Raw genomic sequence first — 56,824 nt, forward strand, 5'->3', positions numbered from 1 at the left:
CCATAACGAGAACACCCGCCATCGCCCTTTTATTCCATGATTTCATTCAATACATCCCCTTGAAATACATAGAAAAAATTGACGTTCATCGCACCCCGTGAATCGGTAGCCTGCGCTCATCCCGGGGTTACCCCTTCCGTACACACGATGACCGAACCGTGAACAGAACCGCGCTCCTCCCCCTCCTGGCTGGCCTGCTCCACCTCTCGCCACTGCTCGCCGCCCCAGCAGATATCGGGGTGATCAGCGCGGCGGAAAAGCCCGTGCAACTGCTGCGTGGCACGAGCGTCTACCAAGCCAGCGCCGGCACCCGCCTGCAGAGTGCCGACTACCTCGAAGCCGGCAGCACAGGCGTGCTCATCGACCAACTGGCCGGCACACGCATTGCCCTTGGCCCGCACACCCGCCTGTATCTGGAACACACTGGCAACACCACCCATCTCAACCTGCTGCAGGGCTGGCTCAAGCTGCAACCGTTGAGTGGCGTACCCCAAGGCAATCTACGGGTCAGCACCGCCAACCTGGCGCTCGATGCGAGCAAGGCCGCCAGCGTCATCCATGCCGACGCCAGTGGCACCGAAGTGTTCGTCGAAGACGGCATGGTCAGCGTCCGTGATCCGGGGCAGAAGCCGCGCGACACTGCCAGGCAGGTGCTGCGCCGCGAAGAATTTGCCCAGGCCAAGGGCCAAGGCCCCGTGAGCGCGCCGGGTCGCCCCAGTGGCGACTTCATCGGCGCGATGCCGCCCGCTTTCTTCGACCCGCTGCCCAGCGTCGCCGCCCGCAAGCTCACAGCCGACCCGCTGAACAAGCTGCGTGAGGCCAGCTTCGCCGACGCCAGCCCGCTGCTGCTCGGCCCCCTCAAGCTCAACGGCGCATCCTTGGCCACACGATTCACACCGCGCCTGGCCGATCCGGCCTTCCGCCAGGCCATCGTGCAGCGCTTCGGCGGCACGCTGGACTGGGAAACCGCGCTGTACCGATTCGAACGCAAGAACGCCACGCGCTGACACCCCGGAGCCCCCATGAAACTGACCCTGGCCGTACGCTTCAACCTGGTGTTCCTGGCCGTCTTCATCGTTGGCTTCATCGCCAGCAGCCTGTTCGCCCACTACCTGCTGCAAAAGAGCGCACGTGAAGAATCACTGGACAAGGCACGCATGCTCATGAGCGCCGCCAGCGCCAGCAGCACCTACACCGCCGAACAGATCGTGCCGCTGCTGGAGAACCGCCTGAAGTTCGAATTCCTGCCACAGTCGATCCCCTCCTTCGCCGCCACCGAACAGCTCCAGCAACTGCTCAAGACCTACCCCGACTTCCTCTACAAGGAAGCCACCCTCAACCCGACCAACCCGCGCAACAAGGCCACCGGCTGGGAAACCGAGGTGGTCGAACAGTTGCGCGGCAAACCCGACACCCAAGAACTGATCGGCGAGCGCAGCGATGGCAAAGGCCCGGCGCTGTTCGTCGCCCAGCCGATCCAGATCACCGACCCCGCCTGCCTGGCCTGCCACACCTCCCCGGAAACCGCACCGAAGACCGTGGTCGACCGCTACGGCACGCACAACGGCTTTGGCTGGAAGCTCAACGAGATCATCGGCGCACGCCTGGTCTCGGTGCCACTGGCCGTGCCGCTGCAACGCGCCAACGAGCTGTTGCACACCTTCATGCTGTCGCTGCTGGGGGTGTTCGTGTTTCTGTTCTGCGCGCTGAACGTGATGGTCCACCTGTTCGTCATCCGCCGCCTGCGGGCGATGTCGGCACTGGCCGACCGGGTCAGCCTCGGCGAAGACGACGTGCCCGAGATGGACGTCAGCGGCCACGATGAACTGGCACGCATGGGCCAATCGTTCGTGCGCATGCGCACCAGCCTGGTCAGCGCCATGAAGATGCTCGAAGAATAACCGGGAGCCCACCATGCTCGAACAACTGGGCAAGTACCGCATCGACAGCGTGCTCGGCAAAGGTGCCATGGGGACCGTGTACAAAGCCTTCGACCCGCACATCGCCCGAGTGGTGGCGCTCAAGACCATCCGCCGCGAGCTGCTCGGCGACGCCCAGCAGCACCAGTTGCTCAGCCGCTTCCAGAACGAGGCCCAGGCCGCCGGGCGCCTGAGCCACCCGAACATCGTCGCGGTGTACGACTACGGCGAAGACGACGGCGCAGCCTACATCGCCATGGAGTTCGTCGACGGCATCGCCCTCAACACCCGCCTGCAGAACCAGGAGCCGCGCCAGTTGGCCCAGGTGCTGGGCTGGATGCGCCAACTGCTCGGCGCCCTGCACTACGCCCACGCCAAGGGCGTGGTACACCGCGACGTGAAACCCGCCAACCTGCTGATCACCGCCGACGACCAGGTCAAGGTCACCGACTTCGGCATCGCCCGCATCGACACCTCGGTGCTGACCCAGACCGGCTCGATGATCGGCACGCCCAGCTACATGTCGCCCGAGCAGTTCTGCGGCGAGCTGGTGGATGGCCGCTCCGACGTGTTCTCGGCGGGCATCGTGCTGTACCAGTTGCTCACCGGCGAGCGCCCGTTCTCGGGTTCCGCGACCATGGTGATGCAGCAGATCCTCAACCAGACCCCGGTGCCGCCGTCGAGCCTGAACCCGACCCTCGACCCGCAGTTCGACCAACTGATCCGCCAGGCCCTGGCCAAGCGCCCGGACGAGCGCTTCGCCTCGGCGCAGGACTTCCTCGACGCCCTGGAAGCCCTGTCCGGCCCACAGACTCTGGGCAGCGTGGAACTGGACGACGACCGCACCCGGCTGCTGATGCCCGCCTCGTTCAGCCACGCCAGCCTGGGCAGCGCGCCGACCAGCAGCAGTGAAGCGGCGGACACACTGACCCCGTGGAAACGCCAGGTCCGCCCGCAGCTCGAATCGCTGCTGTCGCAACAGATCGGCCCACTGGCGCGCCTGCTGGTCAAGCGCAGCCTGGCCAGCGCCGACGACTTCGCCAGCCTGCGCAGCGCCCTGCTGCCGCACATTCCCTCCGAGCGTGGCCGCGAGCAGTTCGTCGCCGCCACCGAAGCGCTGCTGCCCTCGACCGAAACCCTGCCAGCCCAAGTCACCCTGGTCAGCCAACCCGGCACGCCAGAAGCGTTGGACCCCGCATTCCTGGAGGCCAGCGAAGCGCGCCTGACCTACCTGATCGGCCCCATCGCCCGCATCGTCATGCGCCGTGCCCTGCCCCGCGCCAGCACCCGCCAGGCGCTGTTGCAGACCCTGGCCGAACACATCCCCGACCCCGCCCAACGCAGCGCCTTTCTCGAGGAGCAGCCATGAGCGCGCCACAAAACCACATGGCCACCGCGCCCTGCCTGCTGCGCGGCGGCATCGCCTTCGGTCACAGCGACACCGGCCCGGTGCGCCAGCACAACGAAGACCACTTCCTGATCGACCCACGCCTGGAACTGCTGGCCGTCGCCGACGGCATGGGCGGCCACCAGGCCGGCGCCCTGGCCAGCGCCCTGGCCCTGGAGTCGCTGCGCGATTGCCTGGCGCACCAACTGGCGCACGTCACCCACACCTCCAGCGACCCCGACGCCACCTGCCAAGTGCCCTCGATGCAGGCCCTGAGCGCGCTGCACGAGGCGCTCGAAGCGGTCAACACCCGCTTGTACGCGCACAACCACACCCGCCAGCTCAGCGAAGGGCGTGGCATGGGCACCACCCTCACCGGCGTCTGGCGCCCGCAGGCCGGTGGGCCGTTGTTGGCGTTTCATGTTGGAGATAGCCGCCTGTATCGCTATCGACACGGTGAGCTGGAGCAGTTGAGCCGCGACCAGACCTGGTACCAGCAAGCGCTGGACGCCGGGCATTTCGATCGGCTGCCGGCGCGCAACGTGCTATTGCAGGCGATCGGGCCAGCGCCGCGGGTGGAGCCGCAGGTGTGGGTGCAGGCGGTGCAGGCGGAAGATTTGCTGATGTTGTGCAGTGATGGGGTTCATGGGTGTGTGCCGCATCATGAGATGGCGCGGGTGCTGGAAGGTGCCGGGCGGGAGAGTCTGGAGGGGAGTAGTCAGCGGTTGATTCAGTTGGCGGCGGAGTATGGGGGGCGAGATAACGCTACGGTGGTGTTGGTGAAGTTTGAGTGAGAGATGGTAGGGGCTGGCCTCACAGGATTGCTGGCATTTTCGAAAATGGTGCGTTACCTGGGGCCGAGTTGGGCCCCCAAGGCTGTTCATTAGCGAATCGTTCGGCAAGGGCAGCAATTGGCCTGAAGCAGACGGTACGCGATACAAGCGATGTGCCGTCTCCGAAGTACTACCTCTCCAGGCCGAGTCACTAGGTCATCAAGCCCTAGCCGCAGGTTTGAGTCGGAAGCTGACGCCCATACGGTTGAACGCATTCATCGCGGCAATGGCCGCTGTCAGGTCAACAAGATCCTTTTCTGCAAACATCGCCGATGCGGCTGCATAAGCTTCGTCGGATACCTGTGTCTCGCTTACCCTGGTGACTTCTTCCGCCCAAGCCAGTGCTGACCGCTCCTGATCCGAGAACAAATATTGCGCTTCATGCCATACCGGCACTAACAGCACCTTGTCCACTGACATACCTGCTTTGATCAGATCGCGTGAGTGAAGATCAATGCAATGAGCGCAGCCGTTGATTTGAGACACCCTGAGAAACACGAGGTGGATCAACGAGGCTGGCAAATTTGTCGCGGTGGTCACGAAATGATGCAGGCCGCCGAGGGCCTTAGCTGCACCAGGCGAAGCTTCAAACCAATTGAGACGATTCATGATTTTTCCTTTGTATGAGCGATGAAGCGCGTGGCCGCTTGTTCGCATACGGCCCAGTTGAGATACAAACCCAAGCGCTTGGTGTAGATGTCGGCCTTGAAGCGGACTTTAGACTTGACCTACTCGACAGCTATGCCTGCCAAAGAACGCCTGTACATCACCGTACCCTGTTGCCCTTCCAGTACTCAGTGACTCCCCCCCCTTGGCGGTACCCTCAACGGAGAAATAATGCACCTGAGTGAGACCAATGGTGGCGAGGACGGCCGACAGGTAGGGGCGCAGAAAGTCCGGTTGACGTGCCTGTGGACCGCTGATGTGGCCCCCGCTAGCGATTGCGACGTAGACCGGTCGATCCGTCAGCTTTCCGACTTTACCTTTGGCGGTGCCAACAAAGGTTTTACCTACGCGTACCACCTGGTCGATCCACATCTTGAGTGGGGCGGGCACGCTGTAGTTGTGCATCGGCGTGGCAATCAGCAGTACGTCGCATGCTTGCAGTTGGTCGATCAATTCGTTGGAACGGCTCAACGTACTGTCCCGCCCGCTTACCGTGACTATGCGCTGATTGGCTAATGCCTGGGCGTAAGACGCATCGACGGGTGCCAAGGCGTTGAGATCTAGATCGGTCAACTGGATACCCCTTCTGCCGGCCTCGGTGGCCAAGCCAAACAGGATCTGCTGCGACAGCTTCAGACTTTCCGAATGGTTTGCGTTGGGGCTGGCGACCAGGCGAAGAACGCGCAAAGGAGCAAGTAGCGGTCGGGACGATGTCATGATGTTTGCCTCCTTGGATGTGTGCGGGTTATGGCGTATCGAACTGTTTTTGAAAGCGCATTGCCCCAGTCAACAGGCCTTCACGGAAGTAGAAACGTTGCGCTCGAGCGTTGGCCAAACCTGTGTCGAGCACCAGGCGCGCGCAGCCGCTGGCGCGGGCCAGTCGTTCCAAGGCTTGCAACAAGCGCGCCCCCCACTGGCCACCCCGATGAGCCTCGGCGGTGACAAGGTCATCGACATACAGGAATGCGCCGTAGACCAGGTTTTCCTGTAGGCGGTAACCAGCCAATGCCACAAGGACGCCTGAGTCATACGCGCCAATGAGGTGATAGCCTTCAACACGCATAGGCTCGATGCGGCTGGTGAAGTCGGCTTCGCTGGTCAGATGAGAGCGCAATTGCTGCATTAACGGGAATGCGCCGCACAGGTCATGGATGTTGTCCAAGGGACGCAGGGCCGTGTCGGCCAAGTCGAGCACGCTGGGTATGAAGTTGGTCAACGTAGATGTCATGGGATTGGCCTCATGCGTAAGTGATGGCGCTATATTGGACTACCATTGACCCACTTGATTGAGCCAAGAAATGGGATACGAACTAGTCCATGATGACTTCGCCAAAACCGCCTTTCGCCCCCTTGGAAGAGCAGTCCGCTCTGCCTCTGTATCGCCAACTCTACGACCGCGTGCTGGCCGCCATTGCCGCCGGCACGTTGTCCGCCGGTGACCGCTTGCCGTCGGCGCGCGCCATGGCCAAGGAGCTGGGTGTGGCCCGTGGTACCGTCGAACTGGCCTATTCACTGCTAGCCAGCGAGGGCTACCTCCTTGCGCTCGGGCAGAAAGGCACCGTGATCAATCCTGAACTGCAGAAGCCCGGGTTGGCGGCCAGCACAGCACCCGTCAGCAGCCGGGTGATCGAAGATTCCCCTGATTCGCTCTGGCGTCCACCGCAGCTGTTGCCATTCCAGATGGGGGTGCCGGCGCTGGATGCTTTTCCGCGCAAGATATGGGCGCGTCTGGGTGCCCGGTATCTACGCGGGATGCGTCCGGGAGACCTGGACTATCCGGCACCCCACGGCCTGCCAGCGTTGCGCAGCGCCATCGCATCGTATCTTCAGGTATCCCGAGGCATCGATTGCGGTGCCCACCAAGTCTTTATCACCAGTGGTTGGCGCAATAGCCTGACGTTGATCGCGCATACCTTGTTGCAGCCAGGGGCGCGAGCCTGGGTGGAAGACCCGGGCTATCCCCCCACGCGCCAAGTGCTTCGCCAATTCGGACTGGAGCTGGAAGCGGTGCCGGTTGATGCCGATGGCATGAATGTAGAGCATGCCATCGCGGGTGGCCGGGCTACGCAGGTCGCCATGGTGACACCGGGCCATCAGAGCCCGCTGTCGATGGCACTGTCGTTGCCACGCCGACAACTGCTATTGGATTGGGCTGCCCGCACCGGGGGGTGGATTGTCGAGGACGACTACGACGGCGAGTATCGCTACGTCAGCCGTCCACTCCCAGCGCTGGCCAGCTTGGATCGCCATGGGCGCGTGCTGTATGCCGGCACCTTCAGCAAGGTGCTGTTTCCCAGCCTTCGCCTGGCTTATCTGGTGGTGCCGCAGGCGCAGGTGGCAGCGTTCGAGCGCGTCGGCCGGGCCTTGTTCGCTGCCGGGTCACCGTCAATTACCCAGGCCATGGTGGCGGAGTTCATTGCCGAAGGACACTTTGCCCGGCATATCCAACGCATGCGCCGCATCTACAACGAGCGACGGGCATTGACCATCGAAGCACTGGAGCGAAGTTTGCCGCAGGGTATGCAGGTGGAGCGCTCGCCGGGCGGTATGCACCTGGTACTACGTTTGCCGAAGGACGTAAACGACACCGCCCTGGCCGAGCAGTTGCTGGGCAGGGGCATGTCGGTACAGGCGCTGTCGCGCTGGGCTGCCTCGTCGCAGCGTCAGTCGGGTCTGCTCCTGAGCTTTACCAACTGCGCCACGGCTGCTCCTGGCGAGCAGCTTGGCGCAGTGATCAGCACGTTACTCAGTTGAGGTTGGCCTTGCTCAGGCCGAACAGTTCATCGGATGAGCCCGGGATGGCCTGGAAAGCTACGTTGAGGCGGTTCCAGCCGTTGATGGCGACGATCAGGAAGGACAGATCCGACAGATCGTGCTCGGAAAACTGCTCGCGCACACGCGCATAGAGGCTGTCGGAGATACCATGAGGCGATAACTGGGTCAGGGCTTCAGTCCACTCCAGCGCCGCTCGCTCTACGGGCGTAAACAGCTGCGACTCACGCCAGACGGCGACGTGGTGAAGACGCAGCTCGCGCTCGCCATGGATCTTCGCCTCTTTCACATGCATATCCACGCAGAACGCACAGCCGTTGAGCTGCGAAGCCCGCAACATGATCAGGTGGGCAAGATCGACCATCAACGGCTTCTTGCTCAGTTGCAGGGTCAACTCCACCAGTTTGTTGGACGCTTGGGGAGACAGCTTGAAGTAATCAAGGCGGTTGTTCATGGGCAGGTACTCGCAGTGGGTTAGTGTCCGTTGGAGCCCACTCTAGCCACGCTTGGACTAGCCACACAGAGCCAAGATGGTGATTTCGAACTAGACCATCCCTGTAGCGAAGTGCGCCATGATGATCCCGTCGAGCAGTAGAGTCGCAGAGGCGCTACAGGCCTCTTGCTGCTCTTTCGCGGACGGCAGCTTTGGGTCGGAAGCTGTCATCCGAAGACGTAGCCGTAGATCCTAACGGACAACTCTGAACCGTCCAACCTCTACCTCAATCGCTTTCATGCATCCCCCTATGCGCATCATCCATCAACGCCTTGGCCATCTCGCTGAGGTAATGCGCCGCCCAAACCAGCACCGGTTCGTCGTCCATCACCCCGATGAACGATGCCCGCCGCGCGCTAGCCAGTAGTTCAGAAGCCTGTTGCAGCGCGTGGTCGGCGCAGTTGCCGGGTTCTACGCGGAACAGGTGTTTGCCTTTGACTTCGCTTTCCAGGCAGGTGGTGGTGCCGACGGTCCAGCCGAGCTTGCCGAGGTGGTCTGGTGAGTCCTTGTCCATGGGGAAGTCCTTCGAGGTGCTGTGAATGGGGTGGGTGTGCGAGGGCAACGGTGATGGTGTAGGGCAATTGGCTGTGCTGAACCAATGCTGGCCTCTTCGCGGGTAAACCCGCTCCCACAGGTACTCCGCTGATTTTGAGTACAGCGGGGTACCTGTGGGAGCGGGTTTACCCGCGAAGCAAGCGATGCGGTGTATGGCACGGGCGTTGCCCGTGATCGCGGGGCAAGCCCGCTCCCACAGAGGCCCTGCAAGCCTTTTGGAAATGAGTACGGACTAATGCAGGGATAGCGGCCGAGCTCGACTCTTGAGCTGCACCTGCGCCAACGCGCACTCCAACAGCGAGCGCACGGCGTCGAGCTCGTGCATCACGCTGAGCAGCATGATCGTGGCGTGGGATTTGGGGAGGGAGGTGATCGACTGGTTGGCTACCGCCAGGCCACACAGGGTGTATTCCATGGCTTCGACCAGGGTGTCTTCGAGGTAGTCGGGGGCTTCTGTAGTGTGCGGTGGGTCGGGGACTATCTTGAGCATGGCGTGATCTCGTCTATTAGATTGAACCACCACGACACCACTTGCATTTGATGGGTGGCGGCTACGTACAGGTCTGCAAGACCGGAAGACGAGAAAACCGGCAGATCCGAAGATCTCCCGCACGTAGCCACCATAGACGGCGTGACCGAGTAGGCTCGGCCAGCGAAGGTAGTCTCATCTTCGGGCTTGCAGGCCCGGTCGTTGATTTGGCAACGACCCGGCGAGACTAGTCGTCATCTGGATGATGCAAAAGCGGACGGAGGATGCTTGGGAAAGGACCTACATGAAATAGCGAAAATCTGATTCGTTCGCGTAGGAAGTCACCTGATTTCGGGGTGAGTTGCTTGCTGGAGGGTAGTAGTACACATCAGTGCGCCGTCAGCGGCTAGAAAGCAGTAGGGGCTTCCCTCTCCTGCCAGTCTCCGCTTCGTAGGTCGGCTAGGCCATCTTCGTGCACTTGCCATTGGGCCCTGTTGCGCACGCACATCCTGCGGTCGCGCAAACCCTCACTGATCAAGATCGCTGGATATTTCTTTAGCCAGCTCGATGAAGACACGCACCGCTGCACTCAGAAAGGCGTCTTTGCGCCGCATCAGAACGGCCCGTCGCTGCAAGCGCTCCGGCTCCAGTGTGATGGCCACCAGGTCGTCATGGGCCAACGCAATTCTGGCAGGCAATAAGGTCGAGAGATTCGTCCGGCGAACGATCTCGATCACTGCGCTGAGGGCATTGGCCTCCATCTGCACCTTGGGACGAATCTCATATTTGCGGCAGTAGCGGTCGATTTGCTCACGAGTGGCAAACTCTGTGCTGAGCAAGACCAAAGACTCAGCACTCAGGCCGTGCGAGGTAATGGAGCTTGCCTCGGCCAGGCGGTGTCTGCGGTTCATGACCAAAGCAAGCGTTTCGTTCAGCAAGGGGATGGCTTCGATATCCGGCGCATGTATTTCATCAAATGCGATCCCTACGTCCAGCTCTCCCGCCAACAGCAACTCCTCGATACGCTCCTGGGAAATCTCTCTCAGGTTGACGGTGATCTTGGGGTATCTGGAGTGAAATGCCTCGATCAGCGGCCCCACCAGATAGGTCGTGAACGTCGGCGTTAGCGCAACACGCAATGAGCCACGGCTGAGGTCGCTGACATCATGTATAGCCCTTTTGGCTTCCTGCAATTCCTGATACGCACGGCGCACATAGAGAAGATAGACATCCCCCGCGTCAGTCAAACGCGTCGTGCGGCCTGATCGGTCGAACAACTGGGCTCCCAGGCTCTCTTCCAACTGCCTTACTTGCTGAGAAAGCGCCGGCTGAGAGACATGCAGCGCTGCTGCGGCCTTCGTGAAACTGAGATGTTCTGCAACGGCAAGGAAGTACTGTATGTGGCGAGCGAGCATGCCTATACCCATAAGATAATCTGATCCAACTCATAATAAATGAGACTTTTACCTTATGCCATGCACTGCTTAATCTCCGTCTCACACCCAGCGACATCGAGACAGCAACCATGAAAGCGATCATCGACGGATTTCTGAAGTTTCAAAAAAACGCCTTTCCTGAGCGGGTCAAACTGTTCAAGGACCTTGCCAATCAGCAGGCGCCAAAGGCTCTCTTCATCTCCTGCTCTGATAGCCGACTGGTGCCTGAACTGGTCACCCAACGCGAGCCAGGCGATCTGTTTGTAATCCGCAACGCCGGCAATATCGTGCCCTCGTATGGGCCAGAGCCGGGTGGGGTTTCGGCGTCGGTCGAATACGCGGTCGCCGGACTCAAGGTTGCAGACATCGTGATCTGCGGCCACTCCGACTGCGGCGCGATGACCGCCATCGCCACCTGCAAATGCCTGGATCACATGCCCGCCGTAGCCAGCTGGTTGCGGTATGCCGACTCAGCCAAGGTAGTCAATGAGGCCCGTCAGCACGCGGATGGCCCAAGCAAGGTTGCTTCCATGGTGCGCGAAAACGTGGTCGCGCAGTTGGCCAACATCCAGACCCACCCCTCCGTGCGCCTGGCGCTCGAAGAAGGCCGCGTGACCCTGCATGGTTGGATCTATGACATCGAGACCGGACGTATCGACGCTTTTGATGGCAGCACCGGCACCTTCGTGTCTCTCGCGGAAAACCCAGAAGTCCACGCCGTTTCCCAGCCGGCCAGGCACGTCGCCTGAAGCCTGTACCTGCACCTTTTCTTACCCAGGAGATTCACCATGATCCAGACTCAAGCCACCCGCACCGCTCGCCAGGAACTGACCGAAGTCATCATTCAGGCCAAGGCTCGCAAGGACCTGTCCTTTGCGCAAATCGTTGACGGTACGGGCCTGTCCGAGGCCTTTGTCACCGCAGCCTTGCTTGGCCAGCATCCGTTGCCTGAAAGCGCCGCGAAGGTCGTAGGCGAAAAGCTCGATCTCGATGCTGATCAAGTCGCACTGCTGCAATCGATGCCGATCCGCGGCAGCTTCTTCGACGGCGTGCCGAGCGACCCTACCATCTACCGCTTCTACGAAATGATGTCGGTGTATGGAACCACCCTCAAAGCGCTGGTCCACGAGAAGTTCGGCGACGGCATCATCAGTGCCATCAACTTCAAGCTGGACATCAAGAAAGTCGAAGATCCGGACGGTGGCCACCGCGCTGTGATTACCCTGGACGGCAAGTACCTGCCTACCAAGCCTTTCTGATGTAGCTCAGCCCGGCGCCATAACGCGCCGGGCCATCCCCCACATTCATGACGACTGAGCGCCGATCGGATGCTCAGGCCTTCTTACGCCCTCAGTACAGGTGATCACCATGAAACTCTTACTCGTTTTGTTCCTAGGCTGCCTTGGTTCTGTTGCCGTGGCCAATGACCAAGGTACTCGAACTGCACCAATGACGGTTGAACCCTATCGCTACTCTCAGAACCTGGATATCGCGCACGTTGTGGCTGTTACGCCGGTGCCCAATGTCTGCGAAGTTGTGCCGATGCAGCTGACTTACGACGACTCCAATGGCGAGCGGCATATCATGGAGTACAGAATCGTGGGGAATGGCTGTGCCAACAACTGATGCGCCGACCATACTGCAGCTCGACAGGCAGTTCCTGGACATCAGGGCAGATGGGATCGAGGCTTGGCATCCTGTATGGACGCAAGCCCACTGCGAAAATCGCTGTGGGCTTTTTGCTTCCGACAGAGGGTGATCTGCCGACTCGTCTGCGGGACGGGAATCTGGACGGCAGACGACCCTCCTGAAACTTCAGAGCCTGTACTCAATGGTGTAGGACTCATCCTCTCTCGGTTCTATCGTAATAGGAATGCCGAAGAGCTTTCCTCGACAATCACTGACGCTACACCGATACACATTTCCCTGCTGGAGCTGATTCCAGAGCCCTTCGTCATGTATCGCAATCTGCAACACACGGTTGTTCGGATCCTCTCTGACCTGAGCAACGTGATGGTCCAGGTCGCACCCGAATTCAGCAGTAGTAAACTCGGGATCGTAGCCGATCAGCACACCGTGCCTTTTCAGGTCCTCCCGAATACGCTCAATCACGTCGTCTGCTTCTTGTTTTAGCATGATCGTTATCTCGCGGTGTTGTACTCATCAAAACTCTAGCTGACCCTGATGGTTTTCGTTGTTTATCGTGCAATCAACGACTCACCCTCATTCCTGAAATTCCCCACCGCCTTAGCGGGAGCTGGCGGTAGCGGGTGACTGCTTTCGCCCCATTACGGACACTGAAAAATCGCGTTTCGTAAGTGCGACGCCCACTCTGTAGGAGCGGGTTTACCCGCGAAGGAGGCGATGCGGTGCATGGCACGGGCGTTGCCCGTGATCGCGGGCAAGCCCGCTCCCACAGAGGCCCTGCAAGCCCTTTGAAACACACTTGACCTCAAGTTGACTCGAGGTTGCAGACTGCCCGCTCTTTCTTCTGGAGCAATCCCATGTCCGCAGATTCCCGCCCCGCATTCGCGCTGTCCAATCCACCCGGGCTGTACGACCCGAGCAGCAACGGTTACTCCCACGTCGCCGCAGTAGCACCTGGAGCCAGGCTGTTGTTCATTGCCGGGCAAGGTGGCGAGGATGGCGACGGGCGACTGCCCGCCGAGTTTGCCGCGCAGGCCAGGCAGGCACTGGCCAACCTGGACACGGCGCTGCGGTCGCAGGGCGCGAGCTTGCAACAGGTGTTCAAGCTGACCTTGTTGATCGTCGATCATGATGAGCATCGCTTGCGTGAATGGGTCAGCGAAGCGAATCGGGTCTGGGAAAGCGGGCATCCGGTCTGCACCCTGATCCCCGTTCCACGGCTGGCGCTGGATGGCATGCTGGTGGAGATCGATGCGGTGGCCGCTTGCTGTGAAGCGGTTTGAGATGGATCTGACGTGACCCGCCGTGCCTGACACGGCGGTGTCTTTTTCGCGGGCAAGCCCGCTCCCACAGGTACCTCGCTGTACTCAAGATCAGCGGTGAGGGCGGTGCAGGTATGAAGCTCAAGCCGCGCCGCCACCCTCCCCGCCCAACATGCCAACGAACCACCCCGCCCCCGGCAAGCCCCGGCTCACCAGCAGCGTCGGCGCCACCTGCGGCCCGCCCTCGGTCCAGAACAAGGCATGCCCGGCCAACGACCGCTGCCCCGCCAGCCCGTCCAGTTGCATCAACCACTGTTCGACCGCCTGCGCCATTCCGTCCTGCTCCGGCAACGCCGACCACATCGCGCCCATCGCCGGCTGCCCCCACGCGGGCGCGATGCTTGCGGGCTCTGGCCGTGACGGCGCGGGCAACTGGCTGAGGTCGCGGTCGAAGCGCTCCAGCACGAACCCCGCCTCCAGGGTCGACAATGCCAGGCGCTCCACTTCGGCGTACCACGCGCCGTCGCGCCGCAGGCGCTCCAGCACTGGAATGTCCGGCCCGCCATAGGCCAGGGTCAGGGGAAAATAACGCCCCACCCGGTCGACACTGGGCATCATCACGCCAGCCCAGGCGGGCTCGCCGCACACCCCGGCGGCCAGGGCGAAATGCCAGATCGGGCTGCAGCGGTAGGCCTGCTCCCACCCAGCTCCCAGGCGCTCGCGGCTGGCGCGCAGGCCGGCCTGCAACCAGTCATCCCAACCTCGCACGAAGGCGGGCGACAGGCGTCGGCTGAGAAAATCGCCATGGGTCACCAGCTTGCCGTAGAAGCCGGTGCGCGAAACGCGCTGTTCCAAGGGCCTCACCTCACAACCGCGCCGGGCAACGGAACTGCTCCAGCGCGTCGCGGCGGAACGGGTTGATCACGCTGCTGGCGCGTAGCGTGTAGCTCACCTTGTGCCCGCCCAGGTTGAACGTGAGCAGGAAGCGCTCACCCGATTCACCGCTGACCTGCCCCTGGTCAAGCAAACGCAACCAGGCCCAAGGGCCGTCGCTGCGCAGGTCGCTACCAGCGGGAGACTGCAATTGCACGCGGTCGCTGCCTTTGCCGCTGGGCAACACGATCGGCGTGAATCCCGTATCGCCGCCAGGCACGAACGTCACCGGCTGGCCAGCGATATCCAGCGTCACCTGGCCCAATGCGGGGTCGACGGTCAGGGGTTGCACGTCGAAGCGCAGCGAGGGCTGACGGGCACCGGCGACGAAGAACATGTCGCGCAGGCGGGCGCCGCGCTGGAACTGGTCGAGCACCTCCTGAGGGATGCTCAGCGGCGCGCTGCCGTTGGCGCGCCAGCGCCATTGGCTACTGCTCATGTCGACGTAAGGCGCGAGGTTGCGGCTGAAGAAGTCGTCCATGATGCCGCCGGGGCCGAAGAAGCGGCCAAAATCGTCGGCGGTGACGTCGCGGCTGGCACCGCGCACCAGCGGGTAGCGCCCGGCGATGGCATCGCGGCAGAACGGCGCGCCATTGGCCACCCACAGGGCATTGAGGCGTTCGCGCTCGTTGCCGAGGGTCAGCGCGCTGCCGCCACTGTCGACTGCGCGCAGCACCTCGGACAAGGGGGCTGGCTGCTCGGTTGCGGCGCGCTTGATGCGCCCAAGCACCTCCCCGCTGGGCGCTGGCGTGCCACTGCGGCGGGCATTTTCGGCGCTGTCGAAGAACTGCGCGGCGTCCTTGAGCAGGGCCAGGCTTTCGTCCAGCGACGCCGGGGTGGCGCTGCCCGCCAGGGCATGCAGGGCGGCGAAGTGCTGGTCCACTGGGTTGCCGGTGGCAGCCGGCGCGGGGGCCGGGGCGCTGTCGGACAACGCATTTTCCAGGCGCTTGCGGGCACTGTCGAGGCGTTCGCGCAGGGCGCGGTCGACCGGGTTGCCGGCGCTGTCGCCGGGAGTGTCGGCCAGCACGCCTTCGAGGGTGGTCTCGCGTGCGGCGGCCTGGAGGAAGGCGCGCAGCGGCGAGTCGGCGGCGGCCAGAGCATTACTCACCTGCGCCGCCTGGCCGAGGCTGGCCAGGGGCACCAGTTGCACGTCGGCCAGGTAGGCATCCCACTGGCGGATGTAGTCTGCGTAGTACAGCTCAAGCACCGCAGCGCCCAGGCGCGCACCATCGCCCGCGCCGAGGGCCGCTTCCTGGCGGTCGAGCACCCAGCTGTCGCGGGCCATGTCGGCCACGGCGCGCTCGCGCCTGGCCAGCAAGGCGCGGTAGCCAGCCACGCTGTACACCCCGCTGACACCGCGCGACAGCGGCAAGCCGCTGCGCCGCACCAGCAACGAGGAGGCATCGCGCCCGCCGGCAGCGTTGACGCTTTGCTCGGCCAGCCCGGCCTGGGCCACCTGGCGCTTGAGGCGATTGTAGATGCGCTGCGACAGCGGCATGCCCGCCAGGGTCAAGCGGGTCTTGGCGATCAGGTCGGCATCGAGCTGTACCGGCTCGGCGTCGGCGTCTTCGAGCAGCGCGGCGACATGCGCCCATAGTTGCTGGCGCTGCGCCTCGCTGGCCTGGGGCAGCTCGCGGCGCCAGTCGACATCGACCCAGGCCTGCACCGAGGCGGCATCGAAGAACTGGCGCTGGCCGAGCATCAGGTACACGCGCAGGGTTTCGTAGAGGAAGTCCTGGTTGCTGGCATCGCCCCGGCGCAAGGCGCTCTCCAGGTTGCCGACGATCGACGGCAGCAGGGTGCTGCGCAGCAGGCGGTGGTACAGCGCCACGGCCCCGGCACCGAGCTTGTCACCCTGGTACAAACCAAAACGCTCAAGCAGCGGCACACCCTCCCCGCGCTGGTCGTAACCTGCGGGCAAGGCGCGGGCAGCGTCGAGCAGCGGCAACGCCTGCAGCACGTTGCCCTCAGCCGGCAGCGCCTTGGCCAGTTGCGCCACCTCGGCGGTACGTTGCGCGGCGGTATCGACCAGCACGCGGTTGCGCTGGTAACTGAGCGCCATGCCCAGCGCCAGCAGCAGCGTCAGCACCGCGACCAGCACCATCCCCGCGCGCAACCATTGGCGGCGGCGCTGCTCCTGGCGCGGGTCGAGCCCGGCAAGGCCCACTTCCTTGAAGATCACCTCGCGCAGCAGCCGGGTGATGAAGTAGCTGCGCCCACTGGCGTACCCGGCAGGCAGCACTTTGCGCCCCAGGCCGAAGGCGGCGGCCAGCGAGGCCAGCACCCGGTCGATCGGGCTGCCTTCCTGGGTGCCGCTGGTGAAGTACACCCCGCGCAGGCGGGTCGGAGCCTGGAAGCGGTTGGGTTCGAACACCGTGCGCAGGAAGCCCGCCAGCACGTCGCCCATGCCGGCGAACTGCTGCGGGAAGCTGTACAGCAAGGCACGTCGCGACAGGTCGCGCTCCTGCTGCATGCGCTCGAGCACGCGCACCTGCAACTGCCGCTCCAGCGCCTCGAACTCGGCCGGGAAGCCCGCCAGCGCCGCTCCCGGCTGCTCACTCTGGGCCAGCGGGAAGGTCACGCCCCACACCTGGCTGCGCTCATCGCGCCCGAAGTGCTCGAAGTACTCGGCAAAACCGGCCAGCAGGTCGCACTTGGTCACCACCACGTACACCGGGAAGCGCACGCCCAGGCGTTCGTGCAGCTCGTCGAGGCGCGCGCGGATCGCCGTAGCCTGGCGCTGGCGCTCGGCCTCGCCTTGTTGCAGCAGGTCGCTGACGCTCAGGGTGACGATCACGCCGTTGACCGGGCTGCGTCGGCGGTGCCTTTTTCAGCAGGTCGAGAAAACCGCGCCAGGCTGCCTTGTCGACCTCGGCGTCGCTGTCTTGGGTGGTGTATCGCCCGGCGGTGTCCAGCAGCACGGCTTCGTCGGTAAACCACCAGTCGCAGTGGCGCGTGCCGCCGATGCCGCCGATGGCCGTGGCGCCGTGGGTTTCGCTGAGCGGGAATTGCAGGCCGGAGTGGGTCAACGCAGTGGTCTTGCCGCTGCCTGGGGCGCCGACGAACAGGTACCACGGCAACTGGTACAGGTACTGCCCGCCCGGTTTCCAGCCGGGGCTGGCCTTGCGCAGCACGGCCATCGCCTCGCGCATGCGCTCGGCCAGGTGCGCCACCTCGGCCTGCGAGGCGCGCGCCGAGGCGGGTTCCCCGGCCTGCTCCTCGGTGACCCCGGCCATCAGCAGGCGGTTGGCGCGCCAGGCGGCAAAAGCGCGCCAGCCGAAGTAGGCCAACCAAGCGGCCAGCAACGCCGCCACCAGCCAACCGCGCGCCCAGGCCGAGGTCAGTGGCTCGCGCCCGTCGAATGACAGCAGCGGACCTTCGTACCAGATCAGCAGCGCCACCAACGCCACGCCCAGCAGCGACAGCAGCCAGGAACTGGCCAGCCAGCGCAGGCCGCGCATGAGGGTATCGAACAGATAGATCAGATAAGACATCGCCTGGTCCTCACTGCGGCTGCGCAGGAACAAATACGGTGATCTCTACGCGGCGATTGCGCGCGCGGTTGGCTGCCGAGTCGTTGGCCACCAGCGGCTCGGTCTCGCCGCGACCTTCGCTGCGGTAGCGCGTGGCCGGGCCTGCGCGTTCGGCCAGCAGGCGCGCGACGTTGCGCGCGCGGGTGTTGGACAGGTCGAAGTTCGACGACAACCGCGAACCCAGCGCAGGCCGCACGTTATCGGTGTGACCGACCACCAGCACGTCGCCAGGCACGCCCTTGAGCGCCTCGCCTATGCGCGTCAACAGACCGTCGAAGGCGCTCGACACCTCGGCGCTGCCGGAGGCGAACACACCGTCGCCGCGCAGGGTGATCACCGAGCGGTCACTGGTTTCGCGCACGCTCACCAGGCCTTGGGCGATCTCCTCGGCGAGGAACCCGGACACCCGCACCGGCGCCGGCCCCGTGGGCTGGGCGACCTTCAACGGCGAGGCCAGGCGCAGCTCGCCCATCTGCGCGAACACCGGGTCCGAGGCGCGGTTGAGCAGCCAGTTGCCGGTCACCTGCAACAGCACCAGCAGCAGCGCCGCCAAGGCCGCCAGCACCCACAGCGGCACCAGGCGCAGCATCGACACCGGCGCAGTGGGCGCACCGCGCCAGCGTGGCGAAAGGTCCTGCTCGACCGCGCCGCGCTGCTGGCGAATCAACTGCAACAGGCGCTCGCGCAGGGCCGCCAGTTGGTCGAAGCCACGGTCCAGTACGCGGTAGCGCCCTTCCAGGCCCAAGGCCAGGCACAGGTACATCAGCTCCAGCACGTCGAGGTTGGCGCGCGCATCCAGGCTCAGGCGCTGCAGGATCAGGAAGAACTTCTCGCCGCCCCAGGCCTCGTTGTGGAAGGTCACCAGCAGGCTGCTGCCACTCCACACCCCGGCGCCCCAAGGCGTGCTGGAGATGGTTTCGTCGACCAGCGTGCACAGGGCATAGCGCGCCGCGGCGAGGGTCTGGGCTTCCACCCGGGCGTTGCGCGCCTGCGCCTCGAACTGCTGCACGGCCTGCACCAGCCGCTCGCGCAGGGTTTCCATGTCCGGTGCGCGGGTCAGCCCACGCAGCGGCACCACCAGGTCGAGCAAGGGGTTGGCGGCGCGCACCAGCGGGTTGAGGCCGGCGCCGCGCAGGGTCAGGTCGGCTTCGACCGGCGCAGGCGCGGCGCTGGAGGCCGGGCGGCGGCCGCCGGGGGTCGGCAGCAGCAGGGTGTGGTCCGGGTCTTGCCCGGGCTCAAGGGAGTCATTCATGTTCACGGTGATGTACCTGCGCTGTCGATCAGGCGTTGCGGATGGCCCAGAACTGCATGTCCAGCCCGGGGAAGCTGCCGGCCACGTGCAGGGCGAAGCCTGCCGACTGGGTCAGCTGTTGCCAGTACTCGCTGTTGCGGTCGAGTTCGAAGTAGGTGAAGCCTGCGTGGAACGGCAACTGCCGCGGCGCCACCGGCAATGGCCGCAGGCCGATGCCGGGCAGTTGCAGGTTGACCATGTCGCGGATCTTCTCCACCGAGCCCAGCTTGACCTGCGGCGGGAACCCGCTGCGCACCGCTTCGGCCGGCATCTGCGCATGCACGGCGAGGACGAAGGTGGCGCTGCCGAGCAGCGCGCGGTCGGGCAGCACCGCCACGCGGATACCGAACTGACGCTCCTCCAGCGGGATCTGCAGGGCGCGCGCGTCGATCACCGTGGCCAGGGCGCGGCGCAGGTCGAGCATCAGCGGAGCGAAGGTCTCGGCCAGGGCGTCGTGGCGGTACACCGGGTAGCGGCTGGCGCGCTTGTCGGCATGGGTAAAGGTCGCCAGCTCGCCGGCCAACTCAGTCAGTTGGCGGTACAACGCCTCGGGATGCAGCCCGGCCATGCTGGCCAGGTGGCGCACCAGCGGCTCGCTGCGGTTGAGCAGTTGCAGCAGCAAAAAGTCGGCGATCTCTGCCGCGCCGCTGGCACCCGGCTGGGCCAGGCGCGTGGCCATGGCCTCGGCGCGCTGGTGCAGCAGGCCCAGCAGTTCGTCGACGAACGCCGCCAGGCGCGGTGCGGCCTGCAAAGTGAGGCTCGGCGGGCAGTAGGCGGGGTCGAGCAACACCTGCTGGTCGGCGCGGCGCTCCAGCACCCGCGCCACGCCCAACACCGCGTGGGCGTCAGCGACGTCGCTGGCCAGGGCCAGGCGCAGGCGCAGCTTGCCGACGTTCATCAGCGCGCTGTTGTCCAGGCCGTTGCTGTCCCAGGCCTCGTACTCGACGCTGCGATGGCGGGCGAAGTTCTCCGCGCTCACGCGGTCGTCCACTTCCGCCACGCCATGGCGTGCGGTGGGCAGCGCCAGCACCACGTCGAGGTCACGGGCGTCGGCGGGGATCTCCAGCGGCAACGGCATCTCGTCGAATGGCAGGCCGATCGGCGTGCCATCGGGCAGCACGCCGCTGTAAGCCTTGAGCGCCAGCTTGCCGAAGGCCAGGTGCTGCTCGTCGAGCTCCAGGCGCGAGAAGCCCCAGGCGTAGGGGCGCAGCGCCGCGACCCGGGCCTCCAGGTGGGCATTGAGGAAACGGTCGTGCTGCTGCAGGTGCTGGGGCTGCAGGAGCATGCCTTCCGACCAGACGACTTTGCTGTTCCAGGACATGAATGCGATCTCGGGTAAAGGGGTTCAGGGCATGTCGCGCAGGCGGCTGACCTGCTGCTGGTAGGCCACGGAGAATTTCTCGCCGTACAGGCGTTGCAGGTCTTCGTCGCCATCGCGTGCAAGCTCGGCGTGCAGCTCTGCGAAACGCGCCCACAGGCGGGCCTTGCGCGTCGAGGGCAGCACGCGTTCCAGGGCGCCGGGAGCGGCCAGTCGACGTTCGATGCGCACCGGGTCGAAGCGCTGCATCACCTCGCCCAGGGCCTCGCGCATGCCGGCGATCACCGCCATCTCGTGGGCGCGCAGGTCGTCGAAGGCGGCGTGCAGCGCCTGCACGCCGGGCAGATAGGCCGGGGCGTCGGTGCTGAGCATCTGGCTGAGGGCGCTGGTGGGGTCGGGGAAGAACTTCAACGGGTTGTTCGAATGCGCGCCGATCATGGTCATCTCGATATGGCTTTCGCGCTTGGTCAGCGCCCGCGCCATCAGCACGCCCATGGTGCCGCCGGTGGCGGCGCGGAGCATTTCCCCCACCAGCCGGGCCAGCTCTTCGGGGCTGCGCGAGGCGCGCAGGTGCGGCAGGCCGAGGCCTTCGAGCAGGGCCTGGAGCACAGGGTCTTCGCCGGCCGCCGTGGGTTCTGCGGCAACGGGGGCCGGTGTTGCGATTGGGGTGGGTGCAGGCGCCAGGCTGGCTGGGGCGGCAGGCGTCGCCAGCAGGTCGGCCAGGGCGTCGTAGCCATCGGGGATCAACGCCGCTTCCGGCGCCTGGGGGGCTGGGCTGACAGGCAAGGCCGGCAGGGCCTGCAACTCCGGCGACAGGTGATCGGCCGGGGTGCCAAGGAAGGCCGCCGTGGGGCGCTGGCCGCCGAACAGGTTCAGGCCCAGCGGGTCGTCCAGCATCGGGGCCGGCTCGAACACTGGCTCGCCTTGCAGGATGCTCGCCGCCGCCAGGGCGTCGGTGTCCACCCGTGGCTGGCTGAAGCCCGGCTCGCTGCGCGGTGCCACGGGGGCTTCCAGCGGCGGTGGTGGCGGCGGCTGGACCGGCGCCGGTGGCACGAACACCGCCAGGGTCTGGGTGGCGCCAACCCCCGTCTGGTCGGGGTCGGCCTGCTCCACCGCGAGCAGCGCCACACCGATCTGGTAGTCGCCGATCACCAACTGGTCGCCGGCCTGCAGCAGCGTCTCGCGGCCATGGCCGAGCAGGCGCTCGTTGATCACGCTGGGGTTGCTGCCGGTGTCGGTGAGGTAGTAGCCGCCCTCACGCCGCTCGACGCGGGCGTGGCTGCGGGAGATGTACTTGCCCGGATCGTCCAGCACCAGGTCGTTGCCGGGCGCGCGGCCCAAGGTGCCGGCGACGTCGATCAGGCACGCCAGCTCAGCTGCGGGCGGCTGCCCGCGATAACGTTCGACCCACAGTTTCACAGGCATGTCAGGTTCCTTTCGGCAGGAAGGTGGCGGGGTTCACTGGCGGCCATCGTCGGCCTCCTTGGGCTCCAGCGGCTGGCCCACCGGGCCGGGCCGCGAGGCCAGCACCAGGGCGTTGGCGGCGGCCGAGGCCTGGGGCAACGGCAGCGGCAGCATCGAGGCGATGATGGTCGGGCCGAGGGTCAGGAACGAGCCGCCGGCCTTGAGGGTGATGCTCGCCCCCGCCTCGATCACCACGTTCATGCCGCCCTTGATGTGCACATCGGTGCCGCCGCTGAGGCTGGCCTTGAGCGCGCCGTCCAGTTGCAGGTCACGGCCGGCGGCCTGGGACACGCTGCCCACGGCCTTTTCGGTGCGATCGCCCAGCACATGCTGGTGGCGGTCGCCGCCGATGCGTTCGCGCAGGTCCTTGGCCACTCGCGAATGGCGCTCGCCGCCCACCCAATCGAGGGCATCGCGCTCGATGCGCTGGTCGAAGTTGCGCTCGGCGTGGATGAACACCTGCTCGGCACCCTTGCGGTCTTCGAAGCGCAGTTCGTTGTAGCCGTTGCCGCCTTTGCTGGAGTGGCTCTTTAGGGTCGAGCGGGTGGCTTGTTCGGGCAGGTTGTAGGGCGGCATCACCTCGGCGTTGTAGACGCTGCCGGTGACCAGCGGGCGGTCGGGGTCGCCTTCGAGAAAACTCACCACCACTTCCTGGCCGATGCGCGGCAGGAACAGGCTGCCCCAGCGCTTGCCGGCCCAGCCCTGGGCGACGCGGATCCAGCACGAGCTGTTCTCGTTTTCCTGGCCTTCGCGGTCCCAGTGGAACTGCACCTTGATCCGGCCATAGGGGTCGGTCCAGATCTCCTCCCCGGCCTTGCCCACTACCTTGGCGGTCTGCGGGCCGTGCACCAGCGGACGCGGGGTGAGGCATGGCGGGCGGTAGTCCTGCTGGCGCGGCAGTGCGGTGAAGCGGCAGGTGAGCACGGGCGCCGGGTCTTCGGGGCGGGTCGGTTCGTAGGTGTCGGACGACAGCTCGTATTCGGCGGCGAGCACCAGCACCTGTTGGTTCTGATCGCCGCGCGGGTGTTCGCTGAGGGTGAACAGCGCGCCGGGGAACAGCCCGCGCGCGCGGGTAGCGCCCTCGATACGCCGGTAGCTGGTGTGCCGGGCCTCGAGCTGATGGCGGGCCAGGGTCTCGCCCTGCGGGCGCTCGCGGTACTTGCCGGGGTAGTCGTAGCGCTCGAAGCGTGACTGGGCGTAGGGGCGCGCCTGGGTCGACTTGACCAGCAGGTTGGCCGAGGGTTTTTCGAAGTCGTAGGCCTGCAGGGCCCAGGCGCCGGGCTCGACTTCGCCGCTCATGCGCCAGTCGTAGATCACCTCGCTGTCGCGCATGGCCTGGTCCTCGGCTGGCAGGTAGCGCACCTGTGCGTAGCCTGGGGCGGGCGCGTGGGCGCCGTAGCCGTCGGCCAGCACCAGGGTGTGGCGGCCGGCGTCGCTGCGGAAGAAGTAGTAGATGCCGGCCTGCTCCAGCAGGCGGCTGACGAAGTCGAAGTCGCTTTCGCGGTACTGCACGCAGTACTCAAGGGCCGGGTAGCTGGCGCTCAGGCCCGAGGTATCGACGTCGGCCAGGGTGTAAGGGGCGAACACCGCCTGGACGATGTCCGGCACGTTGCGCTGCTGGAAAATCCGGCAGTCGCTGCTGCGGGTCAGCAGCCACAGCCACGGGCGCACCACCGCGTGGTAGGTGGCGAAGCGGCCCTGGCGGCCGGTGTAGGCGAAGCGCGTGACCAGGCCGCTGAAGTGGCGCTGGCCGCCCTTGGGCAGTTCCACGGCAACAGTCAGGGGGGTGGCGAGCAGGTCGTCGAGGTCCAGGTCGGTGCGTTCGCTGTAGAGGTCGATGTGGTATTCGCTCAGGGTCGACAGGCCTTCGCGGGCGGTCATGCGCCGAAACAGCAGGGTGTCGGGGGCCAGCACGCAGGTGACGGCAATTTCGCGGTTGGCTTGGGTAACGGGCATCCAGGGCTCCTTCACGCGGGGTGGCCGCAAGGGTCGGCCTTGGGGACACAACAGGTGGGGAGCGGGGTTTATTCCGTGGGGGGGATGAAAAAAGGCGCAGTGGCTGTCAGTCACCACGTTTTCTGGCATCGGCGATACCGGTGTTCGCGGGCAAGCCCGCTCCTACAGGTACAGCGCCGTTCTCAGGGACGGCGGCGAACCTGCAGGAGCAGCAGTGCGGCATCACGGGCGTAGCCCGTGCCAGGCGACGCGATCAGGCCGCTGCGGTGGACACCAGCCGCTCCAGCACCAGGGTGATGCCAGTGCTGTTGTAGCACTTGCTCCACAGGTTCATCTGCTTGAAGTCGGCGAAGTCCTTGCCGTCACCCGGGTCCATGTAGGTGCCGTCCGGGCGCTGCATCACGTAGTGCAGGCCGATGCCGAAGGTCATCACGATTTTCAGCGCCCGCCGGTTGGCCGCCAGGGCCGGTGGCTCGGAATGGATGATCGGGAAGCCCGCCCGCACGCACTTGGTCTCGGCATCGGGGTAGAAGGTCGACAACGCGCTGGCGATCATCCCGCTCATGTAGATCTTCACATCCAATCCCAACTCGCGGGCAGCGATGGCCACGTTGTGCGGGAAGGAATAGCCCAGCTTGCTCAGGTCGGCCTCCTCCTTGTCCAGCCGCCCGCCCGTCACGGACCCCGAGGTGATCTGGTACAGCGCCGCCTCGCAGAAATAGTTGACCTGCAAGGCCTGGCCGGTGCTGCGCGCGCCGGTGTTCGGCAGGGTGGTCACGCCCAGCTCCGCCGCCGCGCACAACAGCGATGCCGCGCCACAGGAAAATGCGAAATCTTGTTTCTTGTTCATGGAAGGCTCTCGAAGGCCGGCAGGCCTGGGTTCACTTGATGTCGGTAATCCAGAAGAACGGGTTCGGATGGCCAGAGAACGCCGCCGGCTTGTCGACGGTCTCCAGCTGACTGCCGCTGAAACGCCACGAGGCGTAGTGCAGCGGCGCGAAGTACAGCCGCGCGTTGAGGTAGTCGAAGACAATGCGAAAGCGGTTGCCGCCCCAGCCGTAAGCGTCCAGGTCGCCCGCGGTGTACTCGACGTAGCCTGTGGCACAGTTGCCGCCGCCGCGGTCGGCCGAGTGGTGTTTGTTGGCCTGCGCGTAGGTGTGGTACAGCTGCCCGCGTGCCGAGGCCGGCTGCTGCGCCGTCAATTGCGGCAGGTAGCAAGGGGTGTTGGAATGGATCTGGCGCATCGCCCCCAGGGTGTCGTCGCCGATCGAGGTGGCGATGGCGCTGCAATCGTAGGGCGCCGCCGATTGCATCAAGGTGCGCATCAACTGCTTGATGCGCGCGTCCACCGGCAGGTAGCGAAAATCGATGCGGTACAGGTCGAGGATCGGCCCTTGCTTGCAGGCCTTGACGCAATCAGGGTCGGCCGCCTCTTCCAAGGCCTTGATGAACTCGTAGCTGCTTTTCTTGCCGTCGCGCTCGGACATGCTCGTTGTCTCCCCTGTCAGCCTGCGTGGCGCACCCACACCTTGGCGCTTTGCACCTCGGTGAGCTTTTCCCAGTCCTTGAACAATGTCTGCCAGTCGCTCAGCGGCTTGTAGGCGTCGTGCTCGCTGGCCAGCAGGCGTTCGATACGCAGCTCGGTTTCCTTGAAGCGCACCGCTTCGGCGCAGGCCACCACGGCGAACGACAGCGGCAGCCTGAGGTGGTCGTAGCCGCCGCCGCTGTATTGGCGCAGCGCTACCAGGTCCATGCGGGTGAAGGCCGAGTAGGTGGTGGCCGTGGTGTTGGTGCGCAAGGCCGAATGAGTGCCCTTCAGGTCAATCTTGCGCAGACGATTGTTGTTGCCGCCCACGCCCAGCTTCGGGGCAAACGGCGGCTCGGAATCGGCGAAGTGGTACCAGGTGCCATCGGCGCCGAGGAAGGCATCGATGTACAGGGACTTGCGCGACATCAGCAGGCTCGCCGCCACGCCCTCGCCTGGCTTCAGGATCAGGTCGATGCGAAAGAACCCTTCGCGCCCCTTGGGCATGGCCAGCAAGGTGCGCATCTGGGCGATGGCGTCGCCGTAGACGAACAGGCCGGTGTACAGGTGCATGGTGATGATCATGCCGCTTCCTCGTCGTAGGTGTAGTCGAAGGCGCCGTCGCGCACGCCCAGGTGCACGCGGGTGACTGCTTCGCCGCGCAGCATCCGTTCGAGGAATTCGCGGCTGATGGCGGGCAGTACCGAGTGGGTGAGGATCGCGTCGATCATCCGCCCGCCGCTCTCGAGCTCCGTGCAGCGGCTGGCGATCAGCGCTACCACTGCCTCGTCGCAGCTGAACGGCACGCCGTGGCGCTCGGCCAGGCGCCGCTCGATGCGGACCAGTTGCAGGCGGATGATGCTGGCGAGCATGGCGTCGCTCAGCGGGTAATACGGGATGGTCACCACCCGCCCGAGCAGCGCGGGCGGGAAGACTTGCAGCAGCGGCTCGCGCAGGGCGCGGGCGATGGTTTCCGGGTCCGGCACCCGCTCCGGTCGCTGGCACAGGTGGCTGATGGTCTCGGTGCCGACGTTGGTGGTGAGCAGGATCAGGGTGTTCCTGAAGTCGATCACCCTGCCCTCGCCGTCCTCCATCCAGCCTTTGTCGAACACCTGGAAGAACAGCTCGTGCACATCGGGGTGGGCCTTCTCGATCTCGTCCAACAGCACCACGCTGTAGGGCTTGCGCCGCACCGCCTCGGTCAGCACGCCGCCCTCGCCGTAGCCGACGTAGCCGGGTGGCGCGCCCTTGAGGCTGGAGACCGTGTGCGCTTCCTGGTACTCGCTCATGTTGATGGTCACCAGGTTGTGCTCACCGCCATACAGCGCCTCGGCCAGGGCCAGGGCGGTCTCGGTCTTGCCCACCCCCGAGGTGCCGACGAGCAGGAACACGCCCACCGGCTTGCCTGGGTTGTCGAGCCCGGCGCGCGCGGTCTGAATACGCCGGGCGATGGCTTCCAGGGCATGCGGCTGGCCGATGATGCGGCGCGACAGGCTGCTGGCCAGGTTGAGCACGTTGTCGATCTCGTTGCGCACCATGCGTCCGACCGGAATGCCGGTCCAGTCCTGCACCACGGCGGCCACCGCTTGCTCGTCGACGGTGAGCAGGATCAACGGCGTCTCGCCCTGGGCCTCGGCCAGCGCTTGCTGGCGGCTGCGCAGCTCAACCAAGGCGTCGTCGCTCGCGCCCTCGCCGCCCAGTTGCCCGCGCAGTTCGACGATCGCCGCCACCTGTTCCTGCTCGCTGGCCCAGGACGCCTCCAGGCCATCGAGCCGCTCGCGCTCGCGGGTGCGCTGCGCGTCGAGGGCCGCCTGGCGCGCTTCGGTGTCCACCCCCAGCGCGCGCTCGCGGGCGATGATCGCCTGCTCGGTGCCCAGCGCTTCGAGTCGGCGACGGCTGTCGTCCACCGCCGCCGGGGTGGCGTGCAGGCTGATGGCAACCCGCGCGCAGGCGGTGTCGAGCAGGCTGATGGCCTTGTCCGGCAGCTGGCGCGCGGGGATGTAGCGGTGCGAGAGGCGCACCGCCGCAGCCAGCGCAGTGTCGAGAATCTGAACCTGGTGGTAGCGTGCCATGCTCTCGGCGATGCCGCGCAGCATCAGCAGCGCCCGGGCCTCGTCGGGTTCGTCGACCTGCACGGTCTGGAAGCGCCGGGTCAACGCGGGGTCTTTCTCGATGTACTTCTTGTACTCGGCGAAGGTGGTCGCGCCGATCGTGCGCAGCGTGCCACGGGCAAGCGCGGGCTTGAGCAGGTTGGCCGCATCGCCGGTGCCCACCGCACCGCCAGCGCCGACCAGGGTGTGGGTTTCGTCGATGAACAGGATCACCGGCGTGACGCTGGCCTGCACTTCGTCGATCACCGCGCGCAGGCGCTGCTCGAACTCGCCCTTCATGCTCGCCCCGGCCTGCAGCAGGCCGACGTCGAGCACCAGCAGGCGCACCGTGCGCAGCGCTGGCGGCACGTCACCGCGCACGATGCGCTGGGCCAGGCCTTCGACCACGGCGGTCTTGCCGACCCCGGCCTCGCCGACCAGCAACGGGTTGTTCTGCCGGCGGCGCATGAGGATGTCGATGACCTGGCGGATCTCGTCGTCACGCCCGACGATCGGGTCCAGCGTGCCGCTGCGCGCCTGCCCGGTGAGGTCGACGGTGAAGCGCGCCAGCGCCTCCTGGCCATTCGGGCCGGCGCTGGGCAGCGCGCCGGAGCTTTCCCCCGGTGCCAGTTGGAAACCGTCGCTGGCCGTCTGGTTGGCCTCGGGTGAGTCGGCCAGCAAGGTGGCGAAGCACTCGGTCAGGTCGTCGACGCGCACTTTGGCGAACTCGGCGGACAACGCCAGCACCGCATTGCGCAGGGCGCGGTCCTTGAGCAGGCCGACCAGCAGGTGCCCGGAGCGCACCTGGGCCTCGCCGAACATCAGCGTGGCATGCACCCAGGCGCGCTCGACCGTGTCTTCGAGTTGCGACGACAGGTCGGTGATCGAGGTGGAGCCACGCGGCAGGCCGTCCAGCGCCGTGGTCAGGTCGGCGGCCAGGCGCGCCAGGTCGAGGCTGTAGTGGCGCACGATGCGCACCAGGTCGCTGTCCTGCGCCTGCAGCAACTGGTGCAGCCAGTGCGCCAGCTCCACGTAGGGGTTGCCACGCAGCTTGCAGAACACCGTGCTGCTTTCGATGGCCCGGTAGCACAGGCCGTTGAGTTTGCCGAACAGGGCCACTCGACTGATCTCAGCCATGATCTGATCCTTGCGATGAGGGGGAAACGGAAGGGGTAAGGCGCGGGTTGATGAGCAACTGGCGGTCGTCTTCGCTCGGTGGTGCGCTGCTCAGCCAACTGCTCCAGCCAAGCCGGGCATCCCGGCCCAGGCGGGTGCCGGGCAGGTGCTGGCGGGCGACGATCAGGTTGACGTCCCAGTCCAGCGCCAGGCCCGCGTACTGGCGCACCCAGTCGGTCAGCCGACGCAGGCCGGGCTGGCCCGGCAGCAGGCGGCGCACTTGGGCCATGCTCAGCGGGCCGACCCGCAGGCGGAACTTGCCCTGGGCGTTCCACACCTTGCGCCCGAGCACCGTGCCCACGCCCAGGCGCTCGGCGCTCGGCCCGCTGCGCAAGGCGCACAGGTCATCGGCCGGCAGGGTCATCCAGTGGCCGACGAACTGCTCCACCTGCACCGGCACGCCGAGGTCGTCGCTGAGCAGCGCGGCCAGGCCACCGGCATTGCGCATGTGCGGCGCCAGGCGCCCGGCATGGTGCTGCTTGGCCAGTTGCGGCACGGCATCGCGGCCTTGCAGCGAGGGCATGCCCAGGCCGATCAGCGAGGCCACGTAGTCGGAGAAGCGGTCGGCGCCGGGGCGATCAAGGCTGACCGCTGGCTGGGCACTGGCCCAGGCGCGGTAGAACAGGCTGATCAGGCGGTGATGGAAGATATCGAGGAAGCGCGCCAGGGTCGGGTCGTCGACATTGCGCTGGCGATCGCGTACGTATTCGGTCAGGTGCAGCGGCAGTGGGCCGTTGGCGCCCAGTGCGCCGAAGCCATTGAGCAGAAGGCGCGGCGCCTGGTGCCCGTCGCCCGCCTGCAGGCCCGCCAGCATCGACGGTTCGAAGGCCAGCGACGGCTGCTGGCCGAAGCGCAGCGGCTCGTCGGCCGGGCGGCTGGCCTGGCCGATCCGTGGGCGGTCGGCGAAGGCGCATTCGAGCTGGCGCAGGGCGGCGTAGAAGTCGAACGACGCCGGTTTCTGCGCGAGCCGCTGCAACAGCGCTAGAGGATCTCGCATCGCCCTACCCTCGCCGGCCACTGCATGATCAAGCCGCGCGTAGTGCTGTGCAGCTGGGTTTCGGTAAAGCTGTTGAGCGCAACGTACTTGGCGAAGAACTGCTCCAGCACCGCGCCGAAGACGAACAGGCTGGCGCCTTCGAAGGCGCTCTCGTCGACTGTGACGCACACCTGCAAACCACGGCCATGGGTGATCGGGCCTGGGATCGGCAAGCGTCGCACGATCGACCGCGCGCTCACCGAGCGCAGCCCGTCGACCTGCTTGTGCACCGGCGTATCGCTGACGCCGCAGTACAGCCGCAGCAGGTCGCGCAAGGCGCTGGCGCCCTGCTCCGGGTCCTGGTCGAGCAGCGACAGGTAGTTCAGCGACAGGTGGCTGACCAGCCGCCAGGCGGTTTCGCCCTCGGCGAACGAGGCTCGCGGCGCGGTCGGCCCGGCCACGCAACGCACCGCCTGCACCGGCGCGCCGGACTCGACGGTGAAGTCGGTCTTGCCCACGCCCACCGGCATGCTCAGCACCAGGTCGCGGTTGCTGCACAGGGTGTCGACGCCCAGCTGGCGCAGGTCGCTGCGGTACGGCGCCTCGTGGGCGTCGACCAGGGTCAGGAAGATCTCGCTGCCGATGTAGCTGGAGCGCGGCCCCTGGCGACGCTGCTGGGCGCTGAGCACGCGGGTGTCGCGGCGCACCTGGTACCAGGCGCCCTGGCGAGGGTCGTGCAGGTCGTTGGCGCGGTAGAACGACTCGAAGCGCTGCTCGGCCTCGGCACCGCTGCCGTGGCCGGTGACGCCGGTGACCTGATGGATCTCGAAATCCATCGGCCTGGTGCGGTCGGGCACCACGTGGTAATCGACCTGCTGGTCAGACAGGTGCACGCGGTCGGCGCGTTTGGGGAACAGGTTGATCGCCGGGGTGCAGTGCAGCGCGAACTGCGTGGCGGACACGCTGCTTTCGAGCGCTGGCACGAAGGTCTTGAACAGCACCGTCACATCCAGTTCACTGACGTCGCAACGCTGCACCGCCGGGCCCAGTCCGCCCAGTTCGACGAACTGGAAGCGCTGCGGCAAGGCGAAGTATTCCTGCAGCAGCCGGTAGCCCTGGAAGGTGCGCGGCGCCACCGGCAGCAGGGCCTGGTCGTCGTCAAAGCCCTGGGCGCGCAGCGCCGAGGCGTCGATGAAGGCGTGCCAGCGGTTGTCGGCCTGCACCGGCTGCACCAGCACCCCGGCGGCCTGGGCCAGCAGTTGCTCCTGGATGCGCCCGGCCAGCCCTTCGGTGCCGCGCAGGTGCAGCATCAAACGCTCGAGGGCGAGCTTGTCGAAGGTCAGCCCGGCGCCGACTTTCAGGCGCAGGCGCAGCGCTGCCTTGACCGGGCCCAGGCGCGCCAACTCGACACCGCCGACCTGCCCGGAGCAGGCGAAGTAACGGGCCTCGGTGAGCTCGATCGGCCACAGGGTGACGTCATGCGCGGTGCGGAATTCGCAGGCGGTCTGGTCGCCCTTGCCCAGCAGGCTGTGCAGCGCCGTGCCGCGCGGTACGGTGAAGCCTGCGGCCAGGCTGCCTTCGGCGAGGTCCGGTTGCAGTTGCACCAAGGCCGTGGCTGGCGTGGGTGCCAGGTAGTGGGGGTAGACCAGCTCCAGCAGGTGATTGGTGAAGCGTGGAAATTCGGCGTCGATCTTCAGTTGCACCCGCGCCGCGAGGAAGCTGAAGCCCTCCAGCAGGCGCTCGACGTAAGGGTCGGCGCAGGCGTGGCTTTCCAGCCCCAGACGCCCGGCGACCTTGGGGAAATCGCGGGCGAACTCACCGCCCATCTCGCGCAGGTGCTGGAGTTCGCGCTCGTAGTAACGCAGCAGCTTGGGGTTCATCGCACACCTCCGGCGTCGATGTCGTAGAGCTTCACATCGCCCGCCTCCAGGTCCAGTTCGGTCTTCAGGTACAGGCGCTCGGGCAGCGGCTGGCCCCACAGCTCACCGTGGATCTCGAACGCCACCTGGTTGGGGCTGGCCTGTTCGCGGTCCCGGGCCAGTGGCGTGACGCGCACGCTGGCGGGCAGGATGCGCGGCTCGAAATCGACGATCACCTGCTCGATGCGCCGCGCCAGGGCCTGCGGGTCGAGGCCGGTGGCGGTCTTGCCGGACAGGTCGGGCAGGCCGAAGTTCAGCACCGAGCGCGCCGCCAGCGGGTAGGCGGTGAGGTCCTGCACACTGCCCAGGCTGGTGCCGTTGAGCAGCCAGCCGAGGTCGCGCAGCACCGCCTTGCGCAGCGCGCGCATCGACAGCACGCGCTGCTCGCGGGGCTCGTGCGACTGGTCGCGGGCGTCGTCGCTCAGGCGGTCGAGCAGCGAGGGTTGCAGACGCTTACTGCTGGTCAGCTCAGCCATGGTCGACAGCGCCAGGCAAGATGAAGGGGGTCATGGGCGACACTCCAGGTCGAAGGACCGGGCCGGCGCCTGGGCACCGGCCGGCCACGGGGCCAGGTCAGATCTTGGCGTTGGCTTCCAGGTCCCACTTCTTCGGCGTGCCGGTGGTGATCTTCTCGCCGCTGAAGGAGTCGTACTGGTAGCTGATCTTGGTGAAGTTGATCGAGAAGGTTTCGCTCGGGCGCTCGCCGTTGCTGCTGGCCGAGTAGGAGCTGATGATCGCCTCCTCGAGTTCGAGCTTGAGGAACACCTGCTCTTTCTTCTCGGCGCCGCCGGTCTGGATGAAGTGGATCTCGGCCTTGCCCAGGCTCTTGCCGCACACCGCTTCCATGAACAGGTCGGCGGACGCCAGGTCGGTGGCCTTGGTCAGGGAAATCTCCGAGAACGACGGGTTGCTGGTGTCGCGGTCGGCGCCACCGCCGCTGGTGGAGATGGCGCGGCCGACGCCCATCTGCAGGGCGTCGATGGTGATCCAGTCGGCGTGGCCGGAGACGGTCGAGGTGCCTTTGATTTTCTTGCCGTTGAAGTTGAGCAGGATCATGGTCTGTACCTTTTCGGTGGGTCAGTGAGGGTGCTGGGGAACGCGCGCCGTCAGGTCTTGGCCGACGGCAGCTTGGAAACCAGGCGCAGCGACACGGTCAGCCCTTCGAGCTGGTAGTGCGGGCGCAGGTAGAACTTGGAGTGGTAGTAGCCGGGGTTGCCCTCGACCTCCTCGACCACCACCTCGGCGCCGGCCAGCGGTTTGCGCGCCTTGTCCGATTCGGTGGCGGTGGCCGGGTTGTGCTCGACGTAGCGGCCGATCCAGTTGTTCAGCCACACCTGCATGTCGGCGCGTTCCTTGAACGAGCCGATCTTGTCGCGCACGATGCACTTCAAGTAGTGGGCGAAGCGGCAGGTGGCGAACAGGTACGGCAGGCGCGCGGCCAGGTTGGCGTTGGCGGTGGCGTCGGGGTCGTCGTACTCGGCGGGCTTGTGCATCGACTGCGCGCCGATGAAGGCCGCCAGGTTGCTGTTCTTCTTGTGCACCAGGGGCATGAAGCCGTTCTTGGCCAGTTCTGCTTCACGACGGTCGCTGATGGCGATTTCGGTCGGGCAGGTCATGTCCACGCCGCCATCGTCGGTCGGGAAGGTGTGCACCGGCAGCCCTTCGACCGCGCCACCGGACTCGATGCCGCGGATCTGCGAACACCAGCCGTAGTGCTTGAACGAGCGGTTGATGTTCACCGCCATGGCGTAGGCGGCGTTGGCCCAGGTGAAGTCCTTGCTGCCGACGCCGTCGGTGGTTTCCTCGAAGTCGAAGTCTTCCACCGGGTTGGTCTTGGCGCCGTAGGGCGCGCGGGCGAGGAAGCGCGGCATGGCCAGGCCCACGTAGCGCGAGTCTTCCGAGGCGCGGAAGCTGCGCCAGGCGGCGTGCTCGGGGGTCTGGAAGATCTTGGTCAGGTCGCGCGGGTTGGCCAGCTCCTGCCAGGATTCCATCAGCATCACGCTGGGGTCGGCGGCGGTGATCAGCGGGCAGTGGGCGGCGGCGCTGACCTTGGCCATCTGGCTCAGCAGCTCGACGTCCGGGGCGCTGTTGTTGAAGTAGTAGTCGGCGACGAACGCGCCGTATGGCTCGCCGCCGAACTGGCCGTATTCCTCTTCGTAGAGCTTCTTGAAGATCGGGCTCTGGTCCCAGGCCACGCCCTTGAACTTGCGCAGGGTGCGATGCACTTCGGCCTTGGAGATGTTCATCACGCGGATCTTCAGCGACTCGTCCGACTCGGTGTTGTTCACCAGGTAGTGCAGGCCGCGCCAGGCGCTTTCCACGCCCTGGAATTCCTCGTGATGGAGGATGTGGTTGATCTGCTCGGAGAGCTTGCGGTCGAGCTCGGCGATCATGCCTTCGACGGTGCCAAGCACGTCGCCGGTGATCAGCCGGGTGCCTTGCAGGGCCTGCTCGGCCAGGGTGCGCACGGCGTTCTCGACGGCGTCGCGGGCCTTGTCGGTCTTGGGCTTGAACTCTTTTTGCAAGAGGCTGGCGAAGTCATCGAGGTCGACTTCGCGGGCCGCTGCGGGGGCCGTTGCCTCATGGGCTTGTGGGGTGGACATTGCAGCATCCCTCGTTTTTTGGGCAAAAGGGTCTACCTGCCGGTGCCGCGAAGGCCCAGCCGGGTGTCAGGGTTCGATCAGGGGGTTGGGGTCAGTCGCTGCTGTCGGCAGTCGGCTTCGGGGCACTGCCCAGGGCCTGCAACAGCGCAGGGTCGGCGAGCACGCGGGCGAGCAGTTCCTCGGCGCCGACCTTGCCGTCCATGTAGGTCAGCAGGTTGGACAGCTGGTTGCGTGCGGTGAGCAGTGCATCCAGGGACGGCACCTTGCGCGCCACGGCGCCGGGGCTGAAGTCGTCCATGTTCTCGAAGGTGATCTCCACCGGCAGGTTGCCCTCGCCGGTAAGAGTGTTGGGCACCTGGAAGGCCACGCGCGGTTTCATCGACTTGAGGCGCTCGTCGAAGTTGTCGACGTCGACCTCCAGGAACTTGCGCTCGGCCACCGGCGGCAGCGGCTCGGCAGGCTTGCCGGAAAGGTCGGAGAACACGCCCATGACGAAGGGCAATTGCACGGTCTTCTCGGCGCCGTAGATCTCCACGTCGTATTCGATCTGCACCCGTGGGGCGCGGTTGCGGGCGATGAACTTCTGGCTGTTTTCTGCCACGGGACTGCTCCTGTGCTGGGTTAACGGGGTGTGTCGATCAGTCGTCGCTGCGCGGGTCGCCGCGCACGCCACTGACCATGGCCATCTGCGCCAGGCCATCGGGGGCCAGGTCTTGCAGCAATTCGATGAAGTTCAGATCCAGCAGTTTGCGGGCACGCTGCAACAGCAGCGGCACCGGGCTGCCGGGTTCGTGTACGGCGAAGTAGGCGCACAGTCGATCCAGGGTCTGGCGCACGTCCTCGCGGCTGGCGATCTCGCCACGCGGGCTGGCACCGGTGGTGCGGGCCTGTGGTGTGACGGCCTGCGGTGTGTCGACGGGCGTGGCGGGCAGTCGCTGGCGCAGTACCTCGGCAGCGCGGCGCAGCGCCGTGGACAACGCGCTGAGGTCGATGGCGCTGGTGAAACCGACGTGCTCGGTCAGCAGCGACTCGATGCGTTGGCTGCTGTGGCAGGCATGCTCCAGGGTGGCCAGGGTGTCGGCAAGGTGCTCGGGGGCGGCTTGCTGGAAGACCGCCTCGATCATGGCCAGGGACGGGCTTTGCGAATCGGACGTGGCACTGGCTTCACCGTTGGCCAGGTCGATGTCGCGCAGGCTGACGCTACCCAGCGGCGCGGCATCGACCAGCGGCGTGGTGCGCAGGTCGTGCAACAGGCCGGCGGTTTCACAGAGGCTGGCCAAGGTGTTCACGCGCAGTTGCGGGTCGTGGTCGTCTTCCGGGTCCAGTTGCGGGTGCAGGTGGGCCCACTGGTCGGCAAGCAGGGTTTCGATCAGTGCCAGGCCTGCGGCCAGACCAGGGAAGCCGTTGAGGTTGAGCTCGGCGCGGGTCAGGTGCGCGGCCAGGCGCAGGTCTCGGCTGCGCTGGGCCAGGGCCAGGGCCAGGTGGTGCACGCGTTTCCAGTCGGCGGCGGTGGCTTGGGTCAGGGTGCTGCCATATTCGACTTCCGGCTTGCCCTGGACCTCTTCCTCGAGGGCCAGGTAGTCGGCATCGTATTCCAGGCTTTCGCCACAGGGGGCGTCGGCGGTCAGCGGTTCGGCCAAATGGTTAAGGTACATCGAAGGACCCCATCGGAATGCGTGTTCTGAGGGGATAACAGGTGGGGGGTGGGGATTATTCCGGGGGGTGGGAAATTATTTTTTTGGGGCTGTGATGGCCCTATCGCGGGACAAGTCGGGGCGCCGAACCGCCGCTCCTACAGATACCCCACCGCTCCCAGATCAAGCGGTGAACCTGTGGGAGCGGCGGTTCGGCGCCCCGACTTGTCCCGCAATAGGGCCACCACAGGCACCGCAACTGGCGAGCTACTGCCCTGCGATCTCCCGCATCCGGCGCCGATGCGATTCGGCATAGGCCGCCCCGCGTGCCTGCAACAGCGGGTCGTCCGAGGGGGTGATGCCAGGTGGCAATATCAATGGGTTGAAATCGATGTCGCGGCACGGGCCGTCCATCTGCGGCTGCTGGGCGTCGATCACCAGCACCCCGGCATCGATCTCCTGGTGACCTGGTTGAGTCCACAACTGCGTGGCATCGTTGACCGGGTCGCCCGGCAACGCCGGGGTGAGGATCAGGTGCCAGCGCAGCGGCCTCTCGGCCAGGCGCGAGGCCAGGCCATAGGACAACATGTCGGGGTCGTTCTGCGCGATCTGCTCATCGCTGAGCGGCGCATAGGGCGTTTCTGGCTGCAGACGCCAGCGCACCAGGTGCTCTTGCCCGTCTGCGGCATTGAAGCGAAAGGCGTTGACGCTGAAGTACGCCGCGTTGTCGAACCCCGTCGATGGCCGGTGCGCAGCCATCCAGTCCTCGAAGGCCTGGCTCTCGGGATGGTCGCGACGAAAATGCCGAATGCGCGCCTCACGACCGTCGGTCGGCACCGAGGCCTGCAATTGCTCCAGCAACGCCTCGGGGGTGCGCACGAAGAACACTGGGCTTGAATTGAGTGCCATGCGCCAGGTTTCCCCACCGTTGCTGATGTCCAGCGCCAGGCTGCGCATGCCCCCTTGGGTATCGTTGACCGACGGGTTGCCACCGACCACCGAGAAGCGCCCTGTCACGGGGTAACTGCCAGTGCGCAACAACCCGGTGTTTGCCAGTGCGACACCCTGGCCGTTGCTGTCGAAGCGACCGCTGACGCACAGGCCCTTGGCGTGATTGCGGCGAAAGCCCGGCTGCGGGCCGGATACGGCTTCGAACGCATCGACCATGTGGGCAGCGCCGGCAGGAGAGGATAACGATGAGGGGGCTGCCCAGCCATTGCGCTCGACGAGCAGTGCACAGCCAAGGCCGGCGGACAGTGTCAGGAACAGGGCAAGGAGGACGTGGCGGGGGTGCTGAGCAGGCATTCAGGCGATCCAAGAATCCGGTCGCCCGTCACCAGGGTCCTTATTGGCGGATATCGGCGAACCACAACGGCGATGGCAGGCTGGCATTGGCCGTATACAACTGGCCCGAACTGCGGTCCGCGACCACGCGCGCCACGGCATCGAGGTCGACGCCGTCCGGGGCGCCGATCAGCGCGTAGCCTAGCTGAGACTGACGCCAGACCACAACATCCATGCCAGCGACGTTCAACTGTGCGATGGACTGGTCGGGCTTGGGCTCCTTCATCACGCACAGGGCTACCGGATCGCCCTGCTGCGGCAGGTACACCAGCTGGATCAGCGCCTTGTTGTTGAAGCGCAGGCGCTGCACGCGCTTGAAGGTCAGGCCAGCGGCACTGAGGTCTGGCACACGTAACTCGAGGCCGTCGATCTGGCGGATGTCGGCAAGGGTCTTGCGCACATCGTCGGTGTCAGGTGTGACGTAGTTCACCGTGTCGCGGGTGTACAGTTGCTGGTAGCTGGCAGCCTGCATCACCCAGGGCGAGGCCTGGACCTGGGCGACGCTGGGCGCCTGCAGCGCGCGGTCGGTGTTCAGCGCACCACCGATGAAACCCGCCTGCAGCACCAGGCCGTAGCACACCGCACCGGTGGCGAAGGCCACGGCCAGCCAACCGAACCTGGGGCGACCGAACAGACGGGTGAGCAGGCTTTCAGGCTCGGCTGCCGGACGCGAGGGCGCCGCGCTGGCCGGGGCGGCGTGCCGGGCGATCAACGCATCGACGTTGTGCACCAGGCTGTCAGGGACCGGGGGCAGTGCCTGGCGGGCGAAGGCCTCGGCGTATGGCAGGGCAGACGACATCAACAGCGCGACACGCTCGGCCACTTCGGGCGAAGCGTTCATGAGCTGCTCGATTTCCTCGCACTGTTGCGGCGACAATTCGCCGTCAACATAGGCCATCAGCAGGGCATCATCCGCGACGGTGGTGGTCAATTCCCGGTCTCCGTTATTCATGGTACTTCGCACTTCTGTTACGGCATCGTTGCGGCCTTGTGGGCCGACCTGCGAGCGAAGGGGTAGTCAGCTCGCCATCATATTAATATCACTGAAACAGCCGCAAGCAGCTTTACCTAGCGCTGACAAGTCGGCAAATGCGACACAGCCAGCATTATAAATCGATTTTGAAACGCACTCGGATAGGTTTTTAGCGTAGGTGGTGGCACAATCCGCGCAGTGTATCGGCTCAGCGACAATGAAGTCCAAGACATGCGAGGGAATCCGCCGGCCGGAGCGTACGGCGGCCGCATGAGAAGCAACTGACTTCCAGTCCACCCAGTACAAGAACGAGGAACTATGTCGATCACCGGTGCCGACCTCCCTGCACTGCTTCCTGGCATGTTGCCGCGCCTGTGGGCCTTTGCCCTGCGCCTCTCGGGCGACCGGCACGACGCTGAAGACCTGGTCCAGCTCGCCTGCGTGCGCGCCCTCGAACGTACCCACCAACTGCGGCCGGACACTGCCCCGCTGAGCTGGATGTTCGCCATCGTGCATACCACCTGGATCAACGAGGTGCGCTCGCGCAACGTGCGCAGCCGCTCGCGCTCGGAGTGGAACGACAGCGTCATCGAGTCGGTGACCGACCCTGCCGCGCCCACCCCGGAAACCGATCTGATGCACCAGCAGATCCTCACGGCAGTGAACAGCCTGCCCGAGGGCCAGCGCGAAGTGATGCTGCTGGTGGCGGTGGAGCGCTTCAGCTACAAGGAAGCCGCCGACATCCTGGAGGTGCCTATCGGCACGGTCATGAGTCGGCTGTCCCGCGCCAGGCAAACGATTGGCACGCTGCTCAATGCCCCCCCCAAGCCCTCGGCGCCTGGCCGCGACCTGCTGCGCACCTGAACCTTCGTACGCATTGCCAGGCACTTGCATACGCCCTCCTGGGAAACTGCTCGGCAACTTTCGGCCTGTTGATTTTTCATACAGTGCGCCGAAGCCATTATTTTTACAAGTGAAGGGAACTCATCTTGTTATTTATCGTCCTTGTTTCATGAGCTCATACTTTCAGGCAATAAAAACGCCCATAACACTTATCTCACGCCGTTTATTCCATAGCTTTTTCTGTTTTTTTTAATTACCAATTTTAGTTGGACTCTCGCGCTCAGCCCTTTCTATTCTTGCCCCGCCGGAACAACTTTCAGGTTCCCGCCACCCCGCTTTCCTGTCATTGAATTGAAGAGGCAAACATGAAACGACACCTCTGGCTCGCCCTGCTGGGCACCCTGTCCCTCGGCGCCCACGCCGCTACCCTTGATGTACCGGTCAACCTGGTCAGCGCCGATGGCAAAGCACAGCCCATCGGTCAGGTCAGCATCAGCGAGTCGGCCTACGGGCTGATCTTCACCCCCAAGCTGAACAGCCTGCCCGCAGGCGTGCATGGTTTCCACGTGCATGAGAACGGCAGCTGTGCGCCAGGCATGAAAGATGGCAAGGCAGTGGCGGCGCTGGCCGCGGGCGGGCACTTCGACCCGGCCAAGACCGGCAAGCACCTGGGCCCCTATGGCAATGGCCATCTGGGTGACCTGCCGGCGCTCTATGTGAACGCCGACGGCACCTCCACCTATCCGGTCCTGGCGCCGCGCCTGAAGACGATTTCCGAAATCAAGGGCCACGCCTTGATGATCCATGCCGGTGGCGACAACCACGCCGACATGCCCATGCCACTGGGCGGTGGCGGCGACCGCGTGGCCTGCGGCGTGATCTGAACCAGGCAGGCCGGGCGTCAGTAATCGCCGCGCTTGTGCAACGCCCAGCGCCCGGCCAGCACGGTCACGTCGGCAAGGGGGCATGTCCAGTGCCTGACACCGGCTGAGCCGATGCCAGGCACCGCTCGCAGTCAGGCCGCCAATCGCCCTTGGGCAATCGCCTCCGACGCTGCCAGCATCGCTCGCAGCAACACTGCACAACCCGCCGCCAGATCCTCGGGCGTGGCGTTCTCGATCTCGTTGTGGCTGATGCCGTTCTCGCACGGCACGAAAATCATGCCTGCCGGGCCCAGCTCGGCCAGGAAGATCGCATCGTGCCCTGCCCCGCTGACGATATCCATGTGCGCCAAGCCAAGGCTCTTGGCCGACTCACGCACGGCATCGACACAGTTGCGGTCGAAATACAGCGCCGGGAAATCCGCCGTTGGCGTCAGCTCGAAACTCAGCCCGTGTTTGGCACACGTGCTGTCGATCACTTCACGCACCTCGGCGATCATCGAATCGAGCCGATCTCCCTCAAGGTGACGGAAGTCCAGGGTCATGCGTACCTCACCCGGAATCACGTTGCGCGACCCCGGATACGCCTGCAGGCAACCGACCGTGCCACAGGCATGTGGCTGATGCCCCAGTGCGGTGCGGTTGACGGCCTCGACCACGGCCGCGGCGCCGACCAGGGCATCCTTGCGCAGGTGCATCGGCGTCGGTCCGGCGTGCGCCTCGACGCCGCGCAGGCTCAGGTCGAACCACTTCTGGCCGAGGGCGCCGAGCACCACGCCGATGGTCTTGCCTTGATCCTCCAGAATCGGCCCCTGCTCGATATGCGCCTCGAAATACGCCCCGACCGGATGCCCCAGCACGACCCTCGGGCCGGCATAACCGATGGCCTGCAGCGCCTCACCGACGCTGGTCCCCTGGGCGTCGCGCTTGGCCAGCGTCTCTTCGAGGGTGAACTTGCCGGCGAACACCCCCGATCCCATCATGCACGGCGGGAAACGCGAGCCTTCCTCATTGGTCCACACCACCACCTCAAGCGGCGCTTCGGTTTCCACGCCGAGGTCATTCAGGGTACGGATCACCTCCAGGCCGGCCATCACCCCGAAGCAGCCATCGAACTTGCCGCCAGTGGGCTGCGTGTCGATGTGGCTGCCGGTCATCACCGGTGGCAGCTTGGGGTTGCGTCCGGGACGCCGGGCGAACATGTTGCCGATCGCATCGACGCTGACACTGCAACCTGCGGCCTCGCACCACTGCCGGAACAGGTCGCGGGCCTGGCGGTCCAGGTCAGTCAGCGCCAATCGGCAGACCCCGCCCTTGGGCGTGGCGCCCAGGCGCGCGAGGTCCATCAGCGATTGCCACAGGCGCGCGCTGTCGACATGGCGGTCGGTGGAGTGCAGCACTTCCTTGATCGGTTTCATCGGGACTCTCCTCAGGCGATTTCTTGTTCTGGTGATTCGGCTGTAGCGGCCAGCCAGATTCAGGGTGATGGTTTGACCAGGCGCGCCGTTCCACGCACCGCGACTCGGCCCAGGACGTAGTACAGCCCCGCCCCCAGCAGCGAACCGGTAAACCAGCCATAGTCGTAGAACCAACTGAAGCTGCTGTTGCCGATCGACATCACGGTCAGCGCCACCGGCACCGCGAACGCCAGGAACCCGACCCAGTTCCAGGCCGGGTACACGTCATCGCGGTACAACCCGGCAAGGTCCAGTTGCTGGCGGCGGATCAGGAAGTAGTCCACCACCATGATCCCGGCAATCGGCCCGAGCAGGCTCGAATAACCCAGTAGCCAGTTGGAATACACGCTCTCAAGGCTCAGGTCGGAAACGATCCAGCCAAGCTTTTTCAGCAATTCGTGCCCCATCAGCGCCAGGCCGATGAACCCGGTCAACCACACCGCGCGGCTGCGCCCGATCAGGCGTGGGGCGATGTTCTGGAAGTCATTGGTCGGTGAGACGATGTTCGCCGCCGTGTTGGTCGACAGCGTGGCGATGATGATCAGCGCCATGGCCAGCGCCACCCAGCCGGGGCTCTGGATACGTCCGATCAGGCTCACCGGGTCCGAGACCGTTTCGCCCACCAGCGATGCCGAGGCGGCGGTCATGATCACGCCCAGGGCAGCGAACAGGAACATGGTCAGCGGCAGGCCAAAGATCTGGCCGAGGATCTGGTCCTTCTGGCTTTTGGCGTAGCGGCTGAAGTCGGGAATATTCAACGACAGCGTGGCCCAGAACCCGACCATTGCCGTCAGCCCCGCGCAGAAATAGCCGACCACGCTGGCCCCCTCCGGGCGCTTGGGCGGCTGGGCCAGCAGTTCGCTCATCGACATGTGCGGCAGCGCCCAGAAGAGCAGGCCTACGCCCACCGCCACCAGCAGCGGTGCCGACAGGGTCTCCAGCCATTTGATCGACTCCGAGCCGCGCAGCACCACCCACAGGTTGAGCAGCCAGAACAGCATGAAGCCGATCACCTCGCCGGTTCCGCCCAGGCTCTTCCAGCCGTCGAACAGCGACCCCAGGAACAGGTGGATGGCAAGGCCGCCGAACATCGTCTGGATACCGAACCAGCCGCAAGCCACCACCGCGCGGATCAGGCACGGCACGTTGGAGCCGAGAATGCCGAACGAGGCGCGCAGCAGCACCGGAAAGGGAATGCCGTACTTGGTGCCGGGGAAGGCGTTGAGGGTCAGCGGTATCAGCACGATGAGGTTGGCCAGCAAGATCGCCAGCAGCGCCTCGCCGACGCTCAGCCCAAAGTAGGCGGTCAGGACCCCGCCGAGGGTGTAGGTAGGGACGCAGATGGACATGCCGACCCACAAGGCGGTGATGTGCCATTTGTTCCAGGTACGCTGGTGCACCCTGGTCGGTGCGATGTCGTGGTTGTAGCGAGGGCTGTCGAGGACATCAGTGCCTTCGGACAGCTCGTACAGCCCGTGCTGCTCGATCACTTGCGATCTGCTCTGTTGCATGGGGCCTTCTCCAGATTGTTCTAGTTATTCGCTCATCGGCTGAATCGATGGCCGGAGTTACACACCTCACCAGTACTGCACCTCCGGTCCGGCCTGGCGGTTGTGGCCGCACTCAAATTGCGTGCCGGATTGGCCCGGGCCAACCCTGCCGGCCACCGCCGACTGGAGGTAATTCACTGATTTGCAAGGCATTGATTAGCGCCAGGGAAAAGTACGGTCATGCCCTGCCCTGCCGTCTTGCTGGTGGCGGCCCGCCCTGGCCTGCGCACTCGGTTTCAATCTGGTGCAGCCTGGTTTTTGCGTGGCGTGGTTCGCGCCGGCACGCCAGGTTTCAAACGGCTGATTTCGCATGGAAAATCTTGACCAAATCTGCTTCTTGTCAAGTGCGTCAAAATGGTGAGCAGCCTGTCCATTTTGGTGATTTATAAAGAAAACACTTATATTTCAGTAAGTTATAAAAGTAATAAGCTCATAAAATTTTTTCTTGATCAATCCTTGATCAGCATCTAGATTCCAATCTTGTCAGCGCTGACAGGATTGCAACGCAGCCTCCAGCCGCTGGCTCAAAACAATTTCAAGAACCGGCAAAACGACCGGTCAGCCTGCGAGGAAGACGGTATGCCCCTGTTGATCCGTGGCGCCACCGTGGTCACCCACGAAGAAAGCTATCCCGCCGATGTCCTGTGTGCCGATGGCCTGATCCGCGCCATTGGCAAAGACCTCGAAGTGCCCAGCGGTTGCCAGGTCCTGGACGGCAGCGGCCAGTACCTGATGCCAGGGGGCATCGACCCGCACACCCACATGCAGTTGCCATTCATGGGCACTGTGGCCAGCGAGGACTTCTTCAGCGGCACCGCCGCAGGCCTGGCCGGCGGCACCACCTCCATCATCGACTTCGTCATCCCCAATCCGCAGCAGTCCCTGCTGGAGGCCTTCCACACCTGGCGCGGCTGGGCGCAGAAGTCGGCCAGTGACTATGGTTTTCACGTCGCAATCACCTGGTGGAGCGAGCAGGTCGCCCAGGAGATGGGCGAGCTCGTCGCCCATCACGGTGTGAACAGCTTCAAGCACTTCATGGCCTACAAGAACGCGATCATGGCCGCCGACGACACCCTGGTCGCCAGCTTCGAGCGCTGTCTGCAGCTGGGCGCGGTGCCCACCGTGCATGCGGAGAACGGCGAGCTGGTGTACCACCTGCAGAAGAAACTGCTGGCCCAGGGCATCACCGGCCCCGAGGCCCATCCGCTGTCGCGTCCGGCGCAGGTCGAGGGCGAGGCGGCCAGCCGCGCCATCCGTATAGCCGAAACGCTGGGCACCCCGCTGTACCTGGTGCACATCTCCAGCAAGGAAGCACTGGATGAGATCACCTACGCCCGGGCCAAGGGCCAGCCGGTGTATGGCGAGGTACTGCCGGGGCACCTGCTGATCGACGACAGCGTCTATTGCAACCCCGACTGGTCCACCGCCGCCGGCTATGTGATGAGCCCGCCATTCCGTCCCCGCGAACACCAGGAAGCCCTGTGGCGCGGCTTGCAATCGGGCAGCCTGCACACCACCGCCACCGACCATTGCTGCTTCTGCGCCGAGCAGAAAGCCATGGGCCGTGATGATTTCAGCCGCATCCCCAACGGCACCGCCGGCATCGAGGACCGCATGGCGGTGCTGTGGGACGCCGGCGTGAACAGCGGGCGCTTGTCGATGTATGAGTTCGTGGCGCTGACCTCGACCAACACGGCCAAGATCTTCAACCTGTTCCCGCGCAAGGGGGCGATCCGTGTGGGAGCCGACGCCGACCTGGTGCTCTGGGATCCGCAGGGCACACGCACGATTTCTGCCAGCACCCATCACCAGAAGGTCGACTTCAACATCTTCGAAGGTCGCACGGTGCGCGGCATTCCCAGCCACACCATCAGCCAGGGGCGAGTGCTCTGGGCCGATGGCGACCTGCGCGCCGAGCCGGGCGCGGGACGCTATGTGGAAAGGCCCGCCTACCCCTCGGTGTACGAGGTCCTCGGGCGACGGGCCGAGCAGCAGCGGCCGATACCGGTCAGCCGCTGAGCAGCCCATAACAGCCGGGGGCCGCAGCGCCTCCGGCGATAACAATCCAGAGACACCTGTTGACTGCCATCCCGAAACGGACGGGCGAGGAACCGCCGCCTGCCCCCATAAAAAAGAGAGAGGCTACAACCGTGATCGACACCCTGAACCACTTGCCGCGCCCGAGGGCCAGCGCCGAGCAGCTCGCCGACGCCTTCACCGACCTCGCCCCTCCCCTGACCGCACGCCAGGCCGCCGTGGAAAGCGCGCGCTGCCTGTACTGCTACGACGCCCCCTGTGTGAATGCATGCCCGAGCGAAATCGACATCCCTTCGTTCATCCACCGCATCAGTGATGAAAACCTGCAGGGCGCCGCCGAGCGGATCCTGTCGGCGAACATCCTCGGTGGTAGCTGTGCCCGCGTATGCCCGACCGAAATCCTCTGCCAGCAAGCCTGCGTACGCAACAACGCCCAGGAGTGCGCGCCGGTGCTGATCGGCCAGTTGCAACGCTATGCCCTGGACAACGCCGGTTTCAGCGAACACCCCTTCAAGCGCTCGCCCAGCACCGGCAAGCGCATCGCAGTGGTCGGTGCCGGCCCCGCCGGGCTGTCCTGTGCACATCGCCTGGCCTTGCATGGTCATGACGTGGTGGTCTTCGAGGCGCAGGAAAAGGCTGGCGGCCTCAACGAATACGGCATCGCCCGCTACAAGCTGGTCGACGACTACGCCCAGCGTGAAGTGGAGTTCCTGCTCGGCATCGGCGGCATCGAGCTCCGCCATGGCCAACGCCTGGGTGACAACCTCACCCTCGGCGAGCTGCGTGACCAGTACGACGCGGTATTCCTGGGCCTTGGCCTGAATGCCGTGCGCCAGCTCGGCCTGCCGGGCGAAGAGGCCCCTGGCGTGCTGGCCGCCACCGACTACATCCGTGAACTGCGCCAGGCCGACGACCTCAGCCAACTGCCGCTGGCCGACCGCTGCCTGGTGATCGGCGCGGGCAATACCGCCATCGACATGGCGGTGCAGATGAGCCGCCTGGGTGCGCGCGAGGTCAACCTCGTCTACCGCCGCGGCGCCGCCGACATGGGCGCCACCGGCCACGAGCAGGACATCGCCAAGGCCAACCAGGTGCGCCTGCATACCTGGGCGCGGCCCGATGCGGTGCTGCTGGATGAGCAGGGCCGGGTGAAGGGGATGCGCTTCGTCCGCACCGAACAGGTCGAAGGAAAACTGGCCGATACCGGCGAAACCTTCGAGCTGCCCGCCGACGCGATCTTCAAGGCCATCGGTCAGTGCTTCGACGAAGCAGGGCTCAAGGACCCGGTGGCGGCGCAACTGGCGCGCGATGGCGAACGCATCCGCGTCGACGAGCAGATGCGCACCAGCTTGCCTGGCGTCTACGCCGGTGGCGACTGCACCGCCCTGGGCCAGGACCTCACCGTCCAGGCCGTGCAACATGGCAAGCTGGCCGCCGAAGCCATCCATGCCCAACTCATGCTCAATGTGGAGGCAGCGTAAATGGCCGATCTGTCCATCGAATTCGCCGGTATCAAGGCACCCAACCCTTTCTGGCTGGCGTCCGCGCCACCGACCGACAAAGCCTACAACGTGGTTCGCGCCTTCGAGGCGGGCTGGGGTGGCGTGGTCTGGAAAACCCTCGGCGAGGACCCGGCGGCGGTCAACGTGTCGTCGCGCTATTCGGCGCACTTCGGCGCCAACCGCCAGGTGCAGGGCATCAACAACATCGAGCTGATCACCGACCGCTCGCTGGAGATCAACCTGCGTGAAATCACCCAGGTGAAGAAGGATTGGCCCGACCGGGCGCTGGTGGTGTCGTTGATGGTGCCGTGCGTCGAGGAGTCGTGGAAGTTCATCCTGCCGCTGGTCGAAGCCACCGGCGCCGATGGCATCGAGCTGAACTTCGGCTGCCCCCACGGCATGCCCGAGCGCGGCATGGGCGCGGCGGTCGGCCAGGTGCCGGAATACGTGGAAATGGTCACCCGCTGGTGCAAGACGTATTGCTCACTGCCGGTGATCGTCAAGCTCACGCCCAACATCACCGACATCCGCCAATCGGCCCGCGCCGCACATCGAGGCGGCGCCGATGCCGTGTCGCTGATCAACACCATCAACTCGATCACCAGTGTCGACCTGGACCGCATGGTCGCCCACCCCATCGTCGGTGACCAGAGCACCCACGGCGGTTACTGCGGCTCGGCGGTCAAACCGATCGCGCTGAACATGGTCGCCGAGATTGCGCGCGATCCTGAAACCCGTGGCCTGCCGATCTGTGGTATCGGTGGTATCGGCAACTGGCGCGATGCCGCGGAATTCATCGCACTGGGCAGCGGTGCGGTGCAGGTGTGCACGGCGGCGATGTTGCACGGTTTTCGCATCGTCGAAGACATGAAAGATGGCCTGGCGCGCTGGATGGACCAGCACGGACACCGCACCCTGGAAGCCTTCCGCGGCCAGGCCGTACCGCACACCACCGACTGGAAGTACCTGGACATCAACTACAAGTCGGTGGCGCATATCGACCAGGATGCCTGCATCGGCTGCGGACGCTGCCACATCGCCTGCGAAGACACCTCGCACCAGGCCATCGCCAACACCCTGCAGGCCGATGGGACGCACGTCTACAGCGTGATCGAGGCCGAATGCGTGGGTTGCAACCTGTGCCAGATCACCTGCCCGGTTGAAAACTGCATCGACATGGTGGCGCAAGAGACCGGCAAGCCGTACCTGAACTGGACCCAGGATCCGCGCAACCCCTATCGTGAAGCGAGCTGACCCGTAGGAGCGGGCTTGCCCGCGAACGGGGCGCCGAACCGCCGCTTACACGATCGCCCGCCGGGGTTGTCATGCACCCCGGCAGGCTCAAGGCTCCAGCCCGATGCCCCGCAGAATCACGCTGGTCACCGTCTGCACCGCCCGCTCGAACGCCATGTCCGACAGCGGCTGCCCATCATTGAGCAAAGCCACCTGATAACCGAAATCGGCGTAATGCTGGGTCGAAGCCCAGATCATGTAGAGCAGCGCCGACGGCTCGACCGGGAGGATACGCCCCTCCTCCACCCACCGCCGGATCTTGGCTTCCTTCAACTGCGCCCAAGGCACCAGCGAATCGTCCAGGCTGCCTCCCAGCAGCGGCGCGCCATGGAGGATTTCCTCGGCCCAGACCTTCGAGCCCAGCGGCCGCGAGCGCGAGTGCCCCATCTTGGCGCGGATATAGCTGGTCAGCACGACGCGCGGGTCGTCGAAGCGTTCGAAACAGAGGGCATCCTGCTTCCAGACGTCCAGCAGATCCTGCAGTACCGCTCGATAGAGTTCGTCCTTGGTACTGAAGTAGTAATGCAGGTTGGAACGCGGCAACTGCGCACGCTCGGCGATGTCGCCCATGGAGGTGACGCCGTAGCCCTGTTCGGCGAACACCTGCTCGGCTGCCTGGAGGATCTTCTCGATATTGCGACGGCGGATCTCGATCTTGTGGTTGGCCATAGGGCGTCCGAAGCGGCTGGAACCTGTCAAGGCTAACACGCAGGCGCCAGCACTGCGCTCTACTGTGCTTCCTCTGACAGTTGTAGCGTCACAACTGCGCACCCGATCTGGAACCCCTGCCCATGCGTCCAACCCTTCCACTTTCGTTACTGGCCCTGTTGGTCAGCACCGCCACCCATGCCGCCGAGCGCATCGAGCTCGAACAGGTGCTGATCCAGGACCGCCAGCAATCCGAGCAGGAGGCCGCCGCCGAACGATTGCGCGAGATCCCCGGCGCCAGCAACCTGGTGGATATGGAAACCGTCGGCCAGGGACGCGTGGCCAGCAACCAGGATGTCCTGGCCTACCAGCCAGGCGTGTTCGCCCAGTCGGCGGGCAACGACGGGATCAAGCTGTCGATCCGGGGCTCGGGTATCAACCGCGCGCCTGGCGCCCATGGCTCGGGGGTCTACACGATGTTCGACGGCTTGCCGCTGACCGGCCCCGGCGGAACGCCCTACGAGCTGTTCGAACCCTTGTGGCTGAGCCGCGCCGAGGTGCTGCGCGGTGCCAACGGCTTCGACCAGGGCGCCCTGGCTCTGGGCGGTGCGATCAACTACGTGACCCACACCGGCCATGACGCCGCCCCCCTGCAACTGCGCTATGAGGTCGGCAGCCACGGCTACCAGCGCCGGCACATCAGCTCTGGCCAGGTGCTGGGCAACCTCGACTACTACGTGGCGCTGACCGACGCCGAGTACGACGGCTACCAGCGACACAGCAGCGGCAGTGCCAAGGGCATCGCCGCCAATGTCGGCTATCGCTTCAACCCGAATCTGGAAACACGCTTCTACCTGCGCTACCGGGAAACCGAGAACGATCTGGCCGGGCGCCTGACCAAGGAGCAGATCAAGCACCACCCGCGCGCCGCCAACCCAGCCTACCTCGCCCGCGATGACAGCCGTCCCCAGCCCGGCAGCACCTGGGTGGGCAACAAGACCACCTTCTTCCTCGACGACGACTCACGCCTGGAGGCCGGGCTGGTCTACCACGACTACCCGATGGACCTGCGCGAAGGCCCGATGCGCCTGAAGGTGGCCTACACCGATGTCAGCGGCACGCTCAACTACCTGCGTCGCGACACCTTGTTCGGCCACGAGAGCAAGACCACCGTTGGCTGGCGCACCACCAAGCACCTGCCCAACAGCGGCGCCTCGCAGTTCGCCCGCAATGGCGATGTGTTCGGCCCGCGCAGCCGCGACTTCAGCTACCAGGGCTCGGACACCGTGCTGCACCTGGGCAACGATCTGGAGCTGGTCCCCAACCTGTGGCTGACCACGGGCCTTGCCATGATCTACACCCGCCGCGAAAGTGCTGTCACCTTCCCCGCCAACGGCGGCAAGGTCAGCCAGCACGACTGGGACTACGCACCACGCCTGGGCCTGCGCTACGACATCGATCCGCAGACCCAGGTCTACGGCAACCTCAGTCGCTCCGTCGAACCACCGCACCCCTGGTCGTTGATCTGGAGTTCGACCGTTGCAACGCAACCGATCGAGATGCAGAACCAGACGGCCACCATCCTGGAGCTGGGGGCCCGCGGCGACTCGGTGCTGGGGCGCTGGGACCTGGCCTGGTACTACTCGCAGGTGCGTCACGAGCTGCTGGCAGTGGAAATCGTGCCGGGCCAGCCGTTCAAGGAGTTCAACGCCAGCGCCACCGTGCATCAGGGCATCGAAGCCGGCCTGGACAGCACGCTGTGGGAGCAGCCGGGCAGTGGCAAGCTGTCGCTGCGCCAGGCCTATACCTTCAGCGACTTCCATTACCGCGACGATGACCGCTTCGGCGACAACCGCTTGCCGGGCATCCCCATGCATTACTACCAGGCCGAGCTACGTTACGACTGGCCGAGCGGTTTTTACGCCGGGGTGAACACGCAACTGGCCTCCAAGGTGCAGGTGGACTACGCCAACAGCTATCACGCCGATGCCTACGCCCTGCTGGGCGCGCGTCTGGGCTGGGATTCGCCCAAGCGCGACTGGCAGACCTGGCTCGACCTGCGCAACCTGACCAACAAGCGCTACGCCGCGACGGTGACACCAGGGTACGACGACGCCGGGCTGGATGCTGCGCGCTCGACGCCGGGAGAAGGGTTCGGAATGTATGCGGGGGTTTCGTACAGCTTCCGCTAGCGATTAGCCGGGGCAATTGAACATGCACCCCGCAGGAGCAGCATTACGCTGCTCCTGCCCTTGGGTAGATCGAGTCAGGACGGCAACTGCACCTGTGGCGTGGTCTCGGTGAAGATCGTCCAGCTGGAAATGAACAACGCGGCGATCAGCGGCCCGATCACGAAGCCGTTGAGGCCGAACACCGCCAGCCCGCCCAGGGTCGACACCAGGATCAGGTAGTCGGGCATGCGCGTATCCTTGCCCACCAGGATCGGGCGCAGCAGGTTGTCCACCAGCCCGATCACCAGCACGCCGAACGCCGTCAGCACGATGCCCTGCCACATCGCGCCGGTCAGCAGGAAATACACCGCAACCGGCCCCCAGACGATCCCGGCCCCCACCGCAGGCAACAGCGACAAGAACGCCATCAGCACCGCCCACACCAGCGCACTGGGAATATCCAGCACCCAGAAGATCAAGCCGCCCAGCGCCCCCTGGGTGATCGCCACCAACAGGTTGCCCTTCACCGTGGCCCGCACCACACGGTTGAACTTCAGCTGCAAGCGGCGCTTCTGCTGCTCGGGCAGCGGCACGGCCTGACGGACCTTGCGCGCCAGCTCCGGCCCTTCACGCAGGAAGAAGTACAGCAGGTAGAGCATGATGCCGAAGCTCACCAGGAAGTCGAAGGTGCCCTGGCCAAAACTGAAGGCCTGGCTGGCAAGGAACTGGCTACCCTGGGTCGCCCACTTGGTGATCTTGTCGCGCAAGCCGTCGAGGTTGCCCATGCCCATGCGGTCCAGGCCGTTCTGGGCAAAGTGCGGCAGCATGTCCTTGCCGCGCTCGATGTAGCCGGCGATATCCAGTTGGCCGCTCTCGATACGCTGGTACAGCGTGGCGCCCTCCTGAACCAGCAGGGCGCTGATGACGATCACCGGCAGGACCGCAATCAACAGGCAGACCGCCAGGGTCGCCCCGGCCGCCAGGTTGCGCCGACGGTTGAAGCGCAGCAGCAGGTTGCGCTGCAGCGGTGCGAACAGGATGCCCAGGATCACGGCCCAGAAGATCGCGCCGTAGTACGGCAGCAGTATCCAGAAGAATGCGATGGTGACCAGCGCCAGCAATACGGCCAGGGCTCTGTTCTGTAGAGCAGTTTGATTCATGGGCTTTCCTCGATTGTCCTGGACCTTAGTGCACAGCGTAGAGGCAAAAGTGCCATCAGCAGCGCTTGATCCAGGTCAATACCGCGTTCCGGGCCCGGTCGTAGCATCCGCACCTTTTGCCCCGGTGCCCCCATGAACCCTCTTGCCAAGCCCGAACTGCTGGCCCCCGCCGGCTCGTTGAAGACCCTGCGCTACGCCTTCGCCTATGGCGCCGATGCGGTCTACGCCGGCCAGCCGCGCTACAGCTTGCGGGTGCGCAACAACGAATTCGACCACGCCAACCTGGCCGTGGGCATCCAGGAAGCGCACGCCCTGGGCAAGCGCTTCTACGTGGTGGTCAACATCGCGCCGCACAACGCCAAGCTCAAGACCTTCCTCAAGGACCTGGCGCCCGTGATCGAGATGGCACCCGATGCGTTGATCATGTCCGACCCCGGGCTGATCATGCTGGTGCGCCAGCATTTCCCACAGATGCCCGTGCACCTGTCGGTGCAGGCCAACACAGTGAACTGGGCCAGCGTGCAGTTCTGGCAACAGCTGGGCCTGAGCCGGGTGATTCTGTCGCGCGAGCTGTCGCTGGAAGAGATTGGGGAAATCCGCCAGCAAGTACCTGACATGGAACTGGAGGTCTTCGTCCATGGCGCACTGTGCATGGCCTATTCCGGGCGCTGCCTGTTGTCGGGCTACCTGAACAAGCGCGACGCCAACCAGGGCAGCTGCACCAATGCCTGTCGCTGGAAGTACCAAGCGACCCCGGCAGGGGAAAACGCCACCGGCGACATCGTGCGTGAGTGCGAACCGACCTTGGGCATTGGCGCGCCCACCGAACAGGTGTTCCTGTTGCAGGAGGGCAACCGCCCTGGCGAAGAGATGCCGGCGTTCGAAGACGAACACGGCACCTACATCATGAACGCCAAGGATCTGCGCGCGGTACAGCACGTCGAGCGCCTGACCCGGATGGGCGTGCACTCGCTGAAGATCGAAGGACGGACCAAGTCGCACTTCTACTGCGCCCGTGCCGTGCAGTCCTACCGCCAGGCGATCGACGACGCCGTCGCCGGTCGGCCCTTCGATCGCAGCCTGATGGACAACCTCGAGTCCCTGGCCCAGCGCGGCTACACCGAAGGCTTCCTGCGCCGCCATGTGCACGACGAGTACCAGAACTACCAGCGCGGCAACTCGATCTCGGAGCGCCAACAGTTCGTTGGCGAACTGACGGGGCTGCGTATCGACGGGCTGGCCGAGGTGAAGGTGAAGAACCGCTTCGCACTGGGCGACACCCTCGAACTGATGACCCCTCGCGGCAACTACCACTTCGAGCTCGACCGGTTGGGTGATCGCCAAGGCCAGGCCATCGAGGTGGCTCCAGGCGACGGGCACCTGGTGTACCTGCCGATTCCGGAGCAGGTATCGCTCGAATTCGGGCTACTGATGCGCGACCTGCCTGTGCAGGAGGCCCTGGGCTGACAACGCTGTAATGACAGCCTCAGCTGACTGACAGGAACGGTGGTGGATCATCGGGCTATTCCAAGGCCGTTCGCAGGCAAGCCCAGGGCTACGAAAGGCGCGCCCGATCGCGACAAGGCCTCTACCCAAGCCCTGCCTGAGGCCCTTTATGCCCCACAGCCCCTCCCGTCGCACCTTCGTCAAAGGCCTCGGCGCCGCCACCGCAGTGGCCGGCCTGGGCCTCTGGCGCCCACTGGCCAGCGCCGTCGAAGGCCATCGCCCAGGCCAACCGCTGCAGGGTCAGGACTTCGAACTGGACGTTGGCCAGACTGCCGTCAACATCACCGGCCGCCCCCGCACTGCCCTCACCGTCAACGGCAGTTTGCCCGGCCCGCTGCTGCGCTGGCGCGAAGGTGACAGCGTGACCCTGCGCGTGCGCAACCGCCTGGCCGAACCCACCTCGATCCACTGGCACGGCATCATCCTGCCCGCCAACATGGACGGTGTTCCGGGCCTGAGCTTCGCCGGCATCGAACCTGGCGGCGACTACCTCTACCGCTTCACTCTGCGCCAGAGTGGCACCTACTGGTACCACAGCCATTCCGGGCTGCAAGAGCAGGCGGGGGTCTATGGGGCAATCGTCATCGAACCGCGCGAGGCCGAGCCACACGCCTACCAGCGCGACCATGTGCTGCTGTTCAGCGACTGGAGCGATCAGGCCCCCGAAGCACTGTTGGCAACGCTCAAGAAGCAGTCCGACGCCTTCAACTACCACAAGCTCACCGTGGGTGACTTCATCGAGGATGTCGCTCGCGACGGCTGGCGCAAGACCGTCGACGAGCGCCTGATGTGGGCCAGCATGCGCATGAGCCCCACCGACCTTGCCGACATCAGCGCGGCCACCTACAGCTACCTGCTCAACGGCCAGCCGCCGGACGGCAACTTCACCTGCCTGTTCCGCCGCGGCGAGACGGTACGCCTGCGCCTGATCAACGCCTCGGCCATGACCTACTTCGACTTCCGCATCCCCGGCCTGAAACTCACGGTGATCGCCGCAGACGGCCTACCCGTGGTGCCGGTGACGGTCGACGAACTGCGCATCGCCGTGGCCGAAACCTTCGACGTACTGGTCGAGCCGGGCGATGCGCCAGCCTACACGCTGTTCGCCCAGAGCATGGACCGCACCGGCTTTGCCCGTGGCACCCTGGCACATGCTCACGGCCAGCAGGCGCCCGTCCCCGCAACGGACCCACGCCCCCGCCTGACCTTGAACGACATGGGGCATGGCGGCATGGGCGGCACCGCAATGGCAGACATGCCTGGCATGGACCACGCCAGCATGGCCGGCATGGATCACGCGGCAATGGCCGCCATGCAGCCACACCCGGCCAGCGAGACTGACAACCCGCTGGTCGACATGCAGACCATGGCGCCCCGCCCAAACCTGGGCGACCCCGGTATCGGCCTGCGCGACAACGGCCGCCGGGTGCTGACCTACGCCGACCTGCGCAGCCGTTTCGAAGACCCCGACGGCCGCCCGCCTTCACGCGATATCGAACTGCACCTGACCGGCCACATGGAGCGCTTTGCCTGGTCATTCGACGGCGTGAAGTTCAGCGACGCCCAGCCGCTGCGACTTACCTATGGCGAGCGGGTGCGCATCACCCTGGTCAACGACACCATGATGGCCCATCCCATTCACCTGCATGGCATGTGGAGCGACCTGGAGGATGAACAGGGCAACTTCATGGTGCGCAAGCACACCCTCGATATCCCGCCCGGCACTCGCCGCAGCTACCGGGTCAGTGCCGACGCCCTGGGCCGCTGGGCCTACCACTGCCACCTGCTCTACCACATGGAGACCGGCATGTTCCGCGAGGTACGGGTCGATGAATGAGCTCAACAGCCGCTGGATCCTGACCAGCATCACACTGCTGGTGCTACTGGCCAGCGAAGAGGCGCGCGCGCAGCAGAACCCGACCCAGCCCAGCACGGCGTTGCCGGTCATCACCGATGCCGACCGCCGCGCAGCCTTTCCCCCTTTGCCGGGCCACCAGGTACATGACGATGCGCTGAACGGCGCGGTGATCGTCGATCAACTCGAATACCAGCACTTCGACAACAGCGGGCTGCTGAACTGGAATGCCACCGCCTGGATCGGCGGCGACATCGATCGCCTGTGGCTGCGCAGCGAAGGCGAACGTGAACAGGGCATCACTCACAAGGCCGAACTGCAGGCGCTATGGGGCCATGCCATCAGCCCCTGGTGGGAGCTGGTCGCTGGTATACGCCAGGACTTCAAACCTGCCAGCGGCCAGGCCTGGGCAGCGTTCGGCATCCAAGGTACGCCGCTGTATGGGCTGGAGTTCGAAGCCACCGCCTATGCCGGCGAGCGACAGCAGACCGCGCTGCGCCTGGAGGCCAGTTACGCTATGCTGCTGACCAATCGCTGGATCCTCGAACCGAACATCGAAGCCAACTTCTTCGGCCGTAACGACGCCGGGCGCGAACAAGGTTCGGGGCTGGCCGAAAGCGAGGTAGGCCTGCGCCTGCGCTATGAAATCACCCGCAGCTTCGCGCCCTATGTCGGCGTCAGTTTCAACCGCGTGCACGGTACACGCGCCGACCAGGCCCGTGAAGACGGCGACGACCCCGCGCAGACCCGTCTGGTCGCAGGTGTGCGCCTGCGTTTTTGAAGGAGTTAGACCATGCTACACAAACACCTGATGGCCTTTGGACTGCTGGCCATCAGTGGCCTGGCCCAAGCCGCCGACGTCATCGATGTCTACCGCGACCCCAACTGCGGCTGCTGCAAACAGTGGATCAGCCATCTGCGCGACAACGGTTTCACGGTCAACGACCATGTCGAGCCGAACATGAGCGCGGTCAAGCAGCACCTGGGCGTCGCACCACGCCTGGCGTCTTGCCATACCGGCGTGATCGACGGCAAGTTCGTCGAAGGGCATGTGCCCGCCGAACAGGTGCGCCTGCTGGCCAAACGCAGCGATCTCAAGGGGCTGGCCGTGCCGGGTATGCCCATGGGCTCACCTGGCATGGAAATGGGTGACCACAAGGATGCCTATCAGGTCATCGGCCTGACTCAGGACGGCCAGGACACTGTGGTCGCCGAATACTGATGCTCAGTCTCTGGGCGCTGTTTCTCAGCGCCTTTGGCGCGGCCACCCTGCTGCCGCTGCAGTCCGAGGCGGTGCTGGTCGGCTTGCTCCTGCGCACCCCCGACGCCTGGCTCACGCTGTTGCTGGTAGCGATCCTGGGCAACGTGCTCGGCTCGCTGGTCAACTGGCTGCTGGGCCGAGCGATCGAGCGCTTTCGCGAAAAACGCTGGTTTCCGTTCAGCGCCAGCCAGCTACAAAGTGCGCAACGACGCTACCAACGCTGGGGGCAGTGGTCGCTGCTGCTGAGCTGGATGCCCGTGATCGGCGATCCACTGACCCTGATCGCAGGCATCATGCGCGAACCATTCTGGCGCTTCCTGCTATTGGTCACCCTGGCCAAGGCCGGGCGTTACCTGGTGGTCGCGATGATCACCCTGGGCTGGTTTCACAACGGGTAACACCTTTCACGGTTCCGAAGGTCAACTGACTGCTACAGTCGCCTTTTCCTACTTGAACCTACACGGAGTACCCCGATGCTGCGCGCAA

At 65.3% G+C, this 56,824-nt stretch carries 52 protein-coding genes (1 of these 52 cut by a window edge); 21 read left to right on the forward strand and 31 right to left on the reverse strand.

The annotated features are described in order from the left end of the window. The first annotated feature begins 263 nt into the window (after positions 1–263). From F6X62_RS10415 to F6X62_RS10430, 4 genes are read left to right on the forward strand one after another with little or no spacing between them, the layout of a single operon-like run. Positions 264–1,007 carry a hypothetical protein gene (locus F6X62_RS10415; RefSeq protein ID WP_153773435.1) on the forward strand — a complete coding sequence of 248 codons (744 nt, stop codon included), beginning with the start codon at positions 264–266 and terminating at the stop codon, positions 1,005–1,007. A 15-nt stretch (positions 1,008–1,022) separates the two neighbouring features. Beyond that, a complete protein-coding gene (locus tag F6X62_RS10420) occupies positions 1,023–1,901 on the forward strand; it encodes a DUF3365 domain-containing protein (protein ID WP_153773436.1) in 879 nt (292 codons plus the stop codon). A gap of 13 nt (positions 1,902–1,914) precedes the next feature. Continuing rightward, the gene (locus tag F6X62_RS10425; RefSeq protein ID WP_153773437.1) at positions 1,915–3,288 is read left to right on the forward strand and encodes a serine/threonine-protein kinase; all 1,374 of its coding nucleotides are present in this window, start codon (positions 1,915–1,917) and stop codon (positions 3,286–3,288) included. Next, complete coding sequence (locus tag F6X62_RS10430; RefSeq protein WP_256674023.1) at positions 3,285–4,100, forward strand: PP2C family serine/threonine-protein phosphatase; 816 nt, start codon at positions 3,285–3,287, stop codon at positions 4,098–4,100. The genes F6X62_RS10425 and F6X62_RS10430 overlap by 4 nt, the downstream gene beginning before the upstream one ends. Positions 4,101–4,298: 198 nt before the next feature. Here the strand turns inward: F6X62_RS10430 and F6X62_RS10435 are convergent, their stop codons facing one another. The 3 genes from F6X62_RS10435 to F6X62_RS10445 all read right to left on the reverse strand — a co-directional run bounded on the left by F6X62_RS10435 (position 4,299) and on the right by F6X62_RS10445 (position 6,033). Continuing rightward, entirely contained in the window at positions 4,299–4,748 is a 450-nt protein-coding gene (locus F6X62_RS10435) for a carboxymuconolactone decarboxylase family protein (RefSeq protein WP_012314951.1), read from the reverse strand. A 108-nt stretch (positions 4,749–4,856) separates the two neighbouring features. Beyond that, on the reverse strand, positions 4,857–5,522 hold the full coding sequence (locus F6X62_RS10440) for an FMN-dependent NADH-azoreductase (RefSeq protein WP_153773438.1): 666 nt from the start codon (positions 5,520–5,522) through the stop codon (positions 4,857–4,859). A 28-nt stretch (positions 5,523–5,550) separates the two neighbouring features. Continuing rightward, positions 5,551–6,033, reverse strand: coding sequence for a GNAT family N-acetyltransferase (locus F6X62_RS10445; protein ID WP_153773439.1), 483 nt, complete (start codon positions 6,031–6,033; stop codon positions 5,551–5,553). Between the two features lie 89 nt (positions 6,034–6,122). On the opposite strand from F6X62_RS10445, the gene F6X62_RS10450 reads away from it, so the two are divergent. Further along, positions 6,123–7,559 (forward strand): PLP-dependent aminotransferase family protein, encoded by a 1,437-nt coding sequence (locus tag F6X62_RS10450; protein WP_153773440.1) that lies wholly within the window; start codon positions 6,123–6,125, stop codon positions 7,557–7,559. On the opposite strand, the gene F6X62_RS10455 is transcribed toward F6X62_RS10450, so the two are convergent. From F6X62_RS10455 to cynR, 4 genes are all read right to left on the reverse strand, one after another. Further along, positions 7,552–8,031 carry a carboxymuconolactone decarboxylase family protein gene (locus tag F6X62_RS10455; protein WP_153773441.1) on the reverse strand — a complete coding sequence of 160 codons (480 nt, stop codon included), beginning with the start codon at positions 8,029–8,031 and terminating at the stop codon, positions 7,552–7,554. The two genes, F6X62_RS10450 and F6X62_RS10455, sit on opposite strands and share 8 nt — an antisense overlap. A gap of 265 nt (positions 8,032–8,296) precedes the next feature. Next, a complete protein-coding gene (locus tag F6X62_RS10460; protein WP_153773442.1) occupies positions 8,297–8,584 on the reverse strand; it encodes a DUF3077 domain-containing protein in 288 nt (95 codons plus the stop codon). Between the two features lie 273 nt (positions 8,585–8,857). Beyond that, positions 8,858–9,115, reverse strand: coding sequence for a hypothetical protein (locus F6X62_RS10465; protein WP_153773443.1), 258 nt, complete (start codon positions 9,113–9,115; stop codon positions 8,858–8,860). A 506-nt stretch (positions 9,116–9,621) separates the two neighbouring features. Beyond that, on the reverse strand, positions 9,622–10,509 hold the full coding sequence (gene cynR, locus F6X62_RS10470; RefSeq protein WP_153773444.1) for a transcriptional regulator CynR: 888 nt from the start codon (positions 10,507–10,509) through the stop codon (positions 9,622–9,624). A 110-nt stretch (positions 10,510–10,619) separates the two neighbouring features. Here cynR and F6X62_RS10475 point away from each other — a divergent pair, with 110 nt between their 5' ends. The 3 genes from F6X62_RS10475 to F6X62_RS10485 all read left to right on the forward strand — a co-directional run bounded on the left by F6X62_RS10475 (position 10,620) and on the right by F6X62_RS10485 (position 12,156). Then, on the forward strand, positions 10,620–11,279 hold the full coding sequence (locus F6X62_RS10475) for a carbonic anhydrase (RefSeq protein WP_054895306.1): 660 nt from the start codon (positions 10,620–10,622) through the stop codon (positions 11,277–11,279). Positions 11,280–11,318: 39 nt separating this feature from the next. Further along, complete coding sequence (gene cynS, locus F6X62_RS10480) at positions 11,319–11,789, forward strand: cyanase (protein WP_054895305.1); 471 nt, start codon at positions 11,319–11,321, stop codon at positions 11,787–11,789. 109 nt (positions 11,790–11,898) lie between these two features. Next, positions 11,899–12,156: a DUF2790 domain-containing protein gene (locus F6X62_RS10485; protein ID WP_153773445.1), complete on the forward strand. Its 258-nt coding sequence runs from the start codon at positions 11,899–11,901 to the stop codon at positions 12,154–12,156. 189 nt (positions 12,157–12,345) lie between these two features. On the opposite strand, the gene F6X62_RS10490 is transcribed toward F6X62_RS10485, so the two are convergent. Then, a complete protein-coding gene (locus F6X62_RS10490; protein ID WP_054895303.1) occupies positions 12,346–12,666 on the reverse strand; it encodes a hypothetical protein in 321 nt (106 codons plus the stop codon). Between the two features lie 368 nt (positions 12,667–13,034). Between F6X62_RS10490 and F6X62_RS10495 the strand changes: the two genes are divergently transcribed. Continuing rightward, complete coding sequence (locus F6X62_RS10495; protein ID WP_153773446.1) at positions 13,035–13,460, forward strand: RidA family protein; 426 nt, start codon at positions 13,035–13,037, stop codon at positions 13,458–13,460. A gap of 120 nt (positions 13,461–13,580) precedes the next feature. On the opposite strand, the gene tagF is transcribed toward F6X62_RS10495, so the two are convergent. The 19 genes from tagF to F6X62_RS10590 form a co-directional block, all read right to left on the reverse strand. Continuing rightward, the gene (tagF, locus tag F6X62_RS10500; RefSeq protein ID WP_153773447.1) at positions 13,581–14,294 is read right to left on the reverse strand and encodes a type VI secretion system-associated protein TagF; all 714 of its coding nucleotides are present in this window, start codon (positions 14,292–14,294) and stop codon (positions 13,581–13,583) included. Positions 14,295–14,304: 10 nt separating this feature from the next. After that, a complete protein-coding gene (tssM, locus tag F6X62_RS10505) occupies positions 14,305–17,169 on the reverse strand; it encodes a type VI secretion system membrane subunit TssM (RefSeq protein WP_256674024.1) in 2,865 nt (954 codons plus the stop codon). A gap of 707 nt (positions 17,170–17,876) precedes the next feature. After that, complete coding sequence (gene icmH, locus F6X62_RS10510) at positions 17,877–19,157, reverse strand: type IVB secretion system protein IcmH/DotU (protein ID WP_153773448.1); 1,281 nt, start codon at positions 19,155–19,157, stop codon at positions 17,877–17,879. 28 nt (positions 19,158–19,185) lie between these two features. Next, complete coding sequence (gene tssK / locus F6X62_RS10515) at positions 19,186–20,517, reverse strand: type VI secretion system baseplate subunit TssK (RefSeq protein WP_112898702.1); 1,332 nt, start codon at positions 20,515–20,517, stop codon at positions 19,186–19,188. A gap of 24 nt (positions 20,518–20,541) precedes the next feature. Beyond that, positions 20,542–21,939 carry a type VI secretion system-associated FHA domain protein TagH gene (gene tagH, locus F6X62_RS10520; protein WP_153773449.1) on the reverse strand — a complete coding sequence of 466 codons (1,398 nt, stop codon included), beginning with the start codon at positions 21,937–21,939 and terminating at the stop codon, positions 20,542–20,544. 33 nt (positions 21,940–21,972) lie between these two features. Further along, positions 21,973–23,934: a type VI secretion system Vgr family protein gene (locus F6X62_RS10525; RefSeq protein ID WP_153773450.1), complete on the reverse strand. Its 1,962-nt coding sequence runs from the start codon at positions 23,932–23,934 to the stop codon at positions 21,973–21,975. Positions 23,935–24,187: 253 nt separating this feature from the next. Then, positions 24,188–24,784 (reverse strand): hypothetical protein, encoded by a 597-nt coding sequence (locus F6X62_RS10530; protein WP_153773451.1) that lies wholly within the window; start codon positions 24,782–24,784, stop codon positions 24,188–24,190. 31 nt (positions 24,785–24,815) lie between these two features. Further along, a complete protein-coding gene (locus F6X62_RS10535) occupies positions 24,816–25,421 on the reverse strand; it encodes a hypothetical protein (protein WP_065864803.1) in 606 nt (201 codons plus the stop codon). A gap of 17 nt (positions 25,422–25,438) precedes the next feature. Beyond that, the gene (locus F6X62_RS10540) at positions 25,439–26,044 is read right to left on the reverse strand and encodes a ribosome-inactivating family protein (RefSeq protein ID WP_153773452.1); all 606 of its coding nucleotides are present in this window, start codon (positions 26,042–26,044) and stop codon (positions 25,439–25,441) included. After that, positions 26,041–28,686 carry a type VI secretion system ATPase TssH gene (gene tssH, locus F6X62_RS10545; RefSeq protein ID WP_153773453.1) on the reverse strand — a complete coding sequence of 882 codons (2,646 nt, stop codon included), beginning with the start codon at positions 28,684–28,686 and terminating at the stop codon, positions 26,041–26,043. Before tssH ends, F6X62_RS10540 begins: the two co-directional genes overlap by 4 nt. Then, the gene (gene tssG / locus F6X62_RS10550; RefSeq protein WP_256674025.1) at positions 28,679–29,722 is read right to left on the reverse strand and encodes a type VI secretion system baseplate subunit TssG; all 1,044 of its coding nucleotides are present in this window, start codon (positions 29,720–29,722) and stop codon (positions 28,679–28,681) included. Before tssG ends, tssH begins: the two co-directional genes overlap by 8 nt. Further along, positions 29,707–31,581 (reverse strand): type VI secretion system baseplate subunit TssF, encoded by a 1,875-nt coding sequence (gene tssF / locus F6X62_RS10555; protein ID WP_153773455.1) that lies wholly within the window; start codon positions 31,579–31,581, stop codon positions 29,707–29,709. The genes tssG and tssF overlap by 16 nt, the downstream gene beginning before the upstream one ends. Next, positions 31,578–32,096 (reverse strand): type VI secretion system baseplate subunit TssE, encoded by a 519-nt coding sequence (gene tssE, locus F6X62_RS10560; RefSeq protein ID WP_153773456.1) that lies wholly within the window; start codon positions 32,094–32,096, stop codon positions 31,578–31,580. The genes tssF and tssE overlap by 4 nt, the downstream gene beginning before the upstream one ends. A gap of 97 nt (positions 32,097–32,193) precedes the next feature. Continuing rightward, entirely contained in the window at positions 32,194–32,676 is a 483-nt protein-coding gene (locus F6X62_RS10565) for a type VI secretion system tube protein Hcp (RefSeq protein WP_054895422.1), read from the reverse strand. Positions 32,677–32,726: 50 nt separating this feature from the next. Then, entirely contained in the window at positions 32,727–34,223 is a 1,497-nt protein-coding gene (gene tssC / locus F6X62_RS10570; protein WP_063545520.1) for a type VI secretion system contractile sheath large subunit, read from the reverse strand. Positions 34,224–34,314: 91 nt separating this feature from the next. Then, positions 34,315–34,824 (reverse strand): type VI secretion system contractile sheath small subunit, encoded by a 510-nt coding sequence (tssB, locus tag F6X62_RS10575; protein ID WP_054895420.1) that lies wholly within the window; start codon positions 34,822–34,824, stop codon positions 34,315–34,317. 37 nt (positions 34,825–34,861) lie between these two features. After that, complete coding sequence (tssA, locus tag F6X62_RS10580; protein WP_153773457.1) at positions 34,862–35,878, reverse strand: type VI secretion system protein TssA; 1,017 nt, start codon at positions 35,876–35,878, stop codon at positions 34,862–34,864. Positions 35,879–36,124: 246 nt separating this feature from the next. Beyond that, on the reverse strand, positions 36,125–37,162 hold the full coding sequence (locus tag F6X62_RS10585; RefSeq protein ID WP_153773458.1) for a catalase family peroxidase: 1,038 nt from the start codon (positions 37,160–37,162) through the stop codon (positions 36,125–36,127). Positions 37,163–37,202: 40 nt separating this feature from the next. Next, positions 37,203–38,153, reverse strand: a complete 951-nt coding sequence (locus F6X62_RS10590) for an anti-sigma factor (protein ID WP_082420931.1) — start codon at positions 38,151–38,153, stop codon at positions 37,203–37,205. Positions 38,154–38,492: 339 nt separating this feature from the next. Here F6X62_RS10590 and F6X62_RS10595 point away from each other — a divergent pair, with 339 nt between their 5' ends. Further along, positions 38,493–39,038 (forward strand): RNA polymerase sigma factor, encoded by a 546-nt coding sequence (locus F6X62_RS10595; protein ID WP_178117544.1) that lies wholly within the window; start codon positions 38,493–38,495, stop codon positions 39,036–39,038. A 344-nt stretch (positions 39,039–39,382) separates the two neighbouring features. Next, entirely contained in the window at positions 39,383–39,901 is a 519-nt protein-coding gene (sodC, locus tag F6X62_RS10600) for a superoxide dismutase family protein (RefSeq protein WP_153773459.1), read from the forward strand. A 131-nt stretch (positions 39,902–40,032) separates the two neighbouring features. On the opposite strand, the gene F6X62_RS10605 is transcribed toward sodC, so the two are convergent. Together F6X62_RS10605 and F6X62_RS10610 are read right to left on the reverse strand one after the other, a co-directional pair. Next, entirely contained in the window at positions 40,033–41,316 is a 1,284-nt protein-coding gene (locus tag F6X62_RS10605; protein ID WP_153773460.1) for a Zn-dependent hydrolase, read from the reverse strand. Between the two features lie 59 nt (positions 41,317–41,375). After that, positions 41,376–42,866: an NCS1 family nucleobase:cation symporter-1 gene (locus F6X62_RS10610; protein WP_153773461.1), complete on the reverse strand. Its 1,491-nt coding sequence runs from the start codon at positions 42,864–42,866 to the stop codon at positions 41,376–41,378. 618 nt (positions 42,867–43,484) lie between these two features. Here F6X62_RS10610 and hydA point away from each other — a divergent pair. The 3 genes from hydA to preA all read left to right on the forward strand — a co-directional run bounded on the left by hydA (position 43,485) and on the right by preA (position 47,698). Further along, a complete protein-coding gene (gene hydA / locus F6X62_RS10615) occupies positions 43,485–44,924 on the forward strand; it encodes a dihydropyrimidinase (RefSeq protein ID WP_153773462.1) in 1,440 nt (479 codons plus the stop codon). 131 nt (positions 44,925–45,055) lie between these two features. Next, complete coding sequence (locus F6X62_RS10620) at positions 45,056–46,423, forward strand: NAD(P)-dependent oxidoreductase (protein ID WP_153773463.1); 1,368 nt, start codon at positions 45,056–45,058, stop codon at positions 46,421–46,423. Continuing rightward, positions 46,424–47,698 (forward strand): NAD-dependent dihydropyrimidine dehydrogenase subunit PreA, encoded by a 1,275-nt coding sequence (preA, locus tag F6X62_RS10625; protein ID WP_054895335.1) that lies wholly within the window; start codon positions 46,424–46,426, stop codon positions 47,696–47,698. A gap of 87 nt (positions 47,699–47,785) precedes the next feature. Here preA and F6X62_RS10630 read toward each other — a convergent pair whose 3' ends face one another. Further along, on the reverse strand, positions 47,786–48,406 hold the full coding sequence (locus F6X62_RS10630; RefSeq protein WP_054895334.1) for a TetR/AcrR family transcriptional regulator: 621 nt from the start codon (positions 48,404–48,406) through the stop codon (positions 47,786–47,788). Between the two features lie 122 nt (positions 48,407–48,528). On the opposite strand from F6X62_RS10630, the gene F6X62_RS10635 reads away from it, so the two are divergent. Then, positions 48,529–50,577: a TonB-dependent receptor domain-containing protein gene (locus tag F6X62_RS10635; protein WP_153773464.1), complete on the forward strand. Its 2,049-nt coding sequence runs from the start codon at positions 48,529–48,531 to the stop codon at positions 50,575–50,577. 74 nt (positions 50,578–50,651) lie between these two features. Here the strand turns inward: F6X62_RS10635 and F6X62_RS10640 are convergent, their stop codons facing one another. Next, complete coding sequence (locus F6X62_RS10640) at positions 50,652–51,716, reverse strand: AI-2E family transporter (RefSeq protein ID WP_065861779.1); 1,065 nt, start codon at positions 51,714–51,716, stop codon at positions 50,652–50,654. 132 nt (positions 51,717–51,848) lie between these two features. On the opposite strand from F6X62_RS10640, the gene yegQ reads away from it, so the two are divergent. The 6 genes from yegQ to F6X62_RS10670 form a co-directional block, all read left to right on the forward strand. After that, positions 51,849–53,183 (forward strand): tRNA 5-hydroxyuridine modification protein YegQ, encoded by a 1,335-nt coding sequence (gene yegQ / locus F6X62_RS10645; RefSeq protein ID WP_153773465.1) that lies wholly within the window; start codon positions 51,849–51,851, stop codon positions 53,181–53,183. Between the two features lie 148 nt (positions 53,184–53,331). Beyond that, positions 53,332–55,059: a copper resistance system multicopper oxidase gene (locus F6X62_RS10650; protein ID WP_153773466.1), complete on the forward strand. Its 1,728-nt coding sequence runs from the start codon at positions 53,332–53,334 to the stop codon at positions 55,057–55,059. Further along, entirely contained in the window at positions 55,052–55,858 is an 807-nt protein-coding gene (locus tag F6X62_RS10655) for a copper resistance protein B (protein ID WP_153773467.1), read from the forward strand. Before F6X62_RS10650 ends, F6X62_RS10655 begins: the two co-directional genes overlap by 8 nt. Positions 55,859–55,870: 12 nt before the next feature. Next, positions 55,871–56,299 carry a DUF411 domain-containing protein gene (locus F6X62_RS10660; protein WP_153773468.1) on the forward strand — a complete coding sequence of 143 codons (429 nt, stop codon included), beginning with the start codon at positions 55,871–55,873 and terminating at the stop codon, positions 56,297–56,299. Then, positions 56,299–56,736 carry a YqaA family protein gene (locus tag F6X62_RS10665; RefSeq protein WP_153773469.1) on the forward strand — a complete coding sequence of 146 codons (438 nt, stop codon included), beginning with the start codon at positions 56,299–56,301 and terminating at the stop codon, positions 56,734–56,736. The genes F6X62_RS10660 and F6X62_RS10665 overlap by 1 nt, the downstream gene beginning before the upstream one ends. Before the next feature lie 75 nt (positions 56,737–56,811). Then, positions 56,812–56,824, forward strand: the 5' end (the start) of a protein-coding gene (locus tag F6X62_RS10670; RefSeq protein WP_153773470.1) for an alpha/beta fold hydrolase. It continues 986 nt past the right edge of the window; only the first 13 of its 999 coding nucleotides appear in the window; the start codon lies at positions 56,812–56,814; its stop codon lies off the right edge, out of view.

Origin of the sequence: Pseudomonas sp. MNR3A (assembly GCF_009650575.1) — a bacterium.
In the GTDB taxonomy this organism is placed as follows: Bacteria; Pseudomonadota; Gammaproteobacteria; order Pseudomonadales; family Pseudomonadaceae; genus Aquipseudomonas; species Aquipseudomonas machongensis.

Excerpts from the sequence above, each read along its gene's own strand:
- F6X62_RS10605 (WP_153773460.1), bottom strand. The coding sequence starts at position 41,316 with ATGAAACCGATCAAGGAAGTGCTGCACTCCACCGACCGCCATGTCGAC.
- sodC (WP_153773459.1), top strand. The coding sequence starts at position 39,383 with ATGAAACGACACCTCTGGCTCGCCCTGCTGGGCACCCTGTCCCTCGGC.
- cynS (WP_054895305.1), top strand. The coding sequence starts at position 11,319 with ATGATCCAGACTCAAGCCACCCGCACCGCTCGCCAGGAACTGACCGAA.
- F6X62_RS10655 (WP_153773467.1), top strand. The coding sequence starts at position 55,052 with ATGAATGAGCTCAACAGCCGCTGGATCCTGACCAGCATCACACTGCTG.
- F6X62_RS10530 (WP_153773451.1), bottom strand. The coding sequence starts at position 24,784 with ATGAACAAGAAACAAGATTTCGCATTTTCCTGTGGCGCGGCATCGCTG.
- F6X62_RS10495 (WP_153773446.1), top strand. The coding sequence starts at position 13,035 with ATGTCCGCAGATTCCCGCCCCGCATTCGCGCTGTCCAATCCACCCGGG.
- hydA (WP_153773462.1), top strand. The coding sequence starts at position 43,485 with ATGCCCCTGTTGATCCGTGGCGCCACCGTGGTCACCCACGAAGAAAGC.
- preA (WP_054895335.1), top strand. The coding sequence starts at position 46,424 with ATGGCCGATCTGTCCATCGAATTCGCCGGTATCAAGGCACCCAACCCT.
- F6X62_RS10435 (WP_012314951.1), bottom strand. The coding sequence starts at position 4,748 with ATGAATCGTCTCAATTGGTTTGAAGCTTCGCCTGGTGCAGCTAAGGCC.
- F6X62_RS10465 (WP_153773443.1), bottom strand. The coding sequence starts at position 9,115 with ATGCTCAAGATAGTCCCCGACCCACCGCACACTACAGAAGCCCCCGAC.
- tagH (WP_153773449.1), bottom strand. The coding sequence starts at position 21,939 with ATGCCTGTGAAACTGTGGGTCGAACGTTATCGCGGGCAGCCGCCCGCA.
- F6X62_RS10420 (WP_153773436.1), top strand. The coding sequence starts at position 1,023 with ATGAAACTGACCCTGGCCGTACGCTTCAACCTGGTGTTCCTGGCCGTC.
- tssH (WP_153773453.1), bottom strand. The coding sequence starts at position 28,686 with ATGGCTGAGATCAGTCGAGTGGCCCTGTTCGGCAAACTCAACGGCCTG.
- icmH (WP_153773448.1), bottom strand. The coding sequence starts at position 19,157 with ATGAATGACTCCCTTGAGCCCGGGCAAGACCCGGACCACACCCTGCTG.
- F6X62_RS10565 (WP_054895422.1), bottom strand. The coding sequence starts at position 32,676 with ATGATCCTGCTCAACTTCAACGGCAAGAAAATCAAAGGCACCTCGACC.
- F6X62_RS10610 (WP_153773461.1), bottom strand. The coding sequence starts at position 42,866 with ATGCAACAGAGCAGATCGCAAGTGATCGAGCAGCACGGGCTGTACGAG.
- F6X62_RS10595 (WP_178117544.1), top strand. The coding sequence starts at position 38,493 with ATGTCGATCACCGGTGCCGACCTCCCTGCACTGCTTCCTGGCATGTTG.
- tssF (WP_153773455.1), bottom strand. The coding sequence starts at position 31,581 with ATGAACCCCAAGCTGCTGCGTTACTACGAGCGCGAACTCCAGCACCTG.
- F6X62_RS10590 (WP_082420931.1), bottom strand. The coding sequence starts at position 38,153 with ATGAATAACGGAGACCGGGAATTGACCACCACCGTCGCGGATGATGCC.
- tssG (WP_256674025.1), bottom strand. The coding sequence starts at position 29,722 with ATGCGAGATCCTCTAGCGCTGTTGCAGCGGCTCGCGCAGAAACCGGCG.
- F6X62_RS10445 (WP_153773439.1), bottom strand. The coding sequence starts at position 6,033 with ATGACATCTACGTTGACCAACTTCATACCCAGCGTGCTCGACTTGGCC.
- tssE (WP_153773456.1), bottom strand. The coding sequence starts at position 32,096 with ATGGCTGAGCTGACCAGCAGTAAGCGTCTGCAACCCTCGCTGCTCGAC.
- cynR (WP_153773444.1), bottom strand. The coding sequence starts at position 10,509 with ATGCTCGCTCGCCACATACAGTACTTCCTTGCCGTTGCAGAACATCTC.
- yegQ (WP_153773465.1), top strand. The coding sequence starts at position 51,849 with ATGAACCCTCTTGCCAAGCCCGAACTGCTGGCCCCCGCCGGCTCGTTG.
- tssC (WP_063545520.1), bottom strand. The coding sequence starts at position 34,223 with ATGTCCACCCCACAAGCCCATGAGGCAACGGCCCCCGCAGCGGCCCGC.
- tssK (WP_112898702.1), bottom strand. The coding sequence starts at position 20,517 with ATGTCCTGGAACAGCAAAGTCGTCTGGTCGGAAGGCATGCTCCTGCAG.
- F6X62_RS10485 (WP_153773445.1), top strand. The coding sequence starts at position 11,899 with ATGAAACTCTTACTCGTTTTGTTCCTAGGCTGCCTTGGTTCTGTTGCC.
- tssA (WP_153773457.1), bottom strand. The coding sequence starts at position 35,878 with ATGTACCTTAACCATTTGGCCGAACCGCTGACCGCCGACGCCCCCTGT.
- F6X62_RS10525 (WP_153773450.1), bottom strand. The coding sequence starts at position 23,934 with ATGCCCGTTACCCAAGCCAACCGCGAAATTGCCGTCACCTGCGTGCTG.
- F6X62_RS10425 (WP_153773437.1), top strand. The coding sequence starts at position 1,915 with ATGCTCGAACAACTGGGCAAGTACCGCATCGACAGCGTGCTCGGCAAA.
- F6X62_RS10635 (WP_153773464.1), top strand. The coding sequence starts at position 48,529 with ATGCGTCCAACCCTTCCACTTTCGTTACTGGCCCTGTTGGTCAGCACC.
- F6X62_RS10535 (WP_065864803.1), bottom strand. The coding sequence starts at position 25,421 with ATGTCCGAGCGCGACGGCAAGAAAAGCAGCTACGAGTTCATCAAGGCC.
- F6X62_RS10440 (WP_153773438.1), bottom strand. The coding sequence starts at position 5,522 with ATGACATCGTCCCGACCGCTACTTGCTCCTTTGCGCGTTCTTCGCCTG.
- F6X62_RS10660 (WP_153773468.1), top strand. The coding sequence starts at position 55,871 with ATGCTACACAAACACCTGATGGCCTTTGGACTGCTGGCCATCAGTGGC.
- F6X62_RS10640 (WP_065861779.1), bottom strand. The coding sequence starts at position 51,716 with ATGAATCAAACTGCTCTACAGAACAGAGCCCTGGCCGTATTGCTGGCG.
- F6X62_RS10430 (WP_256674023.1), top strand. The coding sequence starts at position 3,285 with ATGAGCGCGCCACAAAACCACATGGCCACCGCGCCCTGCCTGCTGCGC.
- F6X62_RS10650 (WP_153773466.1), top strand. The coding sequence starts at position 53,332 with ATGCCCCACAGCCCCTCCCGTCGCACCTTCGTCAAAGGCCTCGGCGCC.
- F6X62_RS10455 (WP_153773441.1), bottom strand. The coding sequence starts at position 8,031 with ATGAACAACCGCCTTGATTACTTCAAGCTGTCTCCCCAAGCGTCCAAC.
- F6X62_RS10585 (WP_153773458.1), bottom strand. The coding sequence starts at position 37,162 with ATGCCTGCTCAGCACCCCCGCCACGTCCTCCTTGCCCTGTTCCTGACA.
- F6X62_RS10450 (WP_153773440.1), top strand. The coding sequence starts at position 6,123 with ATGATGACTTCGCCAAAACCGCCTTTCGCCCCCTTGGAAGAGCAGTCC.
- F6X62_RS10540 (WP_153773452.1), bottom strand. The coding sequence starts at position 26,044 with ATGATCATCACCATGCACCTGTACACCGGCCTGTTCGTCTACGGCGAC.
- F6X62_RS10460 (WP_153773442.1), bottom strand. The coding sequence starts at position 8,584 with ATGGACAAGGACTCACCAGACCACCTCGGCAAGCTCGGCTGGACCGTC.
- F6X62_RS10475 (WP_054895306.1), top strand. The coding sequence starts at position 10,620 with ATGAAAGCGATCATCGACGGATTTCTGAAGTTTCAAAAAAACGCCTTT.
- F6X62_RS10630 (WP_054895334.1), bottom strand. The coding sequence starts at position 48,406 with ATGGCCAACCACAAGATCGAGATCCGCCGTCGCAATATCGAGAAGATC.
- F6X62_RS10490 (WP_054895303.1), bottom strand. The coding sequence starts at position 12,666 with ATGCTAAAACAAGAAGCAGACGACGTGATTGAGCGTATTCGGGAGGAC.
- F6X62_RS10665 (WP_153773469.1), top strand. The coding sequence starts at position 56,299 with ATGCTCAGTCTCTGGGCGCTGTTTCTCAGCGCCTTTGGCGCGGCCACC.